The following is a 57,671-nucleotide window of genomic DNA, read 5'->3' on the forward strand; positions in this document are numbered from 1 at the left end:
CTCCCTGGTGAAATTAGCGCTGTGGAACCACCCGATCCCATCCCGAACTCGGAAGTGAAACGCAGCTGCGCCGATGGTAGTGTGGCCTAAGCCATGCGAGAGTAGGTCATCGCCAGGGTTTTTACCCGAAAACCCCGCTGCTCACGCAGCGGGGTTTTCTTTATGTCCGCGATCAAGTGCGTGTCCAACGCGTGCCCGACACGCCGCGAGGTGTCGTGTCTGTCCGTAGAGCGCGCCACTGCACGGGCGTATCGTCACGGCTGCTGATGACGATGGACGACCCCCCATGGCGCTGAACTGCGTGATTCTCGACGACTACCAGAACGCCGCGATGGCGTATGCCGACTGGAACGCGCTCGGCGAGGCGGTGCAGGTACGCACGCTGACGACGCCACACACCGGCGATGCACTGGTAGCCGCGCTCGGCGATGCCGACATCCTGGTGGTCATGCGCGAACGCACACCCATCACCGCGGCTCTGTTGGCCCGCTTGCCCCGTCTCCGCCTGCTGATCACCAGCGGCATGCGCAATGCGGCGGTCGATGTCGCGGCAGCGAAAGCACAGGGGATCATCGTCTGCGGCACCGACAGCCATCCCGAGCCTGCCGTGGAGATGACCTGGGCGCTGATCCTCGGCCTGATGCGTCAACTGGTGCCGGAGGTCAACGCGCTACGCAGCGATGGACCGTGGCAGCAGACGGTCGGCCGTGACCTGCATGGTGCGCGGTTGGGACTGCTGGGGCTGGGCAAGATCGGTCAACGCGTAGCGCAGATCGGCCAGGCGTTCGGGATGCATGTCAGTGCATGGAGTCCGAATCTCGATGCCGCCCGTGCGGCGGCGGCGGGGGTGCAATTGGCCACGTCCAAGCAGGCGCTGTTCGCCGGCAGTGACGTGGTCTCGCTGCATCTGGTCCTGGGCGAACGCAGCCGCGGAATCGTGGATGCCGACACGCTGGCCTGTCTGCCGACGCACGCGTGCCTGATCAATACCGCGCGGGCCGGTCTCGTTGATCGGCAGGCGTTGATCGATGCCGTGACTGAAAAGCGCATCGCCGGTGTTGGCCTGGATGTCTTCGACATCGAACCCCTCCCGGCAGGGCATCCGCTGCGCACATTACCCAACGTCTTGGCGACGCCCCATCTGGGCTACGTCACCGAGCGCAATTACCGGGACTATTTCGGCCAGGCGGTCGAGAACATCGCCGCCTGGCTGCAGCGCACGCCGCAGCGCACGCTGGGCTGAGGATCACGCCAGCGCGGAGTGGCGCACGGGGTGGGCCTGGTGACGGAACACGGCCACCGCCTGGGTGAGGTCGGCCGCCTGCGCTTCCAACAAGCGTGCGGCGGCACTGGCTTCCTCAACGAGCGCTGCGTTCTGCTGGGTGGCGTCGTCCATCTGCGCCACGGTCTGGTTGACTTGATCGATGCCCGCGGCCTGCTCCTGCGAGGCCGATGAAATCTCGGCCATGATCCCGCTGACGCTGGCCACGCTGCTGACGATCTCGCCCATGGTCTGGCCGGCGTCCTGCACCAGGCGCGCGCCCTCGGCGACCTGCACCACGGAGGCGTCGATCAGGTTCTTGATCTCCTTGGCCGCATCGGCCGAGCGCTGGGCGAGAATGCGCACCTCGCTGGCGACCACCGCAAAGCCGCGACCCTGCTCACCTGCGCGTGCGGCTTCCACGGCGGCGTTGAGGGCAAGAATATTGGTCTGGAAGGCGATGCCGTCGATCACCCGGGTGATGTCGCCGATCCGGCGTGATGCAGTCTGGATCCCATCCATGGTCGTTACCACTTGGCTGACCACGTGGCTGCCGCGCGTGGCGACGTCATGCGCACCGTGGGCCAGTGAGCTGGCCTGACGTGCATGTTCGGCGTTCTGGCGCACCGTGGAGGTCAGTTCCTCCATCGAGGCCGCGGTCTCTTCCAGATGCGCGGCCTGGCGCTCGGTGCGCTCGGATAGATCATCGTTGCCACTGGCGATCTCACTGGCGGCCAGCGAGATCGAACCTGTGCACTGCTTGATGCGCTCCACCATCGCGGTCAGCTGCGCTGCCGTTGCGTTCGCGTCGCGCTGCATGGCCTCGAACGAGCCATGGAAATCGCCCTGCATGCGTTGATCCAGATCCCCGTCGGCCAGCGCGGACAGCATCCGGCGGATTTCACCGACCGTGCCGCCCACGCTGTCCAGCAGCTGGTTGATGCCGCCGGTCAGGCCATTGAGGAAACTGGCGCCGCCATCGGTGGCCTGCAGGCGGCGATCAAGATCGCCCTTGCTGGCGGCGTCGACGATGCCCGCCACCGCGTTCTCCAACAGCAGCTCATGCGTGCGGTCATGCCACTCCACCGCGAAGCCCTGGCGCTGCCCCTGCGCATCGAAGACCGGCGTCACCACCTGGGCGAAGTGCACCGGGCCGATCCGGACGCGGCCATGGTGGGTGGCCATCAAGGTATTGAGGATGGCGCGGATGCGGTCCGGATTGGCATGGAAGCGATGGATGCTGCTGCCGACCAGACGCTCGGCATCGAAGTCCGGAAAGGCCTCGCGCAGGCTGGCCTGCTGGTTGCGCAGCAAGGTCACCACCGACTGGTTGACGTAGCGGATCACGTGATCGTTGTCGGCGATCATCATCGCGGTGCGCGAGACGTCGAGGGCCTGGCGGACCTGGCTGTCGTGCTGATGGACGACGTCCGCGGCCTGGTAGCGCTGGGTGAGCTCGGCAACCGCCGAGGTGGCGCGTTCTTCAGCGCGGACCAGCGCCAATGCCTGTCGCCGGGTGCGCGTCGCCAGCACCCACAGCAGCGCCGCCCCGATCGCGAGTGGCAGCACGGACCATGGCTGTCGTTGCCATACCGCGATGATCAACGAGACCAGCAACAACACACCTGCAGCAAGCAGACACACCGTATCGGTGCGGAGCGCGGAGCGCAGCACGTGATCCGGCGGACGGGGCGGGGCGTGGGAAATGGCGGACATAGCGACTCCAGGATCAGTAGAAAGCAGGGAATCCGTCGCGCGCAGACGCACAGGCGGATGCCACCCCAGACACCGGCAATGCGGTGGGCGTGGCAGCGGGATGAGAGGGGTGTGGGCGCAGAGCCGGTGCGCGTGCAAGAGGATGCATGCGTGCCATGGCGGCAGGTGCCACCGGCATGGCGCGGCCCGGTGGGCGATGGCGCGGCCAATCCGACATTGCTTACGACCTTCCCTGGAAGCCCTGATGGATACGCGGCTTCGCAACGGCGGAGCAAGCGGCAGTGCAGACCGCGCATGGCGGGCTGCGTCCTTGGTATCGGCCCGGAAATGGAAAAGTTGAGCGGCGTGACATCGGCCGGTCACCACACTCTGCTCCAGCAGCACGCGCCGGACCGTCGCGTGCTGGCGCCTCACATGCGCCTACGCGAGGGGCGTCATTCGGCCAGGAAGCGGCGGATTACCTCGCCCACCACGTCTGGATGCTCCATGTGCAGATGATGCGTGCCCGGGAACACCGCCAGCTGCCCGTCACGCAGCAGGCCGATGCGTTCGCTGCGCAGCGGCTCGGGGTAGTACGACTGTGCGGGGGTGGCGTAGATCACCTGGGTCGGGCATTCGATCGCGGCGAGCAGGTCGTCGATCTGCGCCTCGCTGAGGCGCATCGCGGTGGGCAGCATCAGGCGCTGATCGCTGCACCAGCTGTAACCGCCTTCAACAGATTTGACGCCGCGCTCGACCAGCAGGCGCGCACAGGGCTCGCTGAGCTGGTTGGCCATCATGCGGGCGCGGATCGGGGCGGCCAGATCGGGAAACACACGCAGCTTGCGGGTGGGCAGGGCACGTGCGGCGCGCACGTGTTCGCGCAGGCGCTGCGCCGTCTCATTCTCCGGACCGCGCAGGCCGCCGAGTGCCTCGATCGCGACCAAGCGCTCTACCCGTTCCGGGGCAGCTGCTGCGGTGAGGCTGGCGATGCCGGCACCCATCGAATGCCCGAGCAGCACGAAGCGGTCCCAGCCCAGTGCATCCGCGACATCGAGTACGTGGCAGATTGCACCGGGCGTGTTGTATTGCGTGCCCGGCGGCAGATGCGCGCTGTGGCCGTGGCCGGGCAGATCGATCGCCACCAACTCCAGATCCGGCAGCTGCGCGGCCAGCGGCACGAAGCTGGCCGCGTTGTCGAGCCAGCCGTGCAGCGCCAACACGCGGGTGCCCCCTGCAGCACCAGAACGCAGGCCGGCCACGGTAGTGCCGGCGACCGCCAGCGAGAACGGCTGCAGGGTCATGCCAGCGCCGCGATGCTCAGCCGCGACAGCGCCAGTGCATGCGCCTGCGCGTCGTTGAGGCAGGGAATATAGCGCATCGTGGCGCCGCGCTCGGCCACGGTCTCGGTAAAGCCCATCGCGACTTCTTCCAGCGTTTCCAGGCAGTCAGTGGCAAAGCCGGGGCAGACCACGTCCATGCTGCGCACGCCGTTTTCGGCCATCGCCCACAGGGTGGGTTCGGCGTAGGGCTGCAGCCACTTCTCTCGGCCGAAGCGGGACTGGTAGGTCAGCTGCCAGGCATCGTCGGGCAGCTCCAGGGCCTGCGCGATCGCCCGCGCACTGGCCTCGCAGCGTTGCGGATACGGATCGCCGGCATCGGCCAGGCGCTGCGGGATGCCATGGAAGGAAAACACCAGCTTCTCGCCGCGGCCATGCTGCTCCCACCACTGGCGGATGCTGCCGGCGACGGCGGCGACCCAGTCCGGATCGACCGCGTAATCGCGCACCAGGGTGACGGTGACCCCTGGGTGTCTGGGCTGCCATTCGCGCACCTGGTCCTCGATAGAGGCGGTGGTGGTCGTGGAATACTGCGGATACAGCGGCAACACCACGATCCGCTTCATGCCCTCGGCGGCCAGCCGGTCCAGCTCGGCCGGCAGCGCGGGAGTGCCGTAGCGCATCGCATGGCGCACCCGCAGATCGGGCATCAGGCCCTGCATGGCCTCGGCCAAGCGCCGCGTGTAGACCATCAGCGGGGAGCCGTCCGGCAGCCAGACCTGGGCGTACTTGGCCGCCGAACGACCGCTGCGCAGCGGCAGGATCAGCCCGTACAGCAAGGGTTTCCAGAACAGCGGCGGAATCGCGACCACGCGCGGGTCGCTGAGGAACTCAGCCAGGTAGCGACGCACCGCCGGGGCGGTTGGCGTCTCGGGCGTGCCTAGATTGACCGCCAGCACGGCGGTGTCGGGTGCGTCGAGCATGGGGGCATTCTCGCAGGTCTGCGCGATTGGCGGGATGGATTTGGACGATGAACGCGATCCAGCACGCATATCGATAGCCCGGATCACTCATTGCGGATTCATCGCAAGCCTTCTAACGTCGGGCAGTTGCTTTATCTTTGTCTACGTAGACCTTCTGGAGCCCACCATGCGCCGTCTCAGCCTTGTACTGCTGATCTCCGCCAGCCTGCTGTCGACCCAGGCGATGGCCGGGCCACAGGAGGATCAGCGCGCCCGCAATGCGGTGCGTGTCCTGAATGAAATCCAGGACATCCCCGAGCAGGGCATTCCGGACAAGCTGCTGGACGAAGGCCGCGCGGTCATCGTCATTCCCGACACGATCAAGGCCGGTCTGGTGATCGGCGGACGTCGCGGCCACGGCCTGATGTCGGTCAAGACCCCGGATGGCAGCTGGTCCAACCCGGTGTTCGTGAAGCTCACCGGTGGCAGCATCGGCTTCCAGGCCGGTGTGCAGTCCTCCGACGTGGTGCTGGTGTTCCGCAATGACCGCAGCCTGGACAATCTCGTCAACGGCAAATTCACCCTGGGCGCCGATGCCGGTGTCGCCGCCGGTCCGGTCGGCCGCAACGCCGCGGCCGCCACCGATGGCCAGTTGAAGGCCGAAATCTGGTCCTGGTCGCGCGCCCGCGGCCTGTTTGCCGGTGTGGCGCTGGATGGCGCCGTGCTGCAGATCGACGATGCCGCCAACCTGGATGCCTACGGCAGCAACACCACGCCGCGCATGGTCTTCGAAGGCCGCGTCGGCGAGCCGCCGTCGGTGGATGTGGTCGCCTTCCGTGACCGTCTGGAAGAAGCCACCTACACCGCCCGTGAAAAGCGCGGGACCGCAGGCAGTGCCCCGGCCCCCGCCCCGGCGCCGCGCGCGGCCACCGTGCCGGTTCGACCTGAACAAGCACCGGCCCCGGCCGCTGCGGGCGCGACCACCGCCCCGCTGCAGTCCGTGCCGGCACAGCCGGCCCCGCAGCAGGGCTTCCAGCCGGTCGGTGACGGTGAAGTCCGTACCGAATCGCTGGACGGCAACTGACTTTTGTCACGCGCGCCGGCTCACCGCCGGTGCGCTATGCTCAACCGTCTGATCACTACGTAACGCGAGCGGCTCATGGGCAGTTTCAGCATCTGGCATTGGTTGGTCGTGCTGGTCATCGTTCTGCTGGTGTTCGGCACCAAGAAACTGACCAGCGGCGCCAAGGACCTTGGCAGCGCCGTCAAGGAATTCAAGAAGGGCATGCGCGACGAGGACAAGCCGAACGCGCAGCTCAGCGACAGCTCGCGTCCGCAGGACTCGACGACGACGTCGCAGACCGAGCACGACCGCGACCCGCGCTGATCCGGGCGGCTTGGCGTGTTCGATATCGGTTTCAGTGAACTGCTGGTCATCGCGGTGGTGGCCCTGGTCGTGCTCGGCCCCGAGCGGCTGCCCAAGGCGGCCCGCTTCGCCGGGTTGTGGGTACGCCGTGCCCGCAACCAGTGGGATTCGGTGAAGCAGGAGCTCGAGCGCGAGCTGCATGCCGAAGAGATCAAGCGCCAGTTCGATGATGTGAAGTCTTCGGTACGCGATACCGAGTCGCAGCTGCGCGCCAGCGGCGAAGCGGTGCGCCGCGAGGCCGAGCAGATGCGCCAGGACGTGGCGCGTCACGGCGAGGGTGTTGCCGCCGCCGCGGACGACGCGCCGGTGATGACCGGCCCGGCGCCAGGTTCTCCGGCCAGCGTGGCCCAGCATGCGGTGGCGACCGATGAGGTCGAGCCGCCGCGCGATGCGATGGCCCCGCCCGGGATCGATGGCAGTGCGCCCCGTGCGGACGTGTCGGCACCGCTGCCGCCATCGACGGATGCCGCGGCGCATGCGCCCACGCCCACGCCCACGCCGCCGAACGACGAGGCACCGCGATGAGCGAGCATGAAAGCAGCGAGAGCTCGCTGGTCGAACACCTGATTGAACTGCGTGCGCGCCTGGTGCGCGCGTTGATCGGCCTGGGCGTGGTGCTGCTGGGGCTGATGCCGTTCTCGCGGCAGATCTACACGATGGTCGCCGAACCGCTGATCTCGCAGCTGCCGAACGGGCAGACGATGATCGCGACCAATCCGGCGGGTGCCTTCTTCGCGCCGTTGAAGCTGACCTTCTTCGTGGCGGTGTTCATCGCCGTGCCGTGGCTGCTGTTCCAGCTGTGGTCGTTCGTGGCACCGGGCCTGTATGCCCGCGAAAAACGCCTGGCCGTGCCGTTGCTGGCCTCGTCGGTCCTGCTGTTCTATCTGGGCTGCGCGTTCGCGTACTTCCTGGTGCTGCCGGCGGTGTTCCACTTCCTGACCACGTTCCGCCCGGAGGTGATCGCGATCACTCCGGACGCAACGGCTTACCTGGATTTCGTGCTGGCGATCTTCTTCGCGTTCGGCACCAGTTTCGAGCTGCCGGTGGCGATGGTGATCCTGGTGCTGCTGGGCTGGATCACGCCGCAGCAGTTCAAGGAAGGCCGCGGCTACGCGATCGTCGGCATCTTCGTGCTGGCCGCGGTGCTGACGCCGCCGGACGTGGTCTCGCAGCTGATGCTGGCCATTCCGATGTGCCTGCTCTACGAACTGGGCATCCATGCGGCACGCTGGCTGGTGCCACGCCCCGGTGGGAAAGCACAGCCGGAGTGAGGCACAAACAAAAACCCCGGCCTTGGCCGGGGTTTTGTGTTGATCAGGCGGCGAACACGTTGTTCGGGCCCGGCATCGGCGGCGGGGTCTGCGGACCCTGCTGGCCGAACATCTGCTTCCACGCGGTGTAGATGGCACCGGCGAACACCGGCATCACCACCCCCATCAGCAGCAGCTGCGCGACGAACAGGGCGAGCATGGTGCCGCCGATCAGCTGCGCGATCAGGGCCACCAGCATCACGCCGAAGTAGATCGCAAACACCGCCACGAAGGCGAGCAGGAAGAACACCAGCATCGCCAGTACGTTGTGCAGGCAGGCGCGCAGGCTCAGGCGCATCGCCTGCAGACCGTTGCGGTGCTCGAACATCACCTGCGGCGGCAGGGTGAACAGCGCCAGCGCCATGGCCAGGAAGGTGACCACCACCAGCGCCAGCCACAGCAGGATGCGCATCGCCGGCAGGCTCGCCATCAACTCTTCGATCTGCGCCGGGTCCGGCTGCGCGCCGGACTGGCTGATCGTGTTGAGCTGGACCATCACCTCGCTGAGGTGCTGCAGGCCGCTGCTGCCGATCAGCACCAGCAGCAGCACGCCCAGGAACAGGCCGGCCACCAGCTGCGGCAGCAGCGAGGCGAGCAGGTTCAGGGCACGCCCTTCATGCAGGCCCTGCAGCAGGTGCGCAGGCTGCGCGACGCGACCCTGGTCGACTTCGCGCACGGCCCAGACCAGGCCACCGAAGAACAACGGGCCGGCCAGTGCCATCAACAGCTGCGCCAGCGTGCTCAGCGCCGGGCTGACCATCGCCAGCGACATCACCAGCAACGCGGCCACGGCCCAGATCACGCCAAGCAGGCCCAGCGCCAACGGCGCCTTGCGCAGCAGGGTGAAACCCGACACCAGCCATTCCGCGCCGGCGGAGGCCGGCAGCTTGCGAATCTCGCTCATAACATTCCGGGGACAGGGGAGGAGGCGCGAACGCCCGATTGCCGTCGATTATCCCTGTTTTCCCGGCGCGTGACCTGAAGGCCGCCCAGTGCGGCGCGGCGCGGACGATGCGTTGCGCCCGGTGCCTTGCCGGTGCTGGCCTCAGGCGTTGCGCGCCTGGCGGACGAAACGGCGCAGCAGCTGGCGGGCCAGCGGCGCGGCGCTGACCTCGCGGGCGACGCGGCGCGCGCAGCCGCCGTGCTGGCGGATGCACTCGGCGCGGGCGCGGACATAGCCGCGCATGTGGTGGGTGGCGAACTCGGGGTGGAACTGCACGCCCCAGGCATGCGCGCCCCAGCGGAAGGCGTGGCAGTTGTCCTGCGCCGAGCGCGCCAGGATCGCCGCGCCCTCGGGGGCGCGCAGGACCGTCTGCAGGTGGGTGGCGTGCGCCGGGAAGCGCGCGGGCAGGCCACTGAACAGCGGATCGTCGATCGCTGACGGATCCAGCGCCAGCTCGATCGTGCCCGATTCACGGCCCGCCGGGTTGTAGGCGACTTCGCCGCCCAGCGCGTGGGCCAGCAGCTGGTGGCCGTAGCAGATGCCGAACACCGGGCGGTCGTCGTGGGCGGCATCGCGCAGCCATTGCGCGCTGCGCTCGCTCCAGTCGGCGCGGTCGGTGACATAGGCGGCCGAGCCGCTGACGATCACGCCGGCGAAATCGCGGTGGCTGGGCAGGGTGCCGCCGTGCTCGACATCGACCACCACGGTCTCGTCGGCGTCGAGCCCGGCCGCGACCCGGATCCAGTGCGAAAACCGCCCGTAGCGGCGCAGCGAGGCGACGGGTTGGCCGGTTTCAAGAATCAGGAACGGGGCGGAATTCATCCGGGGGAGGCAGGACCGAGAGGACTTCCTCGATTGTAGTCAGCCCTGCCGCTACCTTTTCAAGCCCTGCGCGGCGCAGGGTTCGTACCCCTTCAGCACGTGCGGCACGGTTGAAGGCGGCCAGATCCATGTCCGCGCGGATGTGCCGGCGCAGGCTGGAACCCAATGGCAGCAACTCATACAGGCCCACGCGGCCGAGAAAACCGGTGCGCCGGCAGTCGATGCAGCCGACCGGTGCATATGGCGTGGGCGCCTCAGGTAATGCCGCATCGGCATCAGCCAACACCGCCCATTGCTCGGCCGAGAGCACCGCGGGCACCTTGCAGTGGGTGCACAGGGTGCGCACCAGACGCTGGGCCAATACCCCGTTGAGGGTGGAGGCGAGCAGGTAGTGCGGCACCCCCAGGTCCAGCAGGCGGGTGATCGCCGAGGGCGCATCGTTGGTGTGCAGGGTGGACAGCACCAGGTGGCCGGTCAGCGAGGCCTGCACCGCCATCTGCGCGGTCTCCAGGTCGCGGATCTCGCCGATCATGATGATGTCCGGGTCCTGCCGCAGCAGGGTGCGCACGCCGCTGGCGAAGTCCAGATCGATGTTGGTCTGCACCTGCATCTGGTTGAATTCCGGCGCGATCATTTCGATCGGGTCTTCCACCGTGCAGACATTCACGTCCGGGGTGGCCAGCCGCTTCAGCGTGGAATACAGGGTGGTGGTCTTGCCCGAGCCGGTCGGCCCGGTGACCAGCACGATGCCGTGCGGGCGTTCGACCAGGGCGCTCCAGCCAGCCGCTTCCTGCGGGCTGAAACCCAGCTGGTCGATGCTCTTGAACGCCGCATCCGGGTCGAAGATGCGCATCACGCACTTTTCGCCGAACGCGGTAGGCATGGTCGACAGGCGCATCTCCACTTCGCGCCCGCCCGGCGAACGGGTCTTGATGCGGCCATCCTGCGGGCGGCGACGCTCGGCCAGGTCCATCCGGCCCAGCACCTTGATCCGGCTGACCACGGCGGTCATCACCGCCGGCGGCACCTCGAACACCTTGTGCAGCACCCCATCGATGCGGAAGCGCATGCGGCCCATGTCGCGGCGCGGCTCCAGGTGGATGTCCGAGGCGCGCTGCTCATAGGCGTACTGCAGCAGCCAATCCACGATGTGCACGATGTGCTGGTCGTCGGCGTTGACGTCACCGGCGCGGCCCAGCTCGACCAGCTGCTCGAAGCTGGGCAGGGTGCTGCTGGCTTCGCCCCGGACATCGCCGCGGGCGCCGCGTACCGAGCGCGTCACCCCGTAGAACTCCATGGTGTAGCGGTGCAGGTCGAGCGGGTTGACCATCGCCAGCTCGATCCGGCGGCGGCTCAGGTGCTGCAGGTCGCGCAGCCACTCCTGGGCCAGCGGTTCGCTGGTGGCGACCAGCACGCGCTCGCTGTCCACGGCCAGCGGCAGGAAGCGGTGGCGGCGTGCATAGGCATGGGAGACCAGGGCGGTGACCGCCGAGACGTCGACCCGGGTCGGGTCCACCCGCAGGTAGCGCACGCCCGCGCGCTGGGCCAGCCATTCGCTGAGGCGCTCCAGGCCGAGTTCACCGCCGCCGCTGGCGCCCAGCTTCAGGTTGGCCAGCAGAACCAGTGGATGGACCTCGCTGGCATTGCGTGCGCCCGGGGCGGAGAAGCGGATCCGCTCCAGATCGGCAGGGGCGACCAGGCCATCGGCGACCAGTGCTGCAGCGACCTGGTCGAAGTCCAGGCGGCCGTGCGGCAGGGGCACGGCCGGCGCAGGAACACGGGCAATGGCCGCGGGCAGGCGTGGATCCATCCTCCAATTCCCCAAGGCACGGAAGGCCCGTGCGGTCGGTCGCTATACTAGCGCACCCCTCCTGCAGGCAAGAATCCGCCGCATGTCCGTCACGAAGAGCGTTCCGATCACTTTCCAGGGCCTGATCCAGACCCTCAACCAGTATTGGGCACAGCAGGGCTGCGTGCTGATCCAGCCGCTGGACCTGGAGGTCGGTGCCGGTACGTTCCACCCGGCCACCTTCCTGCGCTCGATCGGTCCGGAAAGCTGGAACGCCGCGTACGTGCAGCCCTCGCGCCGCCCGACCGACGGCCGCTACGGTGAGAACCCCAACCGCCTGCAGCGCTACTACCAGTACCAGGTGGCGATGAAGCCGAGCCCGGACAACATCCAGCAGCTGTACCTGGATTCGCTCAAGGCGCTGGGTATCGACCCGCTGGTGCACGACCTGCGCTTCGTCGAGGACAACTGGGAATCGCCGACCCTCGGCGCCTGGGGCCTGGGCTGGGAAGTGTGGTTGAACGGGATGGAAGTCACCCAGTTCACCTATTTCCAGCAGGCCGGTGGCCTGGAATGCAAGCCGGTGCTCGGCGAGATCACCTACGGTCTGGAGCGCCTGTGCATGTACCTGCAGAACTGCGACAACGTCTATGACCTGATCTGGACCTATGGTCCGGATGGCACCCCGGTGACCTACGGCGATGTGTACCTGCAGAACGAGATCGAGCAGAGCACCTACAACTTCGAATACGCCGACGTGGACGAAATGTTCCATCGCTTCGATGCCTGCGAAAAAGAGGCGCAGAAGCTGGTCGATGTCGGCCTGCCGCTGCCGGCCTATGAGCAGGTCTGCAAGGCCAGCCATGCCTTCAACCTGCTGGATGCGCGCCGCGCGATCAGCGTGACCGAGCGCCAGCGCTACATCCTGCGCGTGCGCGCGCTGGCCCAGGCCGTGGCCAGGCTGTACGAGGCCAAGCGCCTGGAAGCCGTCGCCGCAAAGGAGGTGCAGGCATGAGCACGATGCAGCCGCTGCTGATTGAACTGGGTACCGAAGAACTGCCGGTCAAGGCGCTGCCGGGCCTGGCCCAGGCCTTCTTCGATGGCATCGTCGACGGCCTGACCAAGCGTGGCGTGGCCATCGAACGTGGTGATGCCAAGCCGCTGTCGACCCCGCGCCGCCTGGCCGTGCTGCTGCCCGGCGTGGCGGTGGAACAGCCGGAACAGCACAGCGAAGTGCTGGGCCCGTACCTGAACATCGCGCTGGATGCCGAGGGTCAGCCGACCAAGGCGCTGCAGGGCTTCGCCGCCAAGGCCGGGATCGACTGGACCGCGCTGGAGCGCACCACCGATGCCAAGGGCGAGCGCTTCGTGCACCGCTCCACCACGCCGGGCGCGCGCACCGCGACGCTGCTGCCGGAGATCCTGCGCGAGGCGATCGCGGCGATGCCGATTCCCAAGCCCATGCGCTGGGGCAGCCACACCTACGGCTTCGCCCGCCCGGTGCATTGGCTGGTGCTGCTGCACGGCACCGAGATCATCGAGGCCGAGGTGCTGGGCCTGAAGGCTGACCGCATGAGCCGCGGCCATCGCTTCATGCACGACAAGACCGTGCGGCTGAGCGCGCCGGAGGACTACCTCGCCTCGCTGCAGGCCGCCTACGTGCTGGTCGATGCCGACGCGCGCCGCGCGCGCATCGTCGAACAGGTCAACGCGGCGGCCGCGCAGGCCGGCGGCCAGGCGCGCATCACTCCGGACAACCTGGAGCAGGTGGTCAACCTGGTCGAATGGCCGGCGCCGGTGCTGTGCAGTTTCGAACGCGAGTTCCTGGCGGTGCCGCAGGAAGCGCTGATCGAGACGATGGAGATCAACCAGAAGTTCTTCCCGGTGCTCGATGCCGGCGGCACGCTGACCGAGAAGTTCATCGGCATCGCCAACATCGAATCCAAGGACGTGGCCGAAGTGGCCAAGGGCTACGAGCGCGTGATCCGTCCGCGGTTCTCCGATGCCAAGTTCTTCTTCGACGAGGATCTGAAGCAGGGCCTGGACGCCATGGGCGACGGCCTGAAGACCGTCACCTACCAGGCCAAGCTGGGCTCGGTGGCCGACAAGGTCGCCCGCGTGGCCGCACTGGCCGAGGCCATCGCGCCGCAGGTCGGCGTGGACCCGGTGCTGGCCAAGCGGGCCGCGGTGCTGGCCAAGAATGACCTGCAGTCGCGCATGGTCAATGAGTTCCCGGAACTGCAGGGCATCGCCGGCCGCCATTACGCCGTGGTCGGCGGGGAGTCGCCCGAGGTCGCCCTGGCGATCGACGAGGCCTACCAGCCGCGCTTCGGTGGGGATGACATCGCGCTGTCGCCGCTGGGCAAGGTGCTGGCCATCGCCGAGCGTCTGGATACGCTGGCCGGTGGCTTTGCCGCAGGCCTGAAGCCGACCGGCAACAAGGATCCGTTCGCGCTGCGCCGCAATGCGCTGGGCCTGGCCCGCACGGTGATCGAGAGCGGGTTCGATCTGGATCTGCGCGCGCTGGTCGCCACCGCCATCGCCGGCCTGCCGGCGGGCGTGCAGCCCAGTGCCGAGCGCAAGACCGAGGCGCTGCCGCAGGAGCTGTACGACTTCGTGATCGATCGTCTGCGCGGCTATTACGCCGACAAGGGCGTGCCGGCCACGCACTTCAACGCGGTCGCCGAGCTGAAGCCGGTCTCGCTGTACGACTTCGACCGCCGCATCGATGCCATCGGCACCTTTGCCGCGCTGCCGGAAGCGGAAGCACTGGCCGCGGCCAACAAGCGCATCCGCAACATCCTGCGCAAGGCCGAGGGCGCGATCCCGGGCATGATCGACCCGGCGCTGCTGGCCGAGCCGGCCGAGAGCGAACTGGCCGAAGCGGTGGAAGCGGCCATCGATGACAGCAACGCCAGCCTGCACCAGAAGGACTACGTGAGCGTGTTGAACCGGTTGGCGCGCCTGCGCCCGCAGGTGGACGCGTTCTTCGATGCGGTGATGGTCAATGCCGAGGATCCCGCGCTGCGGGCCAATCGCCTGGCCCTGCTCAAGCGCCTGGGCGACCGCCTGGGCAGCGTGGCGGCGATCGAACACCTGTCCAACTGACGCGGCGGGGCCGCGCGCCCCACGGTGGACCGGAAGGCGCGACGGCTTCGGCTGTTCGCGCCTTCTGCGCTTCCGGGAGGGCGGCGTGCTCCGATACTCGTGCCGGAAGCGTCATTTGGTGTCGCCCCGGTGTCGCGGACGCTTCTGTCCGATGACGTGTTGTCATCGATCTCGCCGCGTGTGATGCAAGCGACTTTCTCGCGGAATTTAACGGCTTCTTCACCGCCGTTCTGAAACAGCCACGCCGATTTCGCATGCTCGCGATGGCCCGTTATGCTGTCGCCATGCAGCCAACGAAATTCGCCCTTCCGCTGATGTTCCTGTCCTTTGCCACCGTCTCGGTGGCACATGCACGGGGGACCATCGAGAAAGTGGACATCAAAGGATTGGACAAGGGCGACGACGCCGAGATGATCGAGAACATCGAGGTCTCGCTGTCCCTGTACGACACCATCGGCAAGGTCCAGGGCGAGTCGCGGCTGGAGTACCTGTTGTCCCAGGCCGAGCGCCAGACCCGCGAGGCGCTGGAACCGTTCGGCTACTACAACCCGACCATCACGGTAGAAAGCCCCCGCGAAGGCGAGAACCTGCGCGTGGTGATCCAGGTCGACAAGGGCCCGCCGACCGTGGTCCGTCGCGAGCACATCGACATAACTGGCCCGGCCCAGCTGGACCAGTACCTCCAGGAAGACTTGGAGAACTTCAAGCCGCGCAAGGGCCAGCGCTTCGAACACACCGAGTACGAAGCCAGCAAGATCCGGGTGACCCGGCGCCTGGCCGAACGTGGTTACTTCGATGCCGACTTCACCCAGCGCCAGGTCCAGATCACCCGTGCCGAGAACGCGGCCGACGTCGATCTCACCTGGGACAGCGGCCGCCGCTACAACATGGGCGAAATCCGCTTCCACCAGGATTACTTCGTCGACAAGCTGTTCGACCCGCTGGTCTATTGGGACGAAGGCAGCTACTTCCACGAAGGCAAGCTGGACCGCCTGCGCGAATCACTGACCAAGCTGGATTACTTCAGCGTGATCGACATCCAGCCGCGCCCGGACCAGGCCGATGAGAACGGCGATGTGCCGGTGGACGTCAACCTTACCCGCGCCAAGCGCACGATCTACACGGCCGGCCTGAGCTACGGCAGCGAGAGTGGCGCCGGTGTGCGCGGCGGTCTGGAGCGGCGTTTCCTCAACAGCCGCGGGCACAAGATGAACACCCAGCTCGACTATGCGCAGAAGCGCAAGAGCCTGGTCACCAGCTACCGCATTCCGGCCTTCAACTGGCTCGATGGCTGGTATGCGTTCACCGCCAGCGCGTATGACGAGCAGACCGATTACATCGACCTCCGCAACTTCAAGCTGTCGGCCAGCCGCAGCGGTGAGATCAACGAGTACTGGACCGCGATCGCCTCGATCAACGCCCTGCGCGAGCGCTGGCCTTACGCTTCGGGCACCGAGTTCACCGATGCGGTCTACAACACCTCCACGCTGGTCTACCCGCAGCTGGTGGCCGACTACGTCAACGTGGACGATGAGATGTTCCCGCGTCGTGGCCTGAGTGGCAGCGCGACGCTGCGCGGCGGCATCGAAGGCGCCGGGTCGGACACCAGCTTCGTGCAGGCCAATATGGTGCTGCGCTGGTATGTGCCGATCGGCGACACCGACCGCCTGATCCTGCGCGGCGAAGGCGGCACCACCTGGACCAGCGACCTGGTGGCGATGCCGCCGAGCCTGCGCTTCTTCGCCGGTGGCGACCGCAGCATCCGCGGGTATGCCTTCCGCGAAGTCGGCCCGCGCACCGCACCGCCGGACAAGTACGCGCTCGGCGCGAAGAACCTGGTGGTCGGCTCGGCCGAGTATGAGCATTACTTCAAGGGCGGGCCGTGGGGCGCGGCGGTGTTCGTCGATACCGGCAGCGCGTTCGACAACACCATCGACCTGCACACCGGCGTGGGCTTCGGCGTGCGCTGGAAATCGCCGGTGGGCCCGGTGCGCGTGGATATCGCGCACGGCCTGAACAACCCGGATTCGCAGTTCCAGCTGTACCTGAACATCGGAGCGGACCTGTGAGCACGCCGACGCCTTCCGCACCCGCCACCCCGCCGCCGCCGCGCGTGCGTTTCTACCGCAGGCGCCGCTTCTGGGCGTGGTCCGGCTTCACCGTGCTCGGCCTGGTGCTGCTCGCGCTGCTGCTGGTGTACTGGCTGCTGCAGACCGTGGCCGGCCGCGATGTGCTGCTGGCGCAGGTGGTCGCGCGCTTGCCGGTCGGCGCGTCGCTGACGTGGAGCAAGGTGGATGGTCCCGTCGCCGGGCCGCTGGTGCTGCACGATCTGGACTTCCGCTACGACGATATCCATTTCACCGCCGAGCGCGCCTATCTGGATCCGGACATCCGCCCGCTGCTGGGTCGCAAGCTGCAGCTCGATGCCCTGCAGATCAAGAACGCGACGCTGAACCTGGCCAAGAGCGATGAGCCGTTCGAGCTGCCCTCCTGGCCGGACTCGCTGCCGCAGATCGAAATGCCCCTGGCGATCCAGGCCGACACGATCATCATCGATGGCTTCCGCATCACCCAGGCGCAGCAGCCGCTGATCGACATCGCCAAGGTGCGCGGTGGCGTGGAGATCGCCAATGGCGAATTCCGCGCGACCCAGCTCAAGGTCGACAGCGACATGGGCGATTTCCGCGTGGACGGCCGTTATCTGCCGCGCAGCGATTACGACACCGACATCACCATCGGCGCGCTGATGCCGGCCCCGCGCGGGCGCACCCCGGCGCGGCTGGGGCTGGTCGCACGCGGCGACCTGGGGCACATGGAAGTGGCGATCGCCGGCAACGCACCGGCGCCGCTGCAGGCCAGCCTGGTCTTTGATGGCCGCACCGATCCGGTCTGGAAACTCACCGCACGCAGCAAGGAACTCGACCTGGCACTACTGGTGCCGGGGATGGATGCAAGCACCAGCACGCCGATGGCGCTGGATGTGCAGGCCGACGGCAAGGGCGGCCAGGCCAATCTGCAGGGCAGCTTCAAGCAGGGCGACATCGCGGTGGAACTGGCGCCCTCCAAGGTCGGCCTGGCCGACCAGGTGCTGACCGTGGCGCCGCTGCAGGTGAAGGGCTTCGGTGGCCAGGCGCGGCTGGAAGGCATCGCCGATTTCACCGACAAGGAAAACGCGAGCCTGCGGTTCTCCGTCGTCGCCAACGACCTGACCTTCGTGCCCGCCGCCGACACCACCACCCCGGGCGCCGCTGCGCCGGTGCCGGTGACGCTCAAGGAAGCGCGCATGGGCCTGGCCGGCACACTGAAGGCCTGGGCGGCGGTTGGCCGTGCCTCGGTTGAGCGCGAGAAGCAGGTCGCCGATCTGACGTTCGACGTGCGCGGCAACGACCAGGCCGCCGTGATCAAGCAGCTGCAGGCCAGCACGCCGGGCGGCTCGCTGGATGTCACCGGCCAGGTCGCCTGGGCACCGCAGCTGGATTGGGACGTCGCCGCCAGACTGGCCGGCTTCGATCCGGGTTACTTCGCGCCGGGCTGGGACGGCAAGCTGTCCGGTTCGTTCGCATCGAAGGGCCGCCAGTTGCCGCCGCCCGCGGGCAGTCCGGCCGGTACCGCCGGCAGCTACGAAGCCACCGTCGATGTACCTGGCATCAAGGGCACGCTGCGCAAGCGCGCGCTGGATGCCCAAGGCAAGTTCGCCCTGCGCGGCGAGCAGGGCGAGGGCAACCTCAGGCTCGCGCTGGGCAACAGCCGCCTGACCGCCAAGGGCTCGGTCGGTGACCGCCTGGATATCGATGCACAGCTGGAACCGGTGCAGCTGGCGGACCTGTTGCCCAACAGCACCGGCAGCCTGCGTGGGCACGTGCTGATCAAGGGCGCCCGTACCGCACCGGACATCACCGCCGACCTTGTCGGCAGTGGCCTGCGCTGGGACGACTGGAGCGCCGAGGCAATCAGCATCAAGGGCCGCCTGCCATGGCAGGGCGACAGCGGCACGCTGGCGGTGCAGGGCAGCAAGCTGCAGGTGGGCATGCTGCTGGACACGCTCAACGTCAATGCGCGCGGCAGCCTCTCCAATCTGCGCGTGGATGCGCAGACGAAAAACGAACTCGGTGCCGTCGCGCTGCAAGGCGGTGTGCGCCAGCAGGGCCAGGCTTGGCGCGGTGACCTGACCGCGCTGCGCATCGCACCGATGAAGGGCGATGCGTGGAGCCTGCGCGCACCGGCCACCTTCAGCGTGCAGGGCAGCAACGTCACCCTGAGCGATGCCTGCCTGGGGGCGGCCACCGGTGGTGCGCTGTGCGCCAGCGCGAACTGGCCGCGCGAAGGCCTGCTCGTACGTGGCGATGCATTGCCGCTGGCGCTGGTGCAGCCCTGGCTGCCGCCGCAGTCCGGCCGCCGCATCTTCCTGCGCGGTGAAGTGAATCTGGACGGGCGCATCCGCCCGCGCGGCAACGCGTGGGAAGGCAGTGCCTCGGTCACCTCGCGCGAAGGCGGGGTACGCTTGGGCGACAACGCGCGTGGCGAGCTGGTGCGCTACGACCAGTTCTCGGTGAACCTGGAGATGACCCCGCAGCAGATCAACGCCAAGCTCGGTGTCGGCTTCCAGGGCGATGGCTTCGTGGATGCCAAGGTGCAGACCGGCTGGGATGCCAACGCACCGCTGACCGGCGAGCTCTACATGAACATCGCGCGCCTGTACTGGCTCGAACTGTTCTCCCCGGACATCGTGCGCCCGACCGGGCTGATCGAAGGCCACGTCAGCCTGCGCGGTACCCGTGGCACGCCCTCGCTGGGGGGCGAAGCCACGTTGAGCAAGTTCAATGGCGAATTCCCCGCGCTGGGCCTGACCTTCGCCGAAGGCAAGGGCAGCTTCACCGCGCAGCCGGATGGCTCGGCCAAGATCACCGCCCAGGCCAACTCCGGCAAGGGCACGCTGTACGTCGACGGCGGGCTGTCCTGGTTCGGTGACGCGCAGCCGCTGCAGCTGCATATCCACGGCGAGAACGTGCTGCTGGCCAATACCAGCGAACTGCGCGTGGTGGCCAACCCCAACCTGGACTTCACCCTGGCCGGCAGCGCGATGCAGCTGCGCGGCACGGTGCATGTGCCCGAAGCAGACCTGGACCTGGAGCGCCTGGATCGCGGTACCTCGGTCTCCGAAGACGTGGTGGTGCTGGACCCGGTCGATCCGGAAGAGGGCCCCAGTTCGCCGCTGGACATGGACCTGACCGTCAGCCTGGGCGACCAGGTCAAGATGGCCGGGTTCGGGTTGAAGGGCGCGCTGACCGGCAAGATGCAGGTGTGGGCGCGCCCCGGACGCGAGATGACCGCCAACGGCGGGCTCGAAGTCAGTGGCCGCTACAAGGCCTACGGCCAGGACCTGACCATCACCCGCGGCAACTTGAACTGGAACTACAACGCGGTCTCCGATCCGCGCATCAACATCCGTGCCCAGCGCACCGTCGGCGACATCACTGCCGGTATCGATGTGACCGGGCGGGCGCAGTCGCCGCGCGTGGACGTGTGGTCGGACCCGGCCATGTCGCAGTCCGAAGCACTGGCCTACCTGGTGCTGGGCCGCAGCCTCACCGGTGCCAGCAGCGACCAGGCCCAGCAGGTCAACGCGGCCTCGGCGGCGCTGTCGGCCGGCAGTGGCCTGCTCGCTTCCCAGCTGGGGGCCAAGCTCGGCCTGGACGATGCCGGCGTGAGCCAGTCGCGCGCGCTGGGCGGCTCGGTGATCGGCTTCGGCAAGTACATCTCGCCCAAGCTCTACATCGGCTACGGCGTCTCGCTGGTCGGCAGTGGTTCGGTACTGACGCTGAAGTACCTGCTGCGGCGTGGCTTCGATGTGGAGCTGGAATCGAGCACGGTGGAGAACCGTGGGTCGCTGAACTGGCGGCGGGAAAAATGAGGTCGTGCACTGCCGGGTTGCAGGTGCCTGCAACCCGGTAGGCGATTGCCGTTGGTCATGCGGTCGTGGTCACCCTCGGGGGGCGCTCAGGTTCCTGCGCAGGTCCATGAACCAGAACACCAGCGAGAGCGCGATCCCCGCCACCGGCCAGATCACGCCCATGACCAGCGGCAGTGCATTGGCCTCGCCGTGTGCATCCGGGCCACGCGTCCTTGCGCGCGTTATCGCGATGAGGGCCAAGCCGAATACCCAGGCGCGGTCGAGCGACATCAACAACAGCCCATCCATTCCCAACGCCCGCTGTGCCCACATCGCGGTTCCCACCGCGGCGGCCGCTGTCGGCAGGAAGGCCCAGCGCAGCCAGGCCGGTCCACGTGCGTCGCTTTCATGGGCGCACTGCCAACGCAGCAACGCCTTGTAGCCGAGCACCAGCAGCCAGACGACAGGCATCACCAGGGTCGCCACGGCGATCATCATCGCGCCCCGGTAGGCGCCCACTGCGGGGCTGGCGTGGACACCCCACGCAGTCACCAGCCCCATGAACAGGCCGATGATCGCGCACCGCAGCGCGCCGTAGCGAAGGTGGATGGGATGGGATGGGTCACCGAACCTCGCCCAGAAGCCCACCTGCACCGGATCCAGCCCCGCGGGCACCTCTTCTGCCGGCCAATACTCCAGTGCAGCCAGCAGGTACGGGGTGTCACGGGCGCGGGTGGGCACGATGGCGTCGAGACGGTTGCGCCAACGCGGACGCCGCTCACGCAGGCGGGCCACCGCGTCGTCGAGCTCCTGCGCGGACAGGTAGCGATCACTGCATCGCTCATAGGCGACGCGGAGCGCACCCCGCGACGTGGTCAGCAGCAGCCAAGCCTGTCGACACTGCCGGGCCACTTCCGCCAGCCATAGCGGGTCGAGGTCAAGCGCAATATCGTCCCAGTCGAACCCCTGCATCATTACGTTGAAATGCGCCTCCGACAGCGGCGGATGTTCCCGCTGCAGGTGGTCCAGCAGCGCCCATCCAACATCATTGCGAAACCGCAGCGACCAGCCCAGCGCCCGGTCCTGCATCAGCACGGCCAATGAGGCTGCATCGGCGACTGCCGCGTGCCGGACGATCTCAAGTGCCGCGGCATGCGGGTCAAGAACCGGCGACGCCGTCTCGTCGGCAACGGCCTGGAGCAAACCTGGCGCCGCCGCATCGACTTCCCCGGCGATGCGTGCGTCGTGTCGTTCGTCGGCGGTGCTGCGGCACAGTGCAAGCGCATGCTGGTAGCAGGCATGCAGGTCCTGGAAAGCGTCCGCGTCGTCATCGGGCCGGTTGGAGCGCAGCAGGCGCGCATAGGCGCGTTTGATCGCGCGCTCGTCGCCCTGTCCGGCGAGCTCCAGCAGTTCCTCGCCTGTAATCACGCGTCAGCCTCCAGCGCATCCAGTGCCGCACTGAACGCCTCGCGCTGCTCGGAAATACGTGCGGTGTCCTGACCTTCCAGGGTGGAACGAAACTGCGCCAGCCATGCCTGCACCTGGTCCCGATCGTCCATGTACTCGGCATACACCCGCTCGGCCCGTGCCATCAGCGCCACGTTCGGCAGGTGCTCGCGCGGGTGCACCTTCAATGCCTGCAGCGCGGCCAGCCGCACCTGGATCTGTGCAGCATCCAGCGCGCCCTCATTGCGCTGCAGGACCAGGTCATGTCTGCGACCGTCGCTGGTGTCGGTGATTTCTACCTGCAGCAGGCCGTCGACGTCGTAGGTGAAGCGCACGCGGAAACTGCCATCGCCACCTCGGTTGGCATCGATGGGTATTTCCAGCCGGCCTAGCATGATGTTGCGTTCCACCACGGGATGTTCGCCCTGGTAGACACCGACCGACAGAATCTTCTGCTTGTCCGACACCGGGCTGATCGACTGCTCACGACTCACCGGAACCACGCTGTTGCGCGGAATCAGTGGCAGGAAGTAGCCCGGGTGATAACGACCGCGTTCGTCCATCCGCGATATGTCGATACCAAGGGTGTAGGGACACACGTCAGTCAACACGACTTCATTGAGATCGACGGCGCGTGCTTTCAGTCCCGCCGCAAGGGTGGCCCCCAGCGCGATGGCCTGATCCGGGTGGATGTGCCGCAGAGGCAGGCGGCCCAGCAGCCGTGTCGCGAGTCGCCCGACCATCGGCATGCGCACCGCGCCGCCAACCAGCACCACGTCATCAATCTGATCGGCCCCCAACCGCGCGTCACGCAGCGCTCGCTCGATGGGCAGGCGCATGCGTTGCAGCAACGGGGCGGCGAGCGTCTCGAATCGCTCTGCGGTGCAGTCCCAATGCACCACCGCACCCAGCAGCTGGATCTGCAGTCTGCTGTCGCCACGGGTCGACAGGCCTTGCTTGAACGCTTCCATCTGCTGGCGCAGGCGTGCGAGCTCCGGCGCCGGCAACTGTTTCAGATCGGTGGCTGTATCGGTCGAAAACGCCTGCAGCAGCACGTTCAGGAAGTCCTCGCCACCCAGGAACGTATCGCCCGCCGACGCATGCACCTCGACGACACCATCGAACAACTCCAGGATCGATACGTCGAACGTGCCACCGCCAAGATCCAATACCAGGACCCGGCCTTCGCCCTCGCGATCACGCAGCCCATAGGCCAACGCGGCAGCGGTCGGCTCATTGATCAAGCGTTCAACGCGGATGCCGGCCAACTCCCCCGCCGTGCGCGTGGCCTTGCGTTGCGCATCGCTGAAGTAGGCCGGCACGCTGATCACGGCCTCTTCGATACGAACCCCCAGTGCCGCCTCGGCGTCGGCAAGCAGCGATCGCAGTACCAGGGCGGAAAGCTCCTCAGGACGGAACCGGCGCTCCCCGAGCATGACCTCGTGGTCGGTACCCATCAGTCGCTTGAAGGTTGCGGCCGTCAGCTGAGGATGGGTCACCAGCCGCTCCCGGGCAGCCCTCCCGACCAGCACCGTATCGCCATCCAGGCTGACCACCGACGGTGTCAGCAGGTCACCGTCAGCATTGGAAAACAGGCGGCCCCCTTGGCCGTCATGCACCCCGATCAACGAATGCGTCGTGCCCAGATCGATTCCTACGATCATCCTTGCCATCTCCCCCTGAGAAGCGCCGATTCTAGCCAGCCGCGGCCACCCCTGACCATCGGCCGTTGCCCTGCCGGGACTCAGTGGCTAAGGTCTCGGGCTGTTCTGACGTACCGGAAGTGCCCATGTCTTCACGCAAACCCCTCACCGCCGCGTTGGCGCTTGGCCTGACCCTCGCCGCCGGCGCCCATGCCGACGAAGGCATGTGGATGCCGACCCAGCTGCCGGACCTGGCCAAACCGCTGAAGGCGGCTGGCTTCAAGGGCAACCCGGGCGACCTGGCCAACGTTACGGCGCCCCCGCTGAGCGCGGTGGTGCGGGCCGGGGGCGGCACTGGTTCATTCGTCTCCGACGATGGTCTGCTGCTGACCAACCACCATGTGGCCATGGGCGTGATCCAGTACAACACCTCGCCCGAGCACAACCTGATCAACGACGGTTTCATCGCCAAGGGCCGCAGCGACGAGCGCGCGGCCAATCCGGATTTCCGCGTGCTGGTCACGGTCGGGTTCGACAAGGTCACCGATGAGGTGCTGCGCGATGCGCGCGGCAAGACCGGGCGGGCGTACTTCGATGCCGTGGACCGCGCCAGCAAGCAGCTGGTGGCCGAGTGCGAGAAGGAAGGCAACATCCGCTGCAGCGTGGCGGACATGTACTACGGCACCGATTTCTACCGCATCCGCCAGCTCGAGCTGAGCGATGTGCGCCTGGTCTACGCGCCGCCGCGCGCGATCGGCAACTACGGCGACGAGATCGACAACTTCATGTGGCCGCGCCACACCGGCGATTTCACCCTGCTGCGTGCCTACGTCGGCAAGGACGGCAAGCCTGCGCCGTACAGCGTGGACAACGTGCCCTACCACCCGCCGGCGCACCTGAAGATGGCGATCGACGGCCCGAAGACCGGCGATTACGCGATGTTGGCCGGTTACCCGGGCATCACCTACCGCCATCGCACCGCCGCCGAATTCGCCAGCCAGATCGATGCGGTGCTGCCGCGCCGCGTGTCGGTGTTCCAGCAGATGATCGACACGATCGAGTCGGCCAGTGCCAAGGACGCGCAGGCGCGTACCCGGTACGCCTCGCAGCTGCAGTCGCTGAAGAACAACCGCAAGCGTGCCGCCGGCGAGCTGGAAGGCCTGCTGCGCAGCGATGCGAAGGCCCAGCGCGCCGCCGATGAAGCGGCGATGCTGCAGGCCACCGATGCGAAGTACCAGGGCGATATCCAGTCGCTGCTGACCTCGCTGTCCAGCGGTGCCTCGGTGGGCGAGCGCGACCTGCTGCTCGACCTGATGGCGGCGCAGAGCCAGCTGCTGCGCTCGGCACTGACCCTGGAGCGCCTGCGCATCGAATCGGCCAAGTCCGATGCCGAGCGCGACAGCGGCTACCAGCAGCGCGATCTGGCGCTGATCGAAGGCGTGCTCAAGCAGGTCCAGCGCCGCTACGATCCGGCCATCGAAAAAGCCCTGCTGACCACGCTGCTGACCCGTTACCAGCAGCTGCCCGACGCGCAGCGCGTGCCCGAGTTCGACGCTGCCTTCGGCCGTACCCCGGCTGCGCTGGCCAAGACCCTGGATACGCTGTACGCCAGCACCCACCTGGGCGACGAAGCCGAGCGCCTGTCGCGCTTTGCCGCGGCCAAGGAGGGCAAGGCGCTGGCGCGCGATCCGCTGATCGACCTGGCCGGCCCGCTGGTGGCCGCGCAGCTGCGCCTGGATGACGAACGCAAGACCCGCGAAGGCGAGCAGCTGCGTCTGCGCCCGGCCTACATGCAGGCGCTGTTCGCCTGGCGGGCCAAGCAGGGCCGCGCGGTGTACCCCGATGCCAACCGTACGCTGCGCATCAGCTACGGCAAGGTCGAGGCGCTCTCGCCCCGCGATGCCGTGCATTTCGACCCGGTGACCACCGTGGCCGGGATCGTGGAGAAGAACACCAACGCCTACCCGTTCGATGCGCCCAAGCCGCTGCTGGCCGCGATCGCCAAGGGCGATTTCGGCTCCACCGCCGATCCGGTGCTCAAGACCCAGACGGTCAACTTCCTGACCAACCTGGATACCACCGGCGGCAACTCCGGCTCGCCGGTGCTCAACGCCAAGGGCGAACTGATCGGCCTCAACTTCGACAGCAACTGGGAGTCGGTCAGCGCCAGCTGGTGGTTCGACCCGCGCTTCAAGCGCGCGGTGCACGTGGACATGCGCTACCTGCGCTGGCTGCTGGCCAAGGTCTACCCGGCGCCGGAGCTGTTGAAGGAAATGGGCGTCCCCGCCGAGTAAGGCACGGCGGCCCGCGCTGGAACGCCACGACCAACGGTCGTGGCCTACACTGCGGGCTGCTCTCACGGAAACACCCGCGTGGTCTCCAGCTGGATCCTGCTGTTGGTGTCAGTGGTCTACGCCGCGCTGCTGTTCGCCGTGGCGTGGTGGGGCGACCGTCGCCCGATGTATCCGGACCGGCCGTGGCTGCGGCCGGTGGTCTACAGCCTGGCGCTGGCGGTGTACTGCTCGTCGTGGACGTTCTACGGGGCGGTCGGCACGGCGGTGCGCAACGGCATCGGCTATCTGCCGATCTACCTGGGGCCGCTGCTGCTGTGGGTGTTCGGCTGGCGCATCATCGAGCGCCTGGCACTGATCGCACGCAGCCAGAACGTGGTGTCCATCGCCGATTTCATCTCTTCGCGGTTCGGCCGCTCGCGGCGCCTGGCCGCGCTGGTGGCGGTGATCGCACTGATCGGCATCGTGCCGTACCTGGCATTGCAGTACAAAGCCGTGGCGATGAGCCTGCAGGTGCTGACCGGCAACGTCGGCCCGACCGGCTTCTTCACCGACCCGGCGCTGTACGTGGCGCTGCTGATGGCCTTGTTCGCCACGCTGTTCGGCACCCGCCAGGTGGACGCCACCGAGCACCACCACGGCATGATGCTGGCGATCGCGCTGGAATCGATGATCAAGCTGATCGCGATGGTGGCGCTGGGCCTGTTCGCCTACCTGTGGCTCAACGACCGCACCGATGCGGTGATCGAGTCGGCGCATACGCTGTTCACCGGCTTGCCACCGGTCGGGTTCATTTCCCAGACGCTGCTGAGTTTCCTGGCCATCATCTGCCTGCCGCGCCAGTTCCATGTGGCGGTGGTCGAGTGTGGCGATGTGCGTGATATCCGCCGCGCGCGCTGGATGTTCGGGGCCTACCTGGTGATCATCTCGGCGATGGTGATTCCGATCGCCACCGCCGGCGTGACCCTGTTCGGCACCGGTGGAAGTGTCGCCGACGACAGCATGGTGCTGGCCCTGCCGCTGGCCGAAGGCCGCAAGTTCCTGGCGCTGGTCGCCTATGTCGGCGGCTTCTCGGCTGCGACCGGCATGGTCATCGTGGCCTCCATCGCGCTGGCGACCATGGTCAGCAACGATCTGGTGATGCCGGTCCTGCTGCGCCGCAGTGGCGATCATCAAGAGGCGGCGGATGTCGCTTCGCGCGTGTTGTGGATTCGCCGTACCGCGATCCTGCTGCTGGCGCTGGTGGCCTACAGCTATTACCGCGGCAGCAGCAACGACAGCACGCTGGCCTCGTACGGGCTGATGGCCTTCGCCGCCGTGGCGCAGTTCGCGCCGGGCTTGATCGGCGGCCTGTACTGGCGGGGAGCGAGCCGCCGGGGCGTGGAGGTCGGCATGCTGCTCGGCTTCGCCACCTGGGTGTACACGCTGCTCTTGCCCGCGCTCACGCATGCCGGCTGGATGGACGAGGCCTGGCTGGTGCACGGGCCGTTCGGGATCGGCTGGCTGCAGCCACAGCATCTGTTCGGCATGAGCGGCTGGGACCCGTTGACCCACGGCACGTTCTGGTCGCTGCTGGTCAATGTCGCGGCGATGGTGCTGGTTTCCGTGCGCTGGCGCCCGGGCGTGGACGAACGCCTGCGTGCCGCGCCGTTCCTGGACCCGTACGCACAGCGGCCTTCGGTGGCCGGTGTGTGGCCCGGCAACGTGCATGTGGGCGATCTGCTGGCGCTGGCCTCACGGGTGGTCGGTGACCGCCATGCGCGCCGGTCCTTCTTCGAGCAGGCGCAGTCGATGGATCGCGAGCTGCAGGCCTCCGCGCCGGCGGACCGGGCGTGGGTGCAGTTCACCGAGCGCCTGCTGGCGGCCTCGATCGGCGCCGCCTCCGCACGCCTGCTGCTGACCAGCCTGCTGCGCGGCTCGGGCATGGACCTGGGGGAAGTGGTGGCGGTGCTCGACGAAGCCGGGCAGGAGCTGCGCTTCAACCGCGAGATTCTTTCCACCACGCTGGAGAACATCAGTGCCGGGGTCAGCGTGGTCGACCCGGACATGCGCCTGACCGCCTGGAACCGCCGTTACCAGCAGATGTTCGGGTACCCCGACGGGATGCTCTACGTCGGCCGCCCGGTGGCCGACCTGATCCGCTACAACGCCGAGCGTGGCGAGCTGGGCGAGGGCGACATCGAGGTGCAGATCAACCGCCGCATCGGCTACATGCGCGCCGGTTCGCCGCACATCTTCGAGCGCACCCGCAGCGACGGCAAAGTGATCGAGATGCGCGGCCAGGCATTGCCCGGCGGTGGCTATGTCACCAGCTACAACGACATCACCGACTACAAACACGCCGAGCGCGCGCTGCTGGAAGCCAACGAGACGCTGGAGCAGCGCGTGGCCGAGCGCTCGCACGAGGCCGAGATGGCGCAGCAGTCCAAGACGCGCTTCCTGGCGGCGATCAGCCACGATGTGCTGCAGCCGCTCAATGCCGCGCGCCTGTTCGCCTCGGCGCTGCGTGAGAGCCACCACAACAACGAAGAGCAGCGGCACCTGGCCGAGCGCGTGGATGCCTCGCTGCGCGCGGCCGAGGAGCTGCTGGATGGCCTGCTGGATGTCTCCCGCCTGGACGCCGGCGGCCTGCACCCGGTGATCGGCGATTTCGATGTCAGCCTGCTGATGCGCGAGCTGGCGGCGCAGTACTCGCCCGTCGCCGCCGGGCGCGGCCTGCGCATGGATCTGTTCGCGCGCCCGGCCTGGGTGCGCAGCGACCGCCGCCTGCTGCGGCGCGTGCTGCAGAACTTCCTGGCCAACGCACTGCGTTACACCCGCCAGGGGCGTATCGTGCTGGCCGTGCGCCATCGCGGGCCGGAAGTGGAGCTGCAGGTCTGGGATACCGGCCCGGGCATCCCCGAGCACCACATGCAGCAGATCTTCGACGAGTTCCACCGCTACCAGCAGCCGTTCGACTGGGGCGAGCAGGGCCTGGGGCTGGGCCTGTCTATCTGCCAGCGCATCTCGCGCCTGCTCGATCACCGCCTCAACGCCCGCAGCCGCGTGGGCAGCGGCAGCATGTTCTCGATCCTGCTGCCTCTGGTGGCCGCACCGCAGCTGCCGGCCGCGATGTCCTCGCCGGCGCCCAGCCCGGTCACCCGTGCCGATTCGCTGGCCGGGATGCGCGTGCTGTGCGTGGACAACGACCAGGAAATCCTGGACGGCATGCGCGCGCTGCTGGGGCGCTGGCAGGTGCAGGTGATCACTGCCAGTACCGTCGACCAGGCGCTGGAGAAAGTCGTCGAGCGCCCGGATGTGATGCTGGTGGATTACCACCTGCATGACCGCCTGGATGGGCTGGATACGCTGGTGGCGCTGGGCCAGAAGGCCGGCCGTGCGATTCCGGGTGCGCTGCTCACCGCCGATGGCCGCGATGAGCTCAAGCGGATGGCGCGCGACCGTGGCTACCGGTTGTTGACCAAGCCGATCAAGCCGGCCTCGCTGCGCGCTTTCCTGGCCGCCTTCCACGACACCCGCGGCGATCTCTAGCCGCAGGCGTCCTGAGGGGCGACGGCAGGCGGTCAGGCCATGGCGCCGCTGAGATGTTCGTACAGGATGGTCGAGCCGATGATGATCAGGATCAGGCCGCCGATGATCTCCGCGCGCTTGCCGACCATGCCGCCCAGCACGCGGCCGAGCATGATGCCCATCGTCACCATGGTCAGCGTGCACAGGCCGATGATCAGCGCCATCACGCCGATATGCACATCGAGGAAGGCCAGGCCGATGCCCACCGCCATCGCATCGATGCTGGTGGCGAAACCGGTCACCGCCAGGCGCCAGAAGCCATGGTGTTTGCTGGTGTCCTCGTCGTCCGCGCCGTCGTCTGGGCGTAGGCCATTGATGATCATGTGCACGCCCAGCGCACCGAGCAGGCCGAAAGCGATCCAGTGATCGAAGGCCTCCACGTACTGCAGCGCGGCGCGGCCGAGCAGCCAGCCGATCACCGGGGTGATGCCTTCGATGACACCGAAAATGAGGCCGGCGCGCAGCGCGTCGGAGAAACGGGGCTTGCGCATCGCCGCGCCTTTGCCGATCGCCGCGGCGAAGGCATCGGTGGACATGGCAAAGCCGATCAGCAGGATCGAAACAGGCGACATTGGGGTACGCGGCAGGTCGGGCGATATCGAGCAACGGACCGCGAACGCGCCCAACCTGTCGTTGCGCACGCGGACCGCTGGTCTCGCCAACCATGATGGTTGCCCGCACCACGGCGCACTGGCCGAGTATGTTGATGCGGGCGATTCCTGCAGCAGGAATCCGGCTACTCCCCAAGGGGACGCGAAGCTTAGCACCGGGGTTGTGGCGTGGCGCGTTTACCGGCAATTGCGCAGGTCACGCTGGATTTCATAGCCCCGGCTATAAGCCGTGGCGGGTAGAGCCGACCGTTGGTCGGCTGCACGGCGTGATCGGGCTCTGCAGCCGACCAACGGTCGGCTCTACGCCACCGATCCGCGCGGTGCCCTCACTCTTCCTCCGGCGGCAACACGATCTGCTCGTCATCGATGGCCAGCTTGCCGGCCATCAGCACCGCCTGGGTGCGGTTGGTGACGCCCAGCTTGCGCAGGATCGCGGTGACATGGGCCTTGATCGTCGCTTCGGAGACATTGAGGTCGTAGGCGATCTGCTTGTTGAGGCGGCCGGCACCGAGCATCTGCAGCACCCGGAACTGCTGCGGCGTCAGCTCGCGCAGGCGCTGGCCGATTTCGCGCTCTTCGCGGCCGGTCGGCGGCACGTTGTGCGCCTCCGGTGGGGCCCAGGTCTCGCCATCGAGGATGGTGCCCAAGGCGTGGCCGATCGTGTCCGAATCGGCGGATTTGGGGATGAAGCCGAACGCACCATGGTCGAGCGCGCGGCGCATCACGGTCGGCTCCTCGCGCGCGGACACCACCACCACCGGCAGCTGCGGGTGCAGGGCACGCATGTGCACCAGCGCATTGAAGCCCTGCGCACCGGGCATGTTGAGGTCCATCAGGACCAGGTCGGCGTCGGTGTGCTGGTCGGCCAGCTGGTACAGCGCTTCCACGCTGTCCGCTTCGTACAGCTGCACGCCGGGGATGACACGGCTCACGGCGCCGCGAAGTGCTTCGCGGAACAGCGGGTGGTCATCGGCAATCAGGAGGGTAGGCATGGTGGGGGCCATGTTGCGAAAGGGGTAACACGCTGAAACGGAACGAGTGTATCGAGCCGGCAGCCCCCTGAGTCAGGGGGCGGCCGCGCGGCGGCGGGGGTGTGGGTGATCGTGAGAAGGGGCCCACGGTCCGCTTGCGGACCCCTCACTTCACCTTGCGTTCTTCCACCAGCGAGGCCACGACCGACGGATCGGCCAGGGTCGAGGTGTCGCCGAGCTGATCCGGCGCGTTCTCGGCGATCTTGCGCAGGATGCGGCGCATGATCTTGCCCGAGCGCGTCTTCGGCAGGCCAGGGGCCCACTGCAGGTGGTCGGGCGCGGCGATCGGCCCGATCTCCTTGCGCACCCAGGCGACCAGTTCCTTGTGCAGCTCCTCGCTCGGCGTCTCGTCGGCGATCAGGGTCACGTAAGCATAGATGCCCTGGCCCTTGATGTCGTGCGGGAAGCCGACCACGGCCGCCTCGGCCACCTTCGGGTGCGAGACCAGCGCGCTTTCCACTTCGGCGGTGCCGATGCGGTGGCCGGAAACGTTGATCACATCGTCGACGCGGCCGGTGATCCAGTAGTAGCCGTCCTCATCGCGACGGCAGCCGTCGCCGGTGAAGTAGCTGCCCGGATAGGTGCGGAAATAGGTGTCGATGAAACGCTGATGGTCGCCGTACACGGTGCGCATCTGGCCCGGCCACGAATCGCGGATGATCAGGTTGCCTTCGGTCGCGCCTTCCTGGATCTCGCCATCGGCATTGACCAGCGCCGGTTGCACGCCGAAGAAGGGCAGGGTGGCCGAGCCTGGCTTGAGATCCACCGCGCCGGCCAGCGGCGAGATCAGGATGCCGCCGGTCTCGGTCTGCCACCAGGTATCCACGATCGGGCAGCGGCTGTCGCCGACCACTTCGTAGTACCAGCGCCACGCTTCCGGATTGATCGGCTCACCGACGCTGCCAAGCAGGCGCAGCGAACTGCGCGAGGTGCGCTTGACCGGTGCATCGCCTTCGCGCATCAACGCGCGGATGGCGGTGGGGGCGGTGTAGAAGATGGTGACCTGGTGCTTGTCGATCACTTCCCAGAAGCGCGAGGTGTTCGGGAAGTTCGGCACGCCTTCGAACATCACCGAGGTCGCGCCATTGGCCAGCGGCCCGTACACGATGTAGCTGTGGCCGGTGACCCAGCCGACATCGGCGGTGCACCAGTAGATGTCGTCCTCGCGCAGGTCGAACACCGCTTCGTGGGTGTAGGCCGCATACAGCAGGTAACCGCCGGTGGTGTGCAGCACGCCCTTGGGCTTGCCGGTGGAGCCGGAGGTGTAGAGGATGAACAGCGGATCCTCGGCATTCATGCGCTCGGGCTCGCACTGGGTCGGCTGCGGGTCCACCACATCGTGGAACCAGCGGTCGCGCGGGGCCTGCATGTCCACCGCGCCGCCGGTGTGGCGCACCACCAGCACCGTTTCCACGGTGGTGGTGCCGGGCAGCTTCAGCGCCGCATCGACGTTGGCCTTGAGCGGGATCTTCTTGCCACCGCGCAGCCCTTCATCGGCAGTGATGATCAGCTTGCTGCCGCAGTCGATGACGCGGTCGGCGATCGAGTTCGGGGCAAAGCCGCCGAACACCACCGAGTGGATCGCACCGATGCGTGCGCAGGCCAGCATGGCCACGGCGGCGTCGACGATCATCGGCAGGTAGATGGTGACCCGGTCGCCCTTCTTGACGCCGAGGTTGCGCAGCGCGTTGCCGAGGCGGCAGGTGCGCTCATACAGCTCGCGGTAGGTCACGCCCTGGGCGGGTGCATCGGGGCTGTCCGGTTCGAACAGCAGGGCGACCTTGTCACCGCGTTTGTCGAGCTGCCGGTCCAGGCAGTTGACGCTGGCGTTGAGTTCGCCGTCTTCGAACCACTTGATGCGGAAATCATCGAGCTGGTAGCTGACGTTCTTGATGCGGGTCGGTTTCTTGAACCAGTCCAGGCGCTCGGCGGCCTTGCCCCAGAAGGCGTCCGGGTGCTCCACCGATTCACGGTAGAGCTGCTGGTACGTGTTCTTGTCGATCCGCGATGCCGCGGCGAACGCGGCGTCGACGGGGTAAAGATCAGCCATGGCACCCTCACTTGCACGTTGACTTGGGTTGTGCGGTCGCAGCATAAGCGGCGACCTCTCCCCCTCAGTTTGCCGCATCCACCCGCCTGCGCGGTGTCGAGGTGGTTAGACCATGGTCGAACGCCGCATGCCTTGGTATGACAGGGCCGTCGAGCCCGGCAGCTCACGACCGTTCGCCGCGGTAGCTCGCGACCGTTGGTCGTGAGGCACTGCGTACCGACCAACGGTCGGTACCTGCGCGGTGCCTGCGGCACCTGCCGGCGCCCGGGTCGTACTCGCCCCTTGGGGCGAGTACGACTAATGGCCAATAGCTTCGGTGCGTCAACGCGCCGCACCCTCGGCTCGACCGTGCCCCACGCGCGGCATCACTTTGCCACCCGGGAGAGAGGGCAACATGAGCCACCGTTTGCTGAGGACGACACGCCGGCCGTTGGCCGCCGCCCTGTTCGTCGCACTGATCGCGCCAGGCATGGCGTTCGCTGAAACCGCAAAAGAGAAAGCGCTGGAAGCCCGCGTCGTCGAGCTCGAGCGCCAGGTCCAGCTGCTGCTGAACAACCAGCAGCAACAGCAGGCCCAGATCAGCCAGGCCCAGACCGATGTCACCGCCGTGCGCACGGTGCAGGCGCAGCAGCCGGTGGCGGCCACTGTGCCGGCCGGCAAGCAGCCGATCCAGGTCACCACCATCACCCCCGGCGCCGCGCCGGGCACCACGGTCAAGATCGGTGGCTTCATCAAGGCCGACTTCCTGGCCACCCAGACCGGCGATGGCCAGCTGGCCGACGACGCCACCGGTCGCGCGCTGTACCTGCCGGGCCAGACCCCGGTGGCCGGTGCCGGCGGCAGCGGCAAGCGCTCGGACGTGGACTACAACGCCCACGCCAAGTTCTCGCGCTTCAACCTTGGCATCGACAATGTCAGCGAGGCCGGCAACAAGTCCGGTGCGTTCTTCGAGATGGACTTCTTCGGCAACTCGCTGGGCAACCAGACCGCGACCAATACCTACGGTGCGACGCTGCGTCACGCCTACATGTACTGGAACAACTGGATGGCCGGCCAGACCTGGTCGAACTTCATGGACGCGGCCTCGCTGCCGGAAGCGGCCGACTTCGTCGGCCCGACCGATGGCGTGATCTTCGTGCGTCAGGCCCAGATCCGCTACACCCAGGGGGGCTTCAGTGTCGCGCTGGAAAACCCGGAAACCACGCTGCTCACCGGCACCCGCAACCCGGTCACCGGCGTGTGGACCAACGTGGCCAGCAACTCCGACCGTGGCGCACTGCCGGACCTGACGCTGCGGTATGGCTGGAAGGGTGACTGGGGCACCTTCGGGGTCGGCGGCGTGGTTCGCCAGCTCAAGGTCGACAACCAGACCACCGGTGCCGACGCGGACAAGATCGCCGGCGGCCTGACCCTCGGCGGCAAGTGGGTGATGGGCCCGACCGACACCCTGCATTACCAGGTCACCGGCGGCGAAGGCATCGCGCGCTACATCGGCCTGGGTGTCACCGCCGATACCGCGTACGACATCGCCCGTGACGAACTCAACCCGACCGGCGTGCTGGCCGGTTACGTGGGCTGGCGCCACGCCTTCACCCCGAAGCTGCGCACCAACCTGATCTACGCGCGCAGTGATTACGACAACGACGGCAGTCTCGGCCCGCTGGTCACCAAGAGCGTGCAGAGCATCCGCGGCAACGTGTTCTACACGCCGATGCCCAAGGTCGATGTCGGCGCCGAGCTGATGTACGGCGTGCGCGAGATCGAGGATGGCCGAAAGGGCGATATCAGCCGCCTGCAGTTCACTACGAAGTACAGCTTCTAAATGCGTGCCGACCAACGGTCGGCACCTACCAACAACGATTGCTTCGGAGGGGAAGCGTCCCATGTCAACAACACCTGCACCGGCGAAAGCCCAACTCACCCAGGGACACAAGAAGGTCATCTTTGCGTCCAGTCTGGGGACCGTCTTCGAGTGGTACGACTTCTTCCTGTACGGCTCGCTCGCCGCGATCATCGCCAAGCAGTTCTTCAGCGGCGTCAATGAAACCACGGGGATGATCTTCGCCCTGCTGGCGTTCGCGGCCGGCTTCTTCGTGCGTCCGTTTGGCGCGGCCTTCTTCGGCAGCCTCGGCGACCGCATCGGCCGCAAGTACACCTTCCTGGTCACGATCCTGATCATGGGCATCTCGACCTTCCTGGTCGGCGTGCTGCCCAACTACGCCTCGATCGGTTTCGCCGCCCCGGTGATCCTGATCATCCTGCGCCTGGCCCAGGGCCTGGCGATGGGTGGCGAATACGGTGGTGCCGCAACCTACGTCGCCGAGCACGCACCGGCCGACAAACGTGGCCTGTACACCAGCTTCATCCAGTGCACCGCCACGCTCGGCCTGTTCATGTCGCTGCTGATCATCCTGGCCTGCCGCTACTTCCTGGGCAATGAAGCGTTCGAAGCCTGGGGCTGGCGTATTCCGTTCCTGGTCTCGATCGTGCTGCTGGGCATCTCGGTGTGGATCCGCCTGCAGCTGAGCGAATCCCCGCTGTTCCAGCAGATGAAGGCTGAAGGCAAGGGCTCCAAGACCCCGTTCCGTGACAGCCTCAAGGACGGCAACCTCAAGCTGATGCTGCTGGTCCTGCTCGGTGCCGCAGCCGGCCAGGCCGTGGTCTGGTACGGCGGCCAGTTCTACGCGCTGTTCTTCCTGAGCAGCATGCTCAAGGTCGACGCCACCACCTCCTACCTGCTGATCGCCGCAGCGCTGGCGCTGGGCGTGCCGTTCTTCATCTTCTTCGGCTGGCTGTCCGACCGTATCGGCCGCAAGAAGATCATCCTCGCCGGCTGTCTGCTGGCCGCGATCACCTACATCCCGATCTTCAAGGGCCTGACCCACTTCGCCAACCCGGCCATCGAAGAAGCCCGCACCAACTCGCCGGCGCTGGTCAATGCCGATCCGAACACCTGCTCGTTCCAGTTCGATCCAGTTGGCCTGCGCAAGTTCACCAGCTCCTGCGACGTGGCCACCGCGGCCCTGACCAAAGCCGGTGTGCCCTATGAAGTGAAGCCGGCACCGGCTGGTACGCTGGCGACGGTCAACGTCGGGACCACTGCGGTGACCTCCTACGAGGCTGCAGGCCTGACCAAGGAAGACCTCAAGGCCAAGGGCGATGCCTTCGGCGGCGAGCTCAAGAGTGCATTGGGTGCGGCGGGCTACCCGGCCAAGGCCGACAATGCGCGCATCAACATCCCCGGCACGATCTTCATGCTCTGGCTGCTGGTGCTGTACGTGACCATGGTCTACGGCCCGATCGCCGCCTACCTGGTCGAGCTGTTCCCGACCCGCATCCGCTACACCTCGATGTCGCTGCCGTACCACATCGGTAACGGCTGGTTCGGTGGCTTCCTGCCGGCGATCTCGTTCGCACTGGTGGCCGGTACCGGCAACCTCTACTACGGCCTGTGGTACCCGATCATCATCGCGTTGATGACGGTCGTGGTCGGTGGTCTGTTCCTGCATGAAACCAAGGACGTGGACATCACCAAGTAACGGTGATCCACACGGCAGGACGAAGGGGCCGCGATGCGAATCGCGGCCCTTTCTGTGTCCTGGGTAGTGCCGGCCGCTGGCCGGCTCTGCATGAGATTCCGGAGACGCGTGCATGGCTGCCGGCCAGCGGCCGGCGCTACCGATCCCGCCATCACGCAGCCTGCCGCTATAGTCGGCCCATGAGCGATGCCCAAACCGATCCTGCCGCGCTTCCCGCGATTCTGCAGCGCCTACGTACCGCGTGGCAGGCCAAGCGCCCGACGCTGGAACAGCGCCGCGATGACCTGCAGCGCCTGCGCGCGGCCCTCAAGGCCCGCCTGCCGGAGATGGCCACGGCGATCTCGGCCGACTTCGGCCACCGCTCCACCCACGAATCGCTGATCGCCGACGGCATGACCGTGCTCGGCGACATCGACCATCTGTGCAGCCACCTGCGCGGCTGGATGCGGCCGCGCCGGGTCGGGGTCGGCTGGCGGTTCTGGCCGGCACGCGCCCAGACCCGGCCGGTTCCTCTGGGTGTGGTCGGGGTGATCTCGCCCTGGAACTACCCGGTCAACCTGGCGTTGATTCCGCTGGCGACCGCGATCGCCGCCGGCAACCACGTGATCCTCAAGCCGTCCGAGCACACGCCGCGCACCAGCGCCTTCCTGCAGTCGCTGCTGGCGGAGGTGTTCCCCTCCGATCGCGTGGCGGTCGTGCAGGGCGATGGAGACCTTGCCAGCGCCGTGGCCGGCTCGCCGCTGGACCACCTGGTGTTCACTGGCTCCACCGCCATCGGCCGCAAGGTCATGGCCGCGGCCGCCGAGCACCTGACCCCGCTCACGCTGGAGCTGGGCGGCAAATCTCCGGCCATCGTCTGCCGCGATTACCCGTTGGAGAAGGCGGCCGCGCGGCTGGCCACCGGCAAGTTCTTCAATGCCGGCCAGACCTGCATCGCGCCGGACTACGTGCTGATCGACGGCCATCGCCAGCGCGAACTGGTGCAGCAGCTGCAGACGCAGGTGCAGGCGCGCTATGGCGATTTCAGCGAGGCCGCCGATTACACCCGGATCATCCACGACGGCCAGTACCAGCGCCTGCGTGGCTATCTCGAGGAGGCCCGCGCGCGGGGCGTGCCGGTGATCGAACTGGCGACGGTCGATCCCGAGCGTGCGCAGCGCGAGCGGCTGATTGTGCCGACCATCGTGCTCGATCCGCCGGCGGACCTGGCGCTGATGCGCGAAGAGATCTTCGGTCCGATCCTGCCGGTCTGCGCGTATCCGGATCTGGACGCCGCCATCGCAGAGGTGCAGTCCCGTGACCGCCCGTTGGCGCTGTACGTCTTCAGTCACGAACGTTCGCAGGTGGAACGGGTGCTGGCGCAGGTCGTGGCCGGCGGCGTCACCGTCAACGACACCCTGCTGCATTTCGCGGTCAATGGCCTGCCGTTCGGCGGGGTCGGCCCGAGTGGCATGGGCGCCTATCACGCGCGTGCCGGTTTCGATGCGATGAGCAAGCAGCTGCCCATCCTGTGGCAGTCGCGCTGGGCCGCCAGCGATCTGCTCAAGCCGCCGTATTCGAAGATCGCCGGGATGTTGAAGGCGATGGTGCGGTGAGGGCCGCCGCCATGGACGCCCGCTACAGACGCCTGAGCGCGGCCAGGAACGCGTCGGGATCCTCCGGGGATACCAGCAGCGTGTAACCGGCCGTCGTCGGCAGGATCACCACCTTCGCGGGATCGGTCACTGCTGCAAATGCTTTCCCCTTGCCGGTGCGGAACCACCCCAGTGAAAGGCCCGGCATGCCGATGCCATTGGTGCGTAGACCCAACGCAGTGTCATCGCTGCCGGGCAGCCGCCGTCGTGCGCCGGCATGATCGATCTGTGCCATCGGAACGGAAACGGAATACGCGCCGCCACCGACGGTCAGGGTCGTGGCGTCCGCCGTCAGCCGGATCGCGCTGAGTTGCCAGACGCCAAGCAGGCCGATGATGACGGCCAGAGAGGTGGCGCCGAGCGCGGCCAACTGGGACATCCTGTCCTGCCCGAGGAAGTAGACCGCCGCGCCGACCAACAGTAGCGGGACGACGCCGATCAGCAGCACCGCAGCGAGGGTCTTGTAATTCAACGCGTGGATCGCGAATTCAGTGGGCATGAATGCTCCTTCGGGCATATGTCGCGGTCACGGGCGACATCTCGAGAATCTTCCTCCAGTCGACAGCGATGCAAGTGGGGAAGCTCCTCGCTTTCATGTGCGAAAGCACCTACAGAACTGCGATTCATCTGCAACATTTGCAGTGTGATATTCCCTTGGCCACTGGACAACGTGTTGCGCCGCTGGCCCCGGCGCCTCCGCTAGCGAGTGGCGCTGCGGGTCAATCAGGTCATGTGGCGCAAAGCACCCTCAACCCCCCGGCTGCGGCGATCGGTCTTCGTGGAACCACGCATGGGCCGCAGCTTCCAGATCGCCTTCCTCGGCGATCACCGAACCGTCCTCGTCCAGCAGGGTGTAGTGGCGCTGGTCACCGCCCAGCGCGGCGCTGCCATCCAACCCGAGCAGCAGGGTGTAGAGGGTGTCGGTGGTGAAGACATCGAGCATCTCCCGCAACAGCTGGGTCTGCTCGGGCGACAGGTCCATCGCGGCGATCCTTGCTGCGCAAGCCGTGCCTGGGGTCCATGCCATGGCGAGCAGGTTCGCTTTCTCCGCGTACCACCTTGTTACGAAGGCATCTGCGTTCATTGAATATCTGCGCTGCCGGGGGTGGGCCACAGCCTAGCGGGGGACGCAGGCGTGTGGCAAAAATCTGGGTGCCCGGACGCGAGAGCCTGCCGGCCAGCAGCCGGCAGGGCGTGCGCCCACCGACCAACGGTCGGTGGCTACCGGTAGAATGCCCGCATGAAAATCGCCTCCTGGAACGTCAATTCGCTCAACGTGCGCCTGCCGCACCTGGAACAATGGCTCACGGCGTTCGCGCCGGACGTGGTCGGTATCCAGGAAACCAAGATGGAGGACCACAAGTTCCCCGACGCGGTGCTGGCCGGGCTGGGCTACCGCAGCGTGTTTGCCGGGCAGAAGACCTACAACGGCGTCGCGCTGCTCTCGCGCGAACCGGCGCAGGACGTGCAGATCGGCATTCCCGGTTTCGAGGATGAGCAGAAGCGCGTCATCGCCGGGACCGTCAACGGCGTGCGCATCATCAATCTGTACGTCGTCAACGGTCAGGACGTCGGCACCGACAAGTACGCCTACAAGCTGCGCTGGCTGGAGGCCGTGCATGCCTGGGTCGAGGCCGAGCTGGCCAGGTACCCGGAACTGGTGGTGATGGGCGACTTCAACATCGCCCCCGATGCCCGCGACGTGCACGACCCGCTGGTCTGGAACGAGAACCACATCCTGACCTCCACCGCCGAGCGCGGCGCCCTGAACAAGCTGCTGCAGCTGGGCCTGCACGATGCGTTCCGCCTGCACAGCGAGGAAGAAGGCGTGTTCAGCTGGTGGGATTACCGGGCGGCCGGCTTCCGTCGCAACCTGGGCCTGCGCATCGACCTGACCCTGGTCTCCGACGCGCTCAAGGCGCGCGCGCTGGCCTCGGGCATCGACCGCGAGCCGCGCACCTGGGAGCGCCCCAGCGACCATGCCCCGGCGTGGGTAGAACTGGCGCCGTAAACAACAAGGCCCGGCAGTGCCGGGCCTTGTTGATCGAATGAAGTACGTTAGCGCGTCAGCGGATGCTTTTACGGGTGAACAGATTCACGATCGCCAGCAGAATGACTGCGCCGATCAGCGAATAGATGAACGACCACAGCGTGATCGCTTCATTGATGCCACCGCCGAAAAAGTAGCCGGCAATCAGCGCGCCGACGATGCCGACCACGATGTTGAGGATGATGCCTTGCTGCGCGTCCCGCTTCATGATGATGCTGGCAAGCCAGCCCACGATGCCGCCGACGATCAACCAGATGATGATGCCCATAGCGTTGACTCCCTCTGTGCGGATGCGACCTGTGCAGTTGACGGCACACCCCGTGAAGTCGTCGTGCAGCCGGCATGGCGGGGGCGTGGCATGACCCTGCCTGCGACCTTGGACGGCCCCTGGCGCTTCGGCCCGGTCACGGTCTGGCGCCTGCCGCATGTGCCGGGCACCCGCGGCGAGCCCCAGGCCCGGGTCCTGCTGGCCGAGCAGCTGGGCGGGGCGCCGCAGGACCTGCCGCTGCAGCGTGACCCGCGTGGCCGCCCGGCGCTGCATGGCCCGTTGGCCCATGTGGGCACCGGGTGGAGTCACAGCCACGGCCTGCTGCTGGTCGCGATGGGTGAGGGGGTGCGGCTGGGCGTGGACCTGGAACCGCTGCGCCCGCGCCCGCGGATGCTGGAGATCGTGCAGCGCTTCTTCCACCCGGCCGAGATCGCCTGGCTGGAATCGCTGGACGAGAACGCCCGCAACCACTGGTTCTTCCGGGTGTGGTGCGCCAAGGAGGCGCTGCTGAAGGCGCAGGGGCAGGGCATCTCGTTTGGTCTGCACCGGCTGCAGCTGGCCCCCGGCATCGACGGAGGCCTGCACCTGGCCTGGTGCGACCCGGAACTGGGGCCCGCCGAGCGCTGGCACCTGCATGAGTGGCAGGCGGCGGATGATTTCCGCGCGGCGCTGGCCTGGCATGCGGTGTGAGATCGAGGGCGTGGCCAGCGATTGGGTGTGCGGGCGGAGGCAGCCGACCAACGGTCAGGTATGCGAGCAGCGGCAGCAGACCAACGGTCGGCTCTACCGACCTGCGATAATGGTGCCATGACTGAACACATCCTCCCCGCTGGCGTGGCCGACGCGCTTGAGCGCGGCCTGGCCGCCATGCAGCTGGACGCCGCGCTGGCACCGCCGCTGCTGACCTACCTGACCCTGCTCGACCGCTGGAACCGCACCTACAACCTCACCGCGATCCGCGACCCGCTGGAGATGGTCACCCGCCATCTGCTCGATTCGCTGGCGATGCAGCCGTACCTGGAGAGCGGCACCCTGGCGGACCTGGGCACCGGCCCCGGGCTGCCCGGCATCCCGCTGGCGATCGCGCGCCCGCAGCTGCAGGTGACCCTGGTCGAAAGCAATGGCAAGAAGGCCCGCTTCATGCGCGAGGCCGTGCGCCAGCTGGGCCTGGGCAACGCCCGCGTAGCCGAGTCGCGCGCCGAGGCGCTGGCCGAACCGGCCGCCTATGACTATCTGACCGCGCGCGCGATGGACACCCTGGCCGGGATCATCCGGGTCGGTGGGCACCTGCTGCGCCCCGGCGGCCGCCTGCTGGCGATGAAAGGCGTGTACCCGCACGACGAGATCGCGCAGCTGCCGGCCGGTTGGTCGGTCGAACAGGTGCTGCCGTTGAGCGTCCCTGGATTGACCGGCGAGCGCCATCTGGTGGTGGTCACCGGCCCGTGAGCCGGTGACTCCCGCGCCCGCATCGCCCGCCCCAGCGTCGTCCCGACGCCCTCCCGCGGTGGCCCCGTGCGGTGCCATCGGCGTGCCCGTGGGCGTCGTTGCGGCATTGCGGCGCGTGCCTGCCGCGCATCTCACAGTGCATGACACGCCCCATATACGCATAATGACCAGTCCCACTCCCTGCCGATGAGGCTCACCCGCATGGCCCGCATCATCGCCATCGCCAACCAGAAAGGTGGCGTCGGCAAGACCACGACCGCCGTCAATCTGGCCGCCTCCCTGGCTGCTGCACCCAAGCGCGTGCTTCTTGTCGACCTCGATTCCCAAGGCAATGCGACCATGGGCAGCGGCGTGGACAAGCGCGAAGTCGCCGCTTCCACCTGTGATCTGCTGCTGGGCGAAAGCACCGCAGCCGAGGTCCGGGTCAAGACGCCGGAGGGCTTCGACCTGCTCCCGGGCAACATCGACCTGACCGCCGCCGAGATCCAGCTGATGGACCAGAGCGAGCGCGAGCAGCGCCTCAAGCGCGCGCTGGCCCCGATCCGCGACGAATACGATTACATCCTGATCGACTGCCCGCCGGCGCTGTCGCTGCTGACGCTCAACGCGCTGGCCGCCGCCGATTCGGTGATCGTGCCGATGCAGTGCGAGTACTACGCGCTGGAAGGCCTGAGCGCGCTGGTGGAAACCATCGAAGCGCTGCGCGCCAACCTCAATCCCGCGCTGGAAATCGAGGGCGTGCTGCGCACCATGTTCGATGTGCGCAACAACCTGGCCAATGCCGTGTCGGCCGAGCTGACCGAGCACTTCGGCGAGCAGGTGTTCCGCACCATCGTGCCGCGCAACGTCCGCCTGGCCGAGGCGCCCAGCCATGGCCAGAGCATCGTCGGGTACGACCGTGCCTCGCGCGGTGGCGTTGCCTATCTCGGCCTGGCCGGCGAGATCATCCGTCGCAACAACCAACGCAAGAAGGCCGACAAGGCCATGGAGACCGCCTGATGAGCACCAAGCCTGCCCTCGGCAAGAAACGCGGCCTCGGCCGTGGCCTCGACGCGCTGTTGGGGCCCAAGGGGGCGGTGACACAGGTGCAGGCAGCGGCCGTGGTCGAACCGCAGCCGGGTGAACTCCTGCGCAAGCTGCCGGTGGGCCATCTGCAGCCGGGCAAATACCAGCCGCGCCGCGACATGGACGAAACCAAGCTCGCCGAGCTGGCCGAGTCGATCAAGGCCCAGGGCGTGATCCAGCCGATCCTGGTCCGCCAGCTCGGCCCGGACAGCTTCGAGATCGTGGCCGGCGAACGCCGCTGGCGCGCGTCGCAGCTGGCCGGCCTGGACGAAGTGCCGGTGGTGGTGCGCGAGCTGGAAGACCGCACGGTCATCGCGATGGCGCTGATCGAGAACATCCAGCGCGAAGACCTCAACCCGCTCGAGGAAGCCGAAGCCCTGCAGCGGCTGATCAGCGAATTCGCCCTGACCCATGCCGAGGCCGCCCAGGCCGTGGGCCGCTCGCGTGCGGCGGTGTCCAACCTGCTGCGCCTGCTGGAGCTGCCGATCGCGATCCGCCTGCTGCTGGAAACCCGCCGGCTGGAAATGGGCCATGCCCGCGCCCTGCTGACCCTGGCGCCGGAACTGGCCAGCAAGCTGGCCCAGGAAGCGGCCGACCAGGGCTGGTCGGTACGCGAAGTGGAACACCGCGCGCAGCAGTTCGCTGCCGGCAAGGTGCCCGGCGCGCTGCGCAAGAAGCCCTCCGCCGCTGCACCGCAGGCCGACATCGCCTCGCTGGAAACCGAACTGTCCGAGTCGCTGGGCGCCCGCGTGGCGATCAACCACGGCCGCGGCGGCAAGGGCAAGCTGATCATCCATTACACCGACCTGGACACGCTGGATGGCGTGCTCGACCGACTTCGCGCACAGAAGGGCTGAGTCCCCCGCAGGCGTCAGAGGATTTCCCCCCAGCAATGAACCCCACCAAGGTCGACCGCAACCATCTGTTGCGTCTGACCGACCTGCCGAATGTCGGGCCGGCCTGTGAGAAAGATCTCCGTCTGATCGGCATCCGCGTGCCAGCGCATCTGCGCGGTCGCGATGCCTATGACATGTACGCGCAGCTGTGCCTGCGCACGGGGGTGATGCACGACCCCTGCGTGATCGATGTATTCCTGTCGGTGCTGCGTTTCATGCAGGGCGAAGCGCCGCGGCCGTGGTGGGATTTCAGCAAGGAACGCAAGGCCACCCTGGCCAAGGAAGCGCCGCTCAGCCTCTGGTGAAGCGGACCACCGGGACGTGTGCAACGCCACGCGGGCGTCCCGGGAAAGCACTGTATTGATACGTGGCAAGTAGGACGGACGGACCCCATGACCATTCTCGTGACCGGCGCTGCCGGCTTCATCGGCGCCAACACCTGCAAGGCCCTGCTCGCGCGCGGTGAGCGCGTCGTCGGCCTGGACAACTACAACGACTACTACGATCCGCAGATCAAGCGCGATCGCGTGGCTGCGCTGTGCCCGCAGGCCGATATTCGCGTGCTCGACCTGACCGACCGCGACGGCCTGGCCGCGCTGTTCGACGAGGTGCAGCCGACCCGGGTCATCCACCTGGCCGCCCAGGCCGGCGTGCGGTACTCGCTGGAAAACCCGCATGCCTACGTCGACAGCAACCTGGCCGGCTTCGTCAACATGCTGGAGCTGTGCCGCCATCGCGGCGTGGCCCATCTGGTGTATGCCTCGAGCAGCTCGGTGTACGGCGATTCGGCCACCCCGCCGTTCTCCGAAGACCAGCGCATCGACAAGCCGCGCTCGCTGTACGCCGCGACCAAGGCCGCCAACGAGCTGATGGCCTACACCTACGCCCAGCTGTTCGGCCTGCATGCCACCGGGCTGCGCTTCTTCACCGTGTACGGCCCGTGGGGCCGCCCGGACATGGCGCCGCTGCTGTTCTCGCGCGCGGTCCTGGCCGGCCGTCCGATCGACGTGTTCAACGACGGAAAAATGCAGCGCGACTTCACACATGTCTCCGACATCGTGGATGGCATCCTCGGCGCGCTGGCGCATCCGTCCAGCGACACGGTGCCGCACCGGGTGTTCAACCTCGGCAACCACACGCCGATCGAACTGGAGCACTTCATCGGGGTCATCGAGTCCGCCGCCGGACGCCCGGCGCAGAAGGTCTACAAGCCGATGCAGCCCGGCGACATGGTCCGCACGATGGCCGATACCACGCGGGCGCATGACGCGTTCGGCTACGAGCCGGCGATGCCGATCGAGCGCGGTCTGCCGCCGGTGGTGGCCTGGTGCCGGGATTATTTCGGGGATCACGCCTGACACACACGCCTCGATTCATCTTCGGATAACCTCGGGTGCGGAAAATGCGCGCTCTTTTTCGATCCTGGCCATTCGCAGAGCCCGACCATGAGCCAACCCCAGTTGTCGGTCGTCGTCCCGGTCTTCAATGAACGCGACAACGTCACGCCCCTGATCAACGAGATTACCACCGCGCTGCGCGGGCAGGTCGATTTCGAAATCGTCTACATCGACGACCATTCGCGCGACGACACCCTGGCGGTCCTGCAGGCCCTGAAGGCCATCACGCCCGAGCTGCGGGTACTGCACCACGTCACCCAGAGCGGGCAGAGCACCGCGGTGCGCAACGGCGTCAAGCACGCCCGCGCGCCGTGGATCGCCACCCTGGACGGTGACGGCCAGAACGATCCGGCCGACATCCCGAAGCTGCTCGCCGCGCGCGCGGCGGCCGCTACCGAGGTCAAGCTGTTCGCCGGGTGGCGTGTGAACCGCCAGGATTCGGGCAGCAAGCGCTGGGCCAGCAAGTGGGCCAATGCGATCCGCGCGCGCATGCTGCACGACGATACCCCCGATACCGGCTGCGGCATCAAGCTGTTCGAGCGTGCGGCGTTCCTGGAGCTGCCGTACTTCGACCACATGCACCGCTACCTGCCCGCGCTGATGCAGCGGGCCGGCTGGAAGACCACCAGCGTGCCGGTCAACCATCGGCACCGCACCGCGGGTGTGTCCAAGTACAACAACCTGGGCCGCGCGCTGGTCGGCATCCGCGACCTGCGCGGCGTAGCCTGGCTGATCACGCGCAGCAAGCGCACCGCCGTGGAAGAGCGCTGATGGAACTGCACTGGCTCGACCAGCCACTGACGTGGCTTTACTGGACCGGCCTGCACGTCACCGGCTGGAAGTTGATCGGCTACACCGGCGCGCTGATGTTCGGTGGCCGCTGGCTGGTCCAGTTCATCGCCTCGCGCCGTGCCGGCAAGCCGGTGATCCCGCGCCTGTTCTGGTACATGAGCGTGGTCGGCAGCCTGATGACGTTGAGCTACTTCCTGTTCTCGGCCAAGCAGGACTCGGTGGGCGTGCTGCAGAACCTGTTCCCGGCGTTCACCGCGCTGTACAGCCTGAAGCTGGATATCGACCATCGTGGGTGGAAGCGGGACAAGGCGGCGCATTGAGGGCGTGCCGACCGACCAACGGTCGGTGGCTACCGGATGGGGCCAACGTAGGATGGGGGCCGGCGCCGTAACGGGGGCCGGCGTCGGCGACATGGGCCGCGCGTTTGCGCGGTCACCGACCAACGGTCGGTGGCTACCTCGCGCCTTCGGCGCTGGGGTCCCAGCCTGCGGCCGGTCCCCGGTCCTGCCCGCGACGCGGGCAGGACCTTTGATCCATGCGCAGCCCCTTCGCCGGGTGCCATCATCGGGGTTTGCCGTCCCCCGGGAACCCTGATCGTGAAATCACCGCTCGTTGCTGCGCTGCTGCTCGCCTTGGCCCTTCCTGCCGGCGCCGCCCTGGCCGCGCCTCCAGCTGCCCCGGCCGCCGCCCCGGCCAGCCTGGCCACCGAAAGCCCCGCCGATGCGCAGTTCCGCGCCATCTACGAGAAGGAATGGGCCTGGCGCGAAGCCGGTGGCGGTGAGGCCAGCGAAGACGGCGACGGCCCGGCCAACGCCACCCGCATGCCCGATGTCGGCGCGGCCGCGCAGCAGGGCCGGCTGAAGGTCTGGGACGACGTGCTGGCCCAGCTGGACAAGGTCGACACCCAGGCGCTCTCCGCCGAGAACCGCATCAACTACGCGATCTACCGCGACCAGGTGTTCAACCTGGCCGCCGATGTGCGCCTGCGCGCCTACGAAATGCCGTTCAACGCGGACTCCTCGTTCTGGTCCAACCTGTCCTTCATGGCCCGGCGCGAGATGAAGACCGCGCAGGACTACCGCAACTACATCGCGCGCCTGAACGATGTGCCGCGCTACTTCGACCAGCAGACCGACAACATGCGTGCCGGCCTCAAGCGTGGCTTCAGCGTGCCGCGCGCGGTGCTCGATGGCCGCGAGGTGTCCATCGCCACGGTCTCCGAACTGAAGGACCCGACCCAGTCGCCGCTGTACGCGCCGTTCAAGAAGCTGCCGGCCAGCATCCCGGCCGCCGAGCAGGCACAGCTGCAGGAGCAGGCCCGCCAGGCCATCGGCGGCAGCGTGGTGCCGGCCTTCGCCAAGCTGCGCACCTTCTTCGTCAGCGAGTACGTGCCGCAGGCGCGCACCACCCTGGCCGCCGAAGCGATGCCCGGCGGCAAGGCGTACTACAAGCAGCAGATCCACGAATACACCACGCTGGACCTGACCCCGCAGCAGATCCACGAGATCGGCCTGAAGGAAGTGGCGCGCATCCAGGCCGAGATGGACGGCATCATCAAGCAGGTCGAGTTCAAGGGCAGCTTCGCCGAGTTCCTGACCTTCCTGCGCACCGACCCGCAGTTCTATGCCAAGACCCCGGACGAGCTGCTGCACCGCGCGGCGTGGATCTCCAAGCGCGTGGATGGGGTGATCGGCAAGTACATGACCCTGCCGCGCGCGCGCTTCACCATCGTGCCGGTACCGCCGGATATCGCCCCGTTCTGGACCGCCGGCCGCGGTGGCATGGGCACCTACTGGCTCAACACCTACAACCTGCCGGCACGGCCGCTGTACAACCTGCCGGCGCTGACCCTGCACGAGTCCGATCCGGGCCACGCCCTGCAGGGCGCGCTGGCGGCCGAGCAGGGCGAGCAGCCGGCGTTCCGCCGCAACAACTACATCTCCGCCTACGGCGAAGGGTGGGGCCTGTACTGCGAGAAGCTCGGCGTGGAGATGGGCATCTACGAAACCCCGTACGAGGATTTCGGCCGCCTCACCTACGAGATGTGGCGTGCCGCGCGCCTGGTGATCGATACCGGCGTGCACCACAAGGGCTGGACCCGCGAGCAGGCGCTGTCCTACCTGCGCGACCACACCGCGCTGAGCGAGCATGAAGTGACCACCGAAGTGGACCGCTACATCTCCTGGCCGGGCCAGGCGCTGAGCTACAAGCTCGGCGAGATCGCGATCGTGCGCCTGCGTGCGCAGGCCGAGCAGGAGCTGGGTGACCGCTTCGACGTCAAGGCCTTCCACGACGCCGTGCTGAGCCAGGGCTCGGTGCCGCTGCCGGTGCTGGAGGCGCAGATCCAGGCCTTCATCGCCCAGCGCAAGGCCGCGGCCAGCTGAGCCGCGCCGGGGCCGGACGTCGTGCCGGCCCCGGGCAACGTGAACCAACCTGCCGGCCTGCGATTGTGTAACGGCTTCACGCCCGGCTACCCTGCGGGCCATGTTCCGTCGTGCCCGCCCGCGTCCGTCCCTGCTGCTCCGCCTGCTGATGCTGGTGGTGGTCGGTGTGGGCGTGTTCGGCAGTTCGCTGGCCTCGGCCCTGGCCGATATCCACCTGAGCGTGCATGCCGACAGCAGCGAGCTGCATGGCAGCGATGACACCGCCGGCACCGCCTCCAGCGACGACGACGGCAACGAAGACTGGCTGCATGCCCTGGTGCATTGCGGCCACTGCCATGGCCACGGCGGCGTGCTGCCGATGGCGGCGATGGCCTGGAGCCTGCCCGTCGCCCCCAGCCACGGCGTCCCTGCCGGGTTGGTCGCGCAACTGCGCACCCAGCCGCCCGAGAACCTGCTGCGTCCTCCGATAGCGATCTGATGCCCTGCGGCCGCGTGCCGCCGTTTGCCATCTGATTGTTTTCTGGAGACTCCCATGTGGATGCGTCTGGCAGCGTTGGCTGCCATTGCGTTCGTGCCGTGCGTATACGCACAGGGCACGACACCTGCTGCACCGTTGACCCTCGACGACGCCATCGCGCGCGTCGCCCAGTACCACCCCGACCTGCGCCTGGCGCAGGCCCAGCGCCCGGTGTGGGAAGCCCGCCGTGACGCGGCCGGCCTGTCGCCGCCGTTGACCGTGGGCGTGGAACTGGAGAACGCGCTCGGCACCGGCGAGGCCCGCGGCGTCGATGCCGCCGAGGTCACCGTCACCCTGGCCGGCGTGCTGGAGCGGGGCGGCAAGCTGGATGCCCGCCGCGCCGTGGCCCAGGCCAACCTCGACAGCCTCGCCCCCCAGCGCGAAACCGCGCGGCTGGACCTGATGGCCGAGGTCGCCCGCCGCTACCTGGCGGTGACCGACGCGCGCCAGCAGCTGCGCATCGCCGAGACCGATATCGAACAGCGCAGGCGCGCGGTGGCCGCCGCGCGGCTGCGCCTGCAGGCCGGCGCCTCGCCCGAATCGGTGCTGATGACGGCCCAGGCGATGCTGGCCCAGGCCGAACTGGACCGCGATCGCGCTCGGCAGATGGATCAGTCCGCGCGTGCGGCACTGTCGGCGTTGTGGCGCCAGCGTGATCCTGGCTTCGATGTGGTGAGCGGCGACCCGATGCAGCTGCCCGCGCTGCAGGACTTTGCCGTGCTCGCCGACGAACTCCAGCGCACGCCGGAACTGGCGGTGCTGGCCGGTGAGCGCCGCATCCGCGAAGCGCAGGTGCAGCTGGCCCGAACCGAAGCACGGCCCGACGTCAGCTGGCAGGTGGGCGTGCGCAACAGCCGCGATACCCGCGATACCTCGCTGGTAGCTGGTTTCAGCCTGCCGCTGGGCAGCGTGCGCCGCGCCGAGCCGGAGATCCGCGCGGCCGAGGCCGAGCTGGCGCTCAACAGCGTGGAGCGCGAGGCGCGCGCGCTGCAGCTGTACGCCACGCTCGCTGAAGCGCATGGCCGCTACCTGACCTCGCGATTGGAAGTCACGCGCATGGCGCGCGACGTCCTGCCCCAGCTCAAGCGCGCCGAGAATGCCGCCGAGAAGGCCTGGCGTGCCGGCGCCATCAGCTACATGGAATGGGCCCAGCTGCAGGCGATGCGGATCGAAGCACGCCAGCGCCAGCTGGAAGCGGCCATCGCCGCACAGACCGCCCTCATTGAAATCCAGCGGCTGACCGGCCAGAGCATGGTCGCCGCCACCGACACCGTGTCCACGGAGGACCGCCGATGACCGCTTCCCTGACCCGTACCGTGCTGGCCGGCAGCCTGTTGATCGCGCTGATGGCGCTCGCCGGCTGCGGCAGCAGTGACCCCGCGGCAGCGCCGACCAAGGCCGCTGCGACGGACGCCGGCCATGGCGAGGCCGGGCATGCCGATGATCATGACGACCATGACGCCCCGGAAAGCACCACCATCGCCGCAGCGATGGCCGAACAGGCCGGCATCCGGGTGGCGCCGGTGGTGGCCGGCACCATCGCCGACGAGCACGACGTGCAGGGCCTGCTGACCCCGGTCGATGGCCGTGTCGCGCAGGTGATGGCGCGCTTCCCCGGGCCGATCCGCTCGCTGCGCGCCAATGTCGGCGACCGGGTGCGCGCCGGCCAGGTGCTGGCCAGCATCGAGAGCAACCTGAGTCTCACCACCTACACCGTGACCGCACCGATCGGTGGCGTGGTGCTCGCGCGCCAGGCCCAGGTCGGCGGCGTGGCCGGCGAGGGCACGCCCTTGTTCGAGATCGGTGATCTGTCCACGTTGTGGGTGGACCTGCATATCTTCGGCAACGACACCCAGCACATCACCGCCGGCGTCCCGGTCACGGTGTCGCGGATGACCGACGGCGTCAGCCAGGCCACCACGCTGGAGCGTGTGCTGCCCGGTACCGCCACCGCCAGCCAGAGCACGGTCGCCCGTGCCACGCTGCGCAACGATGATGGCCAATGGCGGCCCGGTGCCGCGGTCAAGGCCCGCATCGTGGTCGCCACCACCCCGGCCGCGCAGGTGGTGCCGCTGAGCGCCCTGCAGACGATGGACGGCAAGGACGTGGTGTTCGTGCGCGAAGGCGAGACCTACACCGCGCGTGCGGTCACGCTCGGTGCGCGCGATGCCGGCAAGGTGGAAGTGCTCGATGGCCTGACCCTCGGCGAAGAGGTGGTGGTCGAGCAGAGCTACGTGGTCAAGGCCGACATCGGCAAGGCGGGGGCATCGCATGAACATTGACGCCTCGCCACGCCCCGCATCCGGAGGGCGCCGTCATGCTTGAGCGCATCATCCGCGCCGCCATCGCCCATCGCTGGTTGATGATGGCCCTGACCCTGGTGCTGATCGCGCTCGGCAGCTGGAGTTTCACCAAGCTGCCGATCGACGCCACCCCGGACATCACCAACGTTCAGGTGCAGATCAACACTGCCGCGCCGGGCTACTCGCCGCTGGAGACCGAACAGCGCATCACCTATCCGGTGGAAACGGTGATGGCCGGCCTGCCGGCGATGGAGCAGGCCCGGTCGCTATCACGCTACGGCCTCTCGCAGGTGACCGTGGTGTTCAAGGACGGCACCGATATCTACTTCGCCCGGCAGCAGGTCGCCGAGCGCCTGCAGCAGGTCAAATCGCAGATCCCCGAGGGACTGGATCCGCAGCTGGGGCCGATCTCCACCGGCCTCGGCGAGATCTTCATGTACACCATCGACGCCGATCCCAAGGCGCGCAAGGCCGATGGCACGGCGTACACCGCCACCGACCTGCGCACGCTGCAGGACTGGGTGATCCGCCCGCAGCTGCGCAACGTGCCGGGCGTGACCGAGGTCAACACCATCGGTGGCTTCCAGCGCCAGGTGCACATCACCCCGGATCCGGCACGCCTGCGCGCGCTGGGCTTTACCTTGGAGGACGTGGCGCAGGCGGTGGAAACCAACAACCAGAACGTCGGCGCCGGCTACATCGAACGCAACGGCCAGCAGTTCCTGGTGCGCATCCCCGGACAGGTCGCCAACCTGGAGGAGATCGGCAACATCGTGCTGGCCCGCCGCGAAGGCGTGCCGATCCATGTGCACGATGTGGCCCAGGTGCAGGACGGCCCGGAACTGCGCAGCGGCGCGGCCACCCAGAACGGCCATGAAGTGGTGATGGGCACGGTGGTGATGCTGATCGGCGCCAACAGCCGTGATGTCGCCCAGGCCGCGGCCGCGCGCCTGCAGCAGGCGCAGGCCAGCCTGCCCGAGGGCGTCACCGTCACCGCCAGCTACGACCGCACCGCGCTGGTCGACCGCACCATCGAGACCGTCGCCAGGAACCTGGTCGAAGGCGCCCTGCTGGTGATCGTGGTGCTGTTCCTGCTGCTCGGCAACTTCCGTGCGGCGTTGATCACCGCGGCGGTGATTCCACTGGCGATGCTGTTCACGCTGACCGGCATGGCCCGGGGCGGTGTGTCGGCCAATCTGATGAGCCTGGGCGCGCTGGACTTCGGCCTGATCGTCGATGGTGCGGTGATCATCATCGAGAACTGCCTGCGCCGCTTCGGCGAACGCCAGCACCTGCTCGGCCGCGACATGACCCGCGAAGAACGCTTCGCCGAAACCGCCAGCGCCACCGCCGAAGTGATCCGCCCGAGCCTGTTCGGGCTGGGCATCATCACCGCGGTGTATCTGCCGATCTTCGCGCTCACCGGCGTGGAAGGAAAAATGTTCCACCCGATGGCGATCACCGTGGTGCTGGCCCTGACCGGTGCGATGGTGCTGGCGCTGACCTTCGTGCCCGCCGCGATCGCGCTGTTCCTCGGTGGCCGTGTGCAGGAGAAGGAAAACCGCCTGATGGCCTGGGTGCGTCGGCGCTATGAGCCGATGCTGGCCTTCGCCCTGCGGCGCGGCCGCTGGATGGTCGCCGGCGCGCTGGTGCTGGTGATCGGCTGCGGCCTGCTGGCCACGCGGCTGGGCAGCGAGTTCGTGCCGAACCTGGACGAAGGCGATGTCGCCATGCACGCCATGCGCATCCCCGGCACCAGCTTGACCCAGTCCATCGAGATGCAGAAGCAGATCGAGAACCGGCTGGTGCAGTTCGCCGAGGTGGACAAGGTGTTCTCCAAGATCGGTACGCCGGAGGTCGCCTCCGATCCGATGCCGCCGTCGGTCGCCGATACCTTCATCATGATGAAACCGCGCAAGGCCTGGCCGGATCCGCGCAAGACACGTGCGGCGCTGCTGGCCGAACTGGAAGAAGCGGTCGAGCAGTTGCCCGGCAACAACTACGAGTTCACCCAGCCGATCCAGATGCGCACCAACGAGTTGATTTCCGGCGTGCGTGCCGACGTGGCCGTGATGCTGTTCGGCGATGATCTGGACACGCTGCTGTCGGTCGGCAAGCGCATCGCGGCGGTGGCCGACAGCGTGCCGGGTGCGGCCGACGTGCGGGTAGAAGAGACGAGCGGCCTGCCACTGCTGACCGTTACCCCCAACCGCACCGCGTTGGCCGGGTATGGCTTGAACCCGGGCCAGGTGCAGTCGACCGTGGCCACCGCGGTGGGTGGCCAGGTGGCAGGGCAGCTGTTCGAAGGCGATCGCCGCTTCGACATCGTGGTGCGCCTGCCCGAAGCGCTGCGCCAGGACCCGGCCGCGCTGGCGGACCTGCCGGTGTCGTTGGAAACCGCACTGGCGGACGCGGCCGATGAATCCAGCAGGGCGGGCAGCTGGACCAGTGGAAGTGCGCGCACGGTGCCGCTGCGTGAGCTGGCGACGCTGAGCAACAGCGAAGGGCCGAACCAGATCAACCGCGAGAACGGCAAACGCCGGATCGTGGTCACCGCCAACGTGCGTGACCGCGACCTTGGTGGATTTGTCGGTGATCTGCAGCAGGCGATCGGGCGCGATGTGCAGGTGCCCAACGGCTACTGGATCGAGTACGGCGGCAGTTTCGAGCAGCTGATCTCGGCCAGCCAGCGCCTGTCCATCGTGGTGCCGGTGACGCTGGCGATCATCTTCGCGCTGCTGTTCTGGGCGTTCGGCTCGGTCAAGGATGCGGCGATCGTGTTCAGCGGCGTGCCGCTGGCGCTTACCGGTGGCGTGCTGGCGTTGGCGCTGCGCGGCATTCCGCTGTCGATCTCGGCCGGTGTCGGCTTCATCGCACTATCCGGCGTGGCGGTACTCAACGGCCTGGTGATGATCAGCTTCGTGCGCAGCCTGCGCGAGCAGGGGATGCCATTGCCGCAGGCGGTACGCGAGGGTGCCTTGGGCCGTCTGCGCCCGGTGCTGATGACCGCATTGGTGGCCTCGCTGGGCTTCGTGCCGATGGCCTTCAACGTGGGCGCCGGCTCGGAGGTGCAGCGTCCGCTGGCGACCGTGGTGATCGGCGGCATCGTCTCGTCCACGCTGCTGACCTTGCTGGTGCTGCCGGTGCTGTATCGGTGGCTGCATCGGAAAGGATGAGGCGGCACGGGTGGTCGGGTAACCCTTCATCGATGGGGTAGCACCCGACCGTTGGTCGGGTGATTCTTCAGGCGGCACAGAAAATTCCGTGCGCGCCGTGGCCGCTGCTATCAAGGTGACAACCACGCCTCGATGGCAGCGACGCCGGCGCGGACGCCGTTCTCGGCCGTCATCGCCTGACCCAGCGCGCCAGCGCGGGCGCGGGTATTGGCATGTTCTGCAAAGGCGATGGCCCGGCTCAGTGTCCCTGCGTCCAACCGCTTCGGCGACAGCGCCGCCGGTGCCACGCCCAACTGCTGCAGCCGGTCCGCCCAGAAGAACTGATCCGCGGCGAACGGCATCACCAGCGAGGGCACCCCGGCCCGGCAGGCCGAGTGCGTGGTGCCGCTGCCACCGTGGTGGATGACGAGCGCGCAGCGCGGGAACAGGGCTTCGTGCGGGGTCGGCCCGAGCACGAACACGTTTTGCGGAAGCGGGGCGCTGGGCAGCCCGGCCCAGCCCGGAAACAGCAGTACCCGCCGCGGCGCCAGGGCCGCCAGCAGCGCCGGCAGCACCTGGTCGCGATCGAAGCCGGTCATGCTGCCGAACCCGAGGTAGACCGGGGCGGGGCCGGCGTCCAGGAAGGCCTGCAGGGCCGGGGGCGGCTGCCAGCCGTGCTCCGGTGCTCGCCACTGGCCGCAGATTCGGTGGTTGGCGGGCCAGTCCGGCGGCGGGGGCAGCAGGCTGGGCGAGATGCCGTACAGCATCGGTAGATCCCGCCAGGGCGAGGCGCGCACCGGCATGCCCAATGCCCGTCGCGCGGCGTTGACCGGACCGCGGAAGGTGCGCCACACCGCCTGGTTGACCAAGGTGTAGCTGAGGCGATTGAGCGCGCCGGGCAGGCGCAGCCGTGGCAGGAACGGAGAGGGGAAGCCGGCGGTCGGGGTCAGCGGAATCATCCCGGTGCCGATCACCGGCAGCCCATGGTGTTCGGCCACGGCCAGGCCCACGAACGCGGCCAGCCCGCCGGTCAGCACCGCATCGCACCCGGCGGCCGCCGCGTCGGCCTGGCGCATCCAGCCGGGCACGTGCCGTTGCGCCATCCGCGCCAGACCCCGCGAGGCCGCAAGGCGGGCGTTGCCGCGCGACACCAGCGCCACCACCTCGTCATGGATGTCGCCCTCCAGCGCGGCATGCGGGACGCCCAGCTGGCGCGCGGTATCCAGCGTGCCGCGCTCGGCCAGCAGAAGCACCTCATGGCCGGCGCCGATCAGCCCATGACAGAGCATCACCAGCGGGCGGGTGTCGCCTTCGGTGCCGTAGGTCAGGGCGAGCAGCTTCATGAAAGGCTGAAGGCGAAGGGCAGTAAAGGGGCTGGGGTCGTCATCGTCACATCCGCGTTGCAGGCCCGGGCAGCCTAGCGGAGCGGCTGTCACGGGGCCGGGATGGCGCGCTTGGGCCAGGCCGGCTTGCCGCAGGCCCCCGGAGCGGGCATAATGCGCGGCTCGCTGTGTCCAAAAACCTTTGGATCGGTGGCCGGGAACACGTCATCCGGCCCGCCCTCGACAGCGTAACCCTTTGATTCTCATGACGTGTGGCGGGAAACCGCCGAGGCCGCCGTCGCCCGGGCTATGGGCTGACAACTACTTTATCGAGGTGCGCAATGTCCCGCGTATGCCAAGTTTCCGGCAAGCGAGTGCAGACGGGTAACAACGTCTCGCACGCCAACAACAAGACCCGTCGTCGTTTCCTGCCCAACCTGCACGAGCGCCGCTTCTGGGTTGCCAGCGAGAACCGCTGGGTCAAGCTTCGTGTTTCCGCGCATGCCCTGCGCACCATCGACAAGAACGGCATCGACTCCGTTCTGGCTGAGCTGCGTTCGCGCGGCGAAAAGGTCTGAGGAGTAAACGATCATGGCAGGCAAGCGCGATAAGATCCGTCTGATTTCGACGGCCAACACTGGCCACTTCTACACGACGGACAAGAACAAGAAGAACACCCCCGGGAAGATGGAATTCCTGAAGTACGATCCGGTCGTGCGCAAGCACGTCCTGTACAAGGAAGGCAAGATCAAGTAATCCGCGAGGATGCTTGAGCTTCCCGAAAAAACCCGCCCCTCGTGGCGGGTTTTTTCATGGGCCGCGCCCGGGCCCGCACCCGGCATGACCGGTTGCATGCAGCGACCCATGGCAGAATGCGATTCCCCTCCCGACGGGCGACGCGATGCTGTTCGAGTGGCTGCTGGGTTCGTGGTTGTTGATGCTGGATTGGCTGATCCGGCTGGCCGCGCTGTTCTGGATTCCCAGCCGCACCACGCCCGGTGCCGCACGCAGCTGGCTGCTGCTGGTCGGCTTCGTGCCGCTGCTCGGGCTGCCGCTGTACCTGCTGTTCGGCCACCCCTGGCTGTCGCGCCAGCGCGTGCAGCGCCAGGCCGAGGCGTCCCAGGTGATCCGCGAGGAACAGGCCCTGCAGCCGCCGCTGCGCTGGACGCCCGCGCCGGATACCGCCACCGCCGAGATCGTGCCGCTGATCGAGCGCCAGGGCGATTTCATGCCCATCCACGGCAACGCGGTGGATCTGCTCAACAACTACGACGCTTCGCTGCAGGCGCTGATCGAAGACATCGACCAGGCGCGCGAGCGCGTCCACCTGCTGTACTACCTGATGTTCGACGATGCGGTCGGTGAGGCCATCGTTCAGGCACTGCAGCGCGCCGCGGCGCGTGGCGTGCACTGCCGGTTGCTGCTGGATGCTGTCGGCGCCAAGCGCGGGCTGCGCCACTATCGCCACCGCCTGCAGGCGATCGGTGTGGATGTGCGCGCGATGTTGCCCGGTGGCCTGCGCTGGCGCCGCAGTGGCCGCATGGACCTGCGCAACCACCGCAAGATCGCGGTGATCGACAACCGCGTCGGTTACATCGGCTCGCAGAACCTGGCGCGGGCGCAGTTCGTGGCCGGGTTCCCGAACAAGGAACTGGTCGCGCGCGTGCGTGGGCCCGTAGTCGCCCATCTGGAGGCCGTGTTCGCCAGCGACTGGTACATGGAAACCGGACAGCGCCTGGATGTGTTGACCGCAGTGCCGGTGTGCTCGGCCGATG

At 67.6% G+C, this 57,671-nt stretch carries 46 protein-coding genes, 1 rRNA gene and 1 riboswitch (1 of these 48 running past the window's edge); of the genes, 32 read left to right on the forward strand and 15 right to left on the reverse strand.

The features are described from left to right. The first annotated feature begins 3 nt into the window (after positions 1-3). Positions 4-118 (forward strand): 5S ribosomal RNA (rrf, locus tag NJD74_RS19125). A gap of 168 nt (positions 119-286) precedes the next feature. After that, entirely contained in the window at positions 287-1,243 is a 957-nt protein-coding gene (locus NJD74_RS19130) for a D-2-hydroxyacid dehydrogenase family protein (RefSeq protein WP_070470104.1), read from the forward strand. A 3-nt stretch (positions 1,244-1,246) separates the two neighbouring features. Here NJD74_RS19130 and NJD74_RS19135 read toward each other — a convergent pair whose 3' ends face one another. The 3 genes from NJD74_RS19135 to hemH form a co-directional block, all read right to left on the reverse strand. Then, the gene (locus tag NJD74_RS19135; protein WP_070470102.1) at positions 1,247-2,977 is read right to left on the reverse strand and encodes a methyl-accepting chemotaxis protein; all 1,731 of its coding nucleotides are present in this window, start codon (positions 2,975-2,977) and stop codon (positions 1,247-1,249) included. A gap of 434 nt (positions 2,978-3,411) precedes the next feature. Further along, entirely contained in the window at positions 3,412-4,260 is an 849-nt protein-coding gene (locus NJD74_RS19140; protein ID WP_102788729.1) for an alpha/beta hydrolase, read from the reverse strand. Beyond that, positions 4,257-5,219, reverse strand: a complete 963-nt coding sequence (gene hemH, locus NJD74_RS19145; protein WP_319624791.1) for a ferrochelatase — start codon at positions 5,217-5,219, stop codon at positions 4,257-4,259. Before hemH ends, NJD74_RS19140 begins: the two co-directional genes overlap by 4 nt. Before the next feature lie 166 nt (positions 5,220-5,385). Between hemH and NJD74_RS19150 the strand changes: the two genes are divergently transcribed. The 4 genes from NJD74_RS19150 (at position 5,386) to tatC (ending at position 7,895) form a co-directional block, all read left to right on the forward strand. Next, positions 5,386-6,282 (forward strand): YSC84-related protein, encoded by an 897-nt coding sequence (locus NJD74_RS19150; protein WP_102788727.1) that lies wholly within the window; start codon positions 5,386-5,388, stop codon positions 6,280-6,282. Between the two features lie 75 nt (positions 6,283-6,357). Further along, positions 6,358-6,585, forward strand: a complete 228-nt coding sequence (gene tatA / locus NJD74_RS19155; RefSeq protein WP_019185586.1) for a Sec-independent protein translocase subunit TatA — start codon at positions 6,358-6,360, stop codon at positions 6,583-6,585. 15 nt (positions 6,586-6,600) lie between these two features. After that, positions 6,601-7,149 carry a Sec-independent protein translocase protein TatB gene (tatB, locus tag NJD74_RS19160; protein WP_319624792.1) on the forward strand — a complete coding sequence of 183 codons (549 nt, stop codon included), beginning with the start codon at positions 6,601-6,603 and terminating at the stop codon, positions 7,147-7,149. After that, positions 7,146-7,895, forward strand: a complete 750-nt coding sequence (gene tatC, locus NJD74_RS19165; RefSeq protein WP_019185588.1) for a twin-arginine translocase subunit TatC — start codon at positions 7,146-7,148, stop codon at positions 7,893-7,895. Before tatB ends, tatC begins: the two co-directional genes overlap by 4 nt. 43 nt (positions 7,896-7,938) lie before the next feature. Here tatC and NJD74_RS19170 read toward each other — a convergent pair whose 3' ends face one another. The 3 genes from NJD74_RS19170 to NJD74_RS19180 all read right to left on the reverse strand — a co-directional run bounded on the left by NJD74_RS19170 (position 7,939) and on the right by NJD74_RS19180 (position 11,509). Continuing rightward, positions 7,939-8,838: a BPSS1780 family membrane protein gene (locus tag NJD74_RS19170; protein ID WP_266083394.1), complete on the reverse strand. Its 900-nt coding sequence runs from the start codon at positions 8,836-8,838 to the stop codon at positions 7,939-7,941. 141 nt (positions 8,839-8,979) lie between these two features. Beyond that, entirely contained in the window at positions 8,980-9,699 is a 720-nt protein-coding gene (locus NJD74_RS19175) for a glutamine amidotransferase (RefSeq protein WP_019185590.1), read from the reverse strand. After that, positions 9,671-11,509 carry a type II/IV secretion system protein gene (locus NJD74_RS19180; protein WP_266083395.1) on the reverse strand — a complete coding sequence of 613 codons (1,839 nt, stop codon included), beginning with the start codon at positions 11,507-11,509 and terminating at the stop codon, positions 9,671-9,673. Before NJD74_RS19180 ends, NJD74_RS19175 begins: the two co-directional genes overlap by 29 nt. An 82-nt stretch (positions 11,510-11,591) precedes the next feature. Between NJD74_RS19180 and glyQ the strand changes: the two genes are divergently transcribed. The 4 genes from glyQ (at position 11,592) to NJD74_RS19200 (ending at position 20,507) form a co-directional block, all read left to right on the forward strand. Beyond that, complete coding sequence (gene glyQ / locus NJD74_RS19185; protein ID WP_070426246.1) at positions 11,592-12,503, forward strand: glycine--tRNA ligase subunit alpha; 912 nt, start codon at positions 11,592-11,594, stop codon at positions 12,501-12,503. Next, on the forward strand, positions 12,500-14,596 hold the full coding sequence (glyS, locus tag NJD74_RS19190) for a glycine--tRNA ligase subunit beta (RefSeq protein WP_319624793.1): 2,097 nt from the start codon (positions 12,500-12,502) through the stop codon (positions 14,594-14,596). Before glyQ ends, glyS begins: the two co-directional genes overlap by 4 nt. A gap of 284 nt (positions 14,597-14,880) precedes the next feature. Beyond that, positions 14,881-16,665 (forward strand): autotransporter assembly complex family protein, encoded by a 1,785-nt coding sequence (locus tag NJD74_RS19195; RefSeq protein ID WP_319624809.1) that lies wholly within the window; start codon positions 14,881-14,883, stop codon positions 16,663-16,665. Further along, on the forward strand, positions 16,662-20,507 hold the full coding sequence (locus NJD74_RS19200) for a translocation/assembly module TamB domain-containing protein (protein ID WP_319624794.1): 3,846 nt from the start codon (positions 16,662-16,664) through the stop codon (positions 20,505-20,507). Before NJD74_RS19195 ends, NJD74_RS19200 begins: the two co-directional genes overlap by 4 nt. Positions 20,508-20,576: 69 nt before the next feature. Here NJD74_RS19200 and NJD74_RS19205 read toward each other — a convergent pair whose 3' ends face one another. Further along, entirely contained in the window at positions 20,577-21,914 is a 1,338-nt protein-coding gene (locus tag NJD74_RS19205) for a hypothetical protein (RefSeq protein WP_319624795.1), read from the reverse strand. Next, complete coding sequence (locus tag NJD74_RS19210; protein WP_319624796.1) at positions 21,911-23,596, reverse strand: molecular chaperone HscC; 1,686 nt, start codon at positions 23,594-23,596, stop codon at positions 21,911-21,913. Before NJD74_RS19210 ends, NJD74_RS19205 begins: the two co-directional genes overlap by 4 nt. 125 nt (positions 23,597-23,721) lie before the next feature. Here NJD74_RS19210 and NJD74_RS19215 point away from each other — a divergent pair, with 125 nt between their 5' ends. Together NJD74_RS19215 and NJD74_RS19220 are read left to right on the forward strand one after the other, a co-directional pair. Next, positions 23,722-25,869: a S46 family peptidase gene (locus NJD74_RS19215; RefSeq protein WP_319624797.1), complete on the forward strand. Its 2,148-nt coding sequence runs from the start codon at positions 23,722-23,724 to the stop codon at positions 25,867-25,869. A 78-nt stretch (positions 25,870-25,947) separates the two neighbouring features. Beyond that, positions 25,948-29,397 carry a PAS domain-containing hybrid sensor histidine kinase/response regulator gene (locus tag NJD74_RS19220; protein ID WP_319624798.1) on the forward strand — a complete coding sequence of 1,150 codons (3,450 nt, stop codon included), beginning with the start codon at positions 25,948-25,950 and terminating at the stop codon, positions 29,395-29,397. Between the two features lie 32 nt (positions 29,398-29,429). Here the strand turns inward: NJD74_RS19220 and mntP are convergent, their stop codons facing one another. From mntP to acs, 3 genes are all read right to left on the reverse strand, one after another. Next, the gene (gene mntP, locus NJD74_RS19225; protein ID WP_019185602.1) at positions 29,430-30,008 is read right to left on the reverse strand and encodes a manganese efflux pump MntP; all 579 of its coding nucleotides are present in this window, start codon (positions 30,006-30,008) and stop codon (positions 29,430-29,432) included. Between the two features lie 88 nt (positions 30,009-30,096). Further along, a riboswitch (yybP-ykoY riboswitch) is annotated at positions 30,097-30,187 on the reverse strand. 186 nt (positions 30,188-30,373) lie between these two features. Continuing rightward, a complete protein-coding gene (locus NJD74_RS19230) occupies positions 30,374-31,039 on the reverse strand; it encodes a response regulator transcription factor (RefSeq protein WP_019185603.1) in 666 nt (221 codons plus the stop codon). Between the two features lie 145 nt (positions 31,040-31,184). After that, positions 31,185-33,128: an acetate--CoA ligase gene (gene acs, locus NJD74_RS19235; RefSeq protein WP_319624799.1), complete on the reverse strand. Its 1,944-nt coding sequence runs from the start codon at positions 33,126-33,128 to the stop codon at positions 31,185-31,187. Positions 33,129-33,522: 394 nt separating this feature from the next. On the opposite strand from acs, the gene NJD74_RS19240 reads away from it, so the two are divergent. The 3 genes from NJD74_RS19240 (at position 33,523) to NJD74_RS19250 (ending at position 38,262) form a co-directional block, all read left to right on the forward strand. After that, positions 33,523-34,950, forward strand: coding sequence for a DcaP family trimeric outer membrane transporter (locus tag NJD74_RS19240; protein WP_070426240.1), 1,428 nt, complete (start codon positions 33,523-33,525; stop codon positions 34,948-34,950). A 61-nt stretch (positions 34,951-35,011) separates the two neighbouring features. Beyond that, positions 35,012-36,667, forward strand: coding sequence for an MFS transporter (locus NJD74_RS19245; RefSeq protein ID WP_070470064.1), 1,656 nt, complete (start codon positions 35,012-35,014; stop codon positions 36,665-36,667). 179 nt (positions 36,668-36,846) lie between these two features. Then, positions 36,847-38,262 carry a coniferyl aldehyde dehydrogenase gene (locus NJD74_RS19250; protein WP_319624800.1) on the forward strand — a complete coding sequence of 472 codons (1,416 nt, stop codon included), beginning with the start codon at positions 36,847-36,849 and terminating at the stop codon, positions 38,260-38,262. Positions 38,263-38,284: 22 nt separating this feature from the next. Here the strand turns inward: NJD74_RS19250 and NJD74_RS19255 are convergent, their stop codons facing one another. Together NJD74_RS19255 and NJD74_RS19260 are read right to left on the reverse strand one after the other, a co-directional pair. Next, positions 38,285-38,800 (reverse strand): PH domain-containing protein, encoded by a 516-nt coding sequence (locus tag NJD74_RS19255; RefSeq protein ID WP_319624801.1) that lies wholly within the window; start codon positions 38,798-38,800, stop codon positions 38,285-38,287. A gap of 249 nt (positions 38,801-39,049) precedes the next feature. After that, a complete protein-coding gene (locus tag NJD74_RS19260) occupies positions 39,050-39,283 on the reverse strand; it encodes a hypothetical protein (RefSeq protein WP_102788713.1) in 234 nt (77 codons plus the stop codon). Positions 39,284-39,541: 258 nt separating this feature from the next. Here NJD74_RS19260 and xth point away from each other — a divergent pair, with 258 nt between their 5' ends. Further along, a complete protein-coding gene (gene xth, locus NJD74_RS19265) occupies positions 39,542-40,312 on the forward strand; it encodes an exodeoxyribonuclease III (protein WP_019185609.1) in 771 nt (256 codons plus the stop codon). A 55-nt stretch (positions 40,313-40,367) separates the two neighbouring features. Here xth and NJD74_RS19270 read toward each other — a convergent pair whose 3' ends face one another. Further along, the gene (locus NJD74_RS19270; protein WP_019185610.1) at positions 40,368-40,619 is read right to left on the reverse strand and encodes a GlsB/YeaQ/YmgE family stress response membrane protein; all 252 of its coding nucleotides are present in this window, start codon (positions 40,617-40,619) and stop codon (positions 40,368-40,370) included. A gap of 90 nt (positions 40,620-40,709) precedes the next feature. Here NJD74_RS19270 and NJD74_RS19275 point away from each other — a divergent pair, with 90 nt between their 5' ends. The 13 genes from NJD74_RS19275 to NJD74_RS19335 all read left to right on the forward strand — a co-directional run bounded on the left by NJD74_RS19275 (position 40,710) and on the right by NJD74_RS19335 (position 54,595). Continuing rightward, positions 40,710-41,309 carry a 4'-phosphopantetheinyl transferase superfamily protein gene (locus tag NJD74_RS19275; RefSeq protein ID WP_102788712.1) on the forward strand — a complete coding sequence of 200 codons (600 nt, stop codon included), beginning with the start codon at positions 40,710-40,712 and terminating at the stop codon, positions 41,307-41,309. A gap of 117 nt (positions 41,310-41,426) precedes the next feature. Next, a complete protein-coding gene (rsmG, locus tag NJD74_RS19280) occupies positions 41,427-42,065 on the forward strand; it encodes a 16S rRNA (guanine(527)-N(7))-methyltransferase RsmG (RefSeq protein WP_102788711.1) in 639 nt (212 codons plus the stop codon). A 201-nt stretch (positions 42,066-42,266) separates the two neighbouring features. After that, positions 42,267-43,064 carry a ParA family protein gene (locus tag NJD74_RS19285; protein WP_019185613.1) on the forward strand — a complete coding sequence of 266 codons (798 nt, stop codon included), beginning with the start codon at positions 42,267-42,269 and terminating at the stop codon, positions 43,062-43,064. Then, the gene (locus tag NJD74_RS19290; RefSeq protein ID WP_019185614.1) at positions 43,064-43,987 is read left to right on the forward strand and encodes a ParB/RepB/Spo0J family partition protein; all 924 of its coding nucleotides are present in this window, start codon (positions 43,064-43,066) and stop codon (positions 43,985-43,987) included. Before NJD74_RS19285 ends, NJD74_RS19290 begins: the two co-directional genes overlap by 1 nt. 35 nt (positions 43,988-44,022) lie before the next feature. Beyond that, positions 44,023-44,331: a helix-hairpin-helix domain-containing protein gene (locus tag NJD74_RS19295; RefSeq protein ID WP_019185615.1), complete on the forward strand. Its 309-nt coding sequence runs from the start codon at positions 44,023-44,025 to the stop codon at positions 44,329-44,331. An 87-nt stretch (positions 44,332-44,418) separates the two neighbouring features. Beyond that, the gene (locus NJD74_RS19300; RefSeq protein WP_070470050.1) at positions 44,419-45,384 is read left to right on the forward strand and encodes an SDR family NAD(P)-dependent oxidoreductase; all 966 of its coding nucleotides are present in this window, start codon (positions 44,419-44,421) and stop codon (positions 45,382-45,384) included. An 87-nt stretch (positions 45,385-45,471) separates the two neighbouring features. Next, a complete protein-coding gene (locus NJD74_RS19305) occupies positions 45,472-46,194 on the forward strand; it encodes a glycosyltransferase family 2 protein (RefSeq protein ID WP_070470049.1) in 723 nt (240 codons plus the stop codon). Further along, complete coding sequence (locus NJD74_RS19310; RefSeq protein WP_019185618.1) at positions 46,194-46,535, forward strand: lipid-A-disaccharide synthase N-terminal domain-containing protein; 342 nt, start codon at positions 46,194-46,196, stop codon at positions 46,533-46,535. The genes NJD74_RS19305 and NJD74_RS19310 overlap by 1 nt, the downstream gene beginning before the upstream one ends. A 276-nt stretch (positions 46,536-46,811) precedes the next feature. After that, on the forward strand, positions 46,812-48,599 hold the full coding sequence (locus NJD74_RS19315; RefSeq protein ID WP_319624802.1) for a DUF885 family protein: 1,788 nt from the start codon (positions 46,812-46,814) through the stop codon (positions 48,597-48,599). Between the two features lie 100 nt (positions 48,600-48,699). After that, entirely contained in the window at positions 48,700-49,077 is a 378-nt protein-coding gene (locus tag NJD74_RS19320; RefSeq protein WP_319624803.1) for a DUF2946 family protein, read from the forward strand. A gap of 54 nt (positions 49,078-49,131) precedes the next feature. Beyond that, complete coding sequence (locus NJD74_RS19325) at positions 49,132-50,412, forward strand: TolC family protein (protein WP_319624804.1); 1,281 nt, start codon at positions 49,132-49,134, stop codon at positions 50,410-50,412. After that, positions 50,409-51,398 (forward strand): efflux RND transporter periplasmic adaptor subunit, encoded by a 990-nt coding sequence (locus NJD74_RS19330; protein WP_319624805.1) that lies wholly within the window; start codon positions 50,409-50,411, stop codon positions 51,396-51,398. Before NJD74_RS19325 ends, NJD74_RS19330 begins: the two co-directional genes overlap by 4 nt. Positions 51,399-51,433: 35 nt before the next feature. Then, positions 51,434-54,595 (forward strand): CusA/CzcA family heavy metal efflux RND transporter, encoded by a 3,162-nt coding sequence (locus tag NJD74_RS19335; protein ID WP_102788706.1) that lies wholly within the window; start codon positions 51,434-51,436, stop codon positions 54,593-54,595. A 110-nt stretch (positions 54,596-54,705) separates the two neighbouring features. On the opposite strand, the gene NJD74_RS19340 is transcribed toward NJD74_RS19335, so the two are convergent. Further along, positions 54,706-55,917 carry a glycosyltransferase gene (locus NJD74_RS19340; protein WP_319624806.1) on the reverse strand — a complete coding sequence of 404 codons (1,212 nt, stop codon included), beginning with the start codon at positions 55,915-55,917 and terminating at the stop codon, positions 54,706-54,708. A 320-nt stretch (positions 55,918-56,237) separates the two neighbouring features. Here NJD74_RS19340 and rpmB point away from each other — a divergent pair, with 320 nt between their 5' ends. The 3 genes from rpmB to cls all read left to right on the forward strand — a co-directional run. Beyond that, positions 56,238-56,474 (forward strand): 50S ribosomal protein L28, encoded by a 237-nt coding sequence (rpmB, locus tag NJD74_RS19345; protein ID WP_019185625.1) that lies wholly within the window; start codon positions 56,238-56,240, stop codon positions 56,472-56,474. A gap of 10 nt (positions 56,475-56,484) precedes the next feature. Beyond that, entirely contained in the window at positions 56,485-56,652 is a 168-nt protein-coding gene (rpmG, locus tag NJD74_RS19350; protein WP_172407465.1) for a 50S ribosomal protein L33, read from the forward strand. 145 nt (positions 56,653-56,797) lie between these two features. Then, positions 56,798-57,671 carry the 5' portion of a cardiolipin synthase gene (gene cls / locus NJD74_RS19355; RefSeq protein ID WP_019185626.1) on the forward strand. Its footprint extends 545 nt past the window's final position, so the window shows 874 of its 1,419 coding nt (coding positions 1-874); its start codon is at positions 56,798-56,800; its stop codon lies off the right edge, out of view.

Source organism: Stenotrophomonas sp. RG-453, assembly GCF_033843685.1.
GTDB lineage: Bacteria > Pseudomonadota > Gammaproteobacteria > Xanthomonadales > Xanthomonadaceae > Stenotrophomonas > Stenotrophomonas bentonitica_A.

What these genes read in the sequence shown, in the direction of transcription:
- NJD74_RS19130 (WP_070470104.1), top strand. Translation starts at nt 287, where the DNA reads ATGGCGCTGAACTGCGTGATTCTCGACGACTACCAGAACGCCGCGATG.
- NJD74_RS19135 (WP_070470102.1), bottom strand. Translation starts at nt 2,977, where the DNA reads ATGTCCGCCATTTCCCACGCCCCGCCCCGTCCGCCGGATCACGTGCTG.
- NJD74_RS19140 (WP_102788729.1), bottom strand. Translation starts at nt 4,260, where the DNA reads ATGACCCTGCAGCCGTTCTCGCTGGCGGTCGCCGGCACTACCGTGGCC.
- hemH (WP_319624791.1), bottom strand. Translation starts at nt 5,219, where the DNA reads ATGCTCGACGCACCCGACACCGCCGTGCTGGCGGTCAATCTAGGCACG.
- NJD74_RS19150 (WP_102788727.1), top strand. Translation starts at nt 5,386, where the DNA reads ATGCGCCGTCTCAGCCTTGTACTGCTGATCTCCGCCAGCCTGCTGTCG.
- tatA (WP_019185586.1), top strand. Translation starts at nt 6,358, where the DNA reads ATGGGCAGTTTCAGCATCTGGCATTGGTTGGTCGTGCTGGTCATCGTT.
- tatC (WP_019185588.1), top strand. Translation starts at nt 7,146, where the DNA reads ATGAGCGAGCATGAAAGCAGCGAGAGCTCGCTGGTCGAACACCTGATT.
- NJD74_RS19170 (WP_266083394.1), bottom strand. Translation starts at nt 8,838, where the DNA reads ATGAGCGAGATTCGCAAGCTGCCGGCCTCCGCCGGCGCGGAATGGCTG.
- NJD74_RS19175 (WP_019185590.1), bottom strand. Translation starts at nt 9,699, where the DNA reads ATGAATTCCGCCCCGTTCCTGATTCTTGAAACCGGCCAACCCGTCGCC.
- NJD74_RS19180 (WP_266083395.1), bottom strand. Translation starts at nt 11,509, where the DNA reads ATGGATCCACGCCTGCCCGCGGCCATTGCCCGTGTTCCTGCGCCGGCC.
- glyQ (WP_070426246.1), top strand. Translation starts at nt 11,592, where the DNA reads ATGTCCGTCACGAAGAGCGTTCCGATCACTTTCCAGGGCCTGATCCAG.
- glyS (WP_319624793.1), top strand. Translation starts at nt 12,500, where the DNA reads ATGAGCACGATGCAGCCGCTGCTGATTGAACTGGGTACCGAAGAACTG.
- NJD74_RS19195 (WP_319624809.1), top strand. Translation starts at nt 14,881, where the DNA reads ATGCAGCCAACGAAATTCGCCCTTCCGCTGATGTTCCTGTCCTTTGCC.
- NJD74_RS19210 (WP_319624796.1), bottom strand. Translation starts at nt 23,596, where the DNA reads ATGATCGTAGGAATCGATCTGGGCACGACGCATTCGTTGATCGGGGTG.
- NJD74_RS19215 (WP_319624797.1), top strand. Translation starts at nt 23,722, where the DNA reads ATGTCTTCACGCAAACCCCTCACCGCCGCGTTGGCGCTTGGCCTGACC.
- mntP (WP_019185602.1), bottom strand. Translation starts at nt 30,008, where the DNA reads ATGTCGCCTGTTTCGATCCTGCTGATCGGCTTTGCCATGTCCACCGAT.
- NJD74_RS19230 (WP_019185603.1), bottom strand. Translation starts at nt 31,039, where the DNA reads ATGCCTACCCTCCTGATTGCCGATGACCACCCGCTGTTCCGCGAAGCA.
- acs (WP_319624799.1), bottom strand. Translation starts at nt 33,128, where the DNA reads ATGGCTGATCTTTACCCCGTCGACGCCGCGTTCGCCGCGGCATCGCGG.
- NJD74_RS19240 (WP_070426240.1), top strand. Translation starts at nt 33,523, where the DNA reads ATGAGCCACCGTTTGCTGAGGACGACACGCCGGCCGTTGGCCGCCGCC.
- NJD74_RS19245 (WP_070470064.1), top strand. Translation starts at nt 35,012, where the DNA reads ATGTCAACAACACCTGCACCGGCGAAAGCCCAACTCACCCAGGGACAC.
- NJD74_RS19250 (WP_319624800.1), top strand. Translation starts at nt 36,847, where the DNA reads ATGAGCGATGCCCAAACCGATCCTGCCGCGCTTCCCGCGATTCTGCAG.
- NJD74_RS19255 (WP_319624801.1), bottom strand. Translation starts at nt 38,800, where the DNA reads ATGCCCACTGAATTCGCGATCCACGCGTTGAATTACAAGACCCTCGCT.
- NJD74_RS19260 (WP_102788713.1), bottom strand. Translation starts at nt 39,283, where the DNA reads ATGGACCTGTCGCCCGAGCAGACCCAGCTGTTGCGGGAGATGCTCGAT.
- xth (WP_019185609.1), top strand. Translation starts at nt 39,542, where the DNA reads ATGAAAATCGCCTCCTGGAACGTCAATTCGCTCAACGTGCGCCTGCCG.
- NJD74_RS19270 (WP_019185610.1), bottom strand. Translation starts at nt 40,619, where the DNA reads ATGGGCATCATCATCTGGTTGATCGTCGGCGGCATCGTGGGCTGGCTT.
- NJD74_RS19275 (WP_102788712.1), top strand. Translation starts at nt 40,710, where the DNA reads ATGACCCTGCCTGCGACCTTGGACGGCCCCTGGCGCTTCGGCCCGGTC.
- rsmG (WP_102788711.1), top strand. Translation starts at nt 41,427, where the DNA reads ATGACTGAACACATCCTCCCCGCTGGCGTGGCCGACGCGCTTGAGCGC.
- NJD74_RS19285 (WP_019185613.1), top strand. Translation starts at nt 42,267, where the DNA reads ATGGCCCGCATCATCGCCATCGCCAACCAGAAAGGTGGCGTCGGCAAG.
- NJD74_RS19290 (WP_019185614.1), top strand. Translation starts at nt 43,064, where the DNA reads ATGAGCACCAAGCCTGCCCTCGGCAAGAAACGCGGCCTCGGCCGTGGC.
- NJD74_RS19295 (WP_019185615.1), top strand. Translation starts at nt 44,023, where the DNA reads ATGAACCCCACCAAGGTCGACCGCAACCATCTGTTGCGTCTGACCGAC.
- NJD74_RS19300 (WP_070470050.1), top strand. Translation starts at nt 44,419, where the DNA reads ATGACCATTCTCGTGACCGGCGCTGCCGGCTTCATCGGCGCCAACACC.
- NJD74_RS19305 (WP_070470049.1), top strand. Translation starts at nt 45,472, where the DNA reads ATGAGCCAACCCCAGTTGTCGGTCGTCGTCCCGGTCTTCAATGAACGC.
- NJD74_RS19310 (WP_019185618.1), top strand. Translation starts at nt 46,194, where the DNA reads ATGGAACTGCACTGGCTCGACCAGCCACTGACGTGGCTTTACTGGACC.
- NJD74_RS19320 (WP_319624803.1), top strand. Translation starts at nt 48,700, where the DNA reads ATGTTCCGTCGTGCCCGCCCGCGTCCGTCCCTGCTGCTCCGCCTGCTG.
- NJD74_RS19325 (WP_319624804.1), top strand. Translation starts at nt 49,132, where the DNA reads ATGTGGATGCGTCTGGCAGCGTTGGCTGCCATTGCGTTCGTGCCGTGC.
- NJD74_RS19330 (WP_319624805.1), top strand. Translation starts at nt 50,409, where the DNA reads ATGACCGCTTCCCTGACCCGTACCGTGCTGGCCGGCAGCCTGTTGATC.
- NJD74_RS19335 (WP_102788706.1), top strand. Translation starts at nt 51,434, where the DNA reads ATGCTTGAGCGCATCATCCGCGCCGCCATCGCCCATCGCTGGTTGATG.
- NJD74_RS19340 (WP_319624806.1), bottom strand. Translation starts at nt 55,917, where the DNA reads ATGAAGCTGCTCGCCCTGACCTACGGCACCGAAGGCGACACCCGCCCG.
- rpmB (WP_019185625.1), top strand. Translation starts at nt 56,238, where the DNA reads ATGTCCCGCGTATGCCAAGTTTCCGGCAAGCGAGTGCAGACGGGTAAC.